We start from the raw sequence: 55640 nt of genomic DNA on the forward strand, positions 1-55640 counted from the left end.
TGCTGCGCCTGCGCGACGGCCACCTGCACCAGGAACGCTGAGCCCGGCGTTGCACCATGTGGATCGACACTCACTGCCATCTCGATGCCCGCGAGTTCGACGCTGACCGGCGCCAGATTGCCGACGCCGCCGAGGCCGCCGGCGTGCGCGGCATCGTGGTGCCGGCGGTGGCGGTGGGGAATTTCGAGGCGGTGCGCAAGCTGGCGCACGAGGACGCGCGATGTGTCTATGCGCTCGGCATCCATCCGCTGTGCTCGCCCGGCGCCGGGCAGCCCGATATCGACGCGCTCAGGCGCGAGGTCGCGGCCAGCATGGGCGATCCGCGCTTTGTCGGCATCGGCGAGATCGGGCTCGATTTCTTTGTCGCCGGTCTCGATAACGATCATCAGACCTGGCTCTATGCCGAGCAGCTGAAGATCGCGCGCGAATTTGACCTGCCGGTGCTGCTGCATGTGCGCAAGTCGCAGGACCAGGTCGGCGCGCAACTGCGCAAGCATGGCGTCAGGCGCGGTATCGCGCATGCGTTCAACGGCAGCCATGAGCAGGCGCGGCGCTTTGTCGAGCAGGGCTTCAAGCTCGGCTTCGGCGGCAACGTGACCTTTAGCCGCGCGCGCCAGATCCGCCGGCTGGCGGCCGAGATGCCGCTGGATGCGCTGGTGCTTGAAACCGATGCGCCCGATATCGCGCCGGCGTGGCTTTCGGACGACCAGTTCGGCGAGCAGCACAAGGTGCGCAACACGCCTGCGGAAGTCGCCGGCGTGGCGCGTGTGCTGGGCGAACTGCGCGGCCTTGATGCCGCCGTCCTGGCGCAGGCGACCTGGTGCAATGCCGTCGACGCGCTGCCGCGGCTGGCGGCCTTTGCCGAGTCCATGGCGCCAGCCGGACACACAACTTCCACGACTTCCTGACAGGCTGACAAGCTTTCCGCTGCGTCGAGCGGTTACAACTCTGGCTGTGTGCAATCAGCCGGGGAGATGCCGTGCGCGGGTTCGTGGTGGCGTTCGTCGCGGGATGCTGGGTGCTGCAGCAGCAGGCAACGCTGCCGCGGCAGGACGCCGTGCGCATGGCCGCTGCCGGACTGGCGCTGGCGGGCATCGCCATGCTGCTGTGCGGCACGCGCCTGCGTGCCGCGTGGCGGGGCCCGATACTGGCGCTCCTGGCCTTCGGCGCCGCGTTCTGCTGGGCGGCATGGCGCGCCGATATCCGCTTGCGGGAGTGGTTGCCTGCTTCGCTTGAATCGCGCGACCTCGACGTGCAGGGTGTGGTTTCCGGGTTGCCGTCGGAATCAGCGGGCGGCGTCCGCTTTGCCTTCGCCGTCGAGCAGACCGTGCCGGATGGTCCGGATGGGCCAGGGTTGACGTTGCCCGGCCGGCTCCTTCTCCACTGGCGCGACGCGCCGCCTGGCCTGTATCCCGGCCAGCGCTACGCCCTGACCGTACGCTTGCGGCGCCCGCGTGGGCTGGCCAATCCATTCGGCTTCGACTATGCCTACTGGCTGCTGGCGCAGGGCTATGGCGCGACGGGCTATGTACGGCGCGCACAGGGGCCACCGCAGGAGGCCACGCGGGAGCGGCTTGGATGGCGCATCGAGGCGTGGCGCGCGGCGGTGCGCGATCACCTGCGCGCGGCGCTGCCGGCCGATGCGCGCTATGGCCCCGTGCTGATCGCGTTGGTGATCGGCGACCAGCGCGGCATCGATACGGAAGACTGGCAGTTGTTCCGGCGTACCGGCATCAGTCACCTGGTCAGTATTTCAGGCTTGCACATCACCATGATTGCCGGCATGGCGGGGTCGCTCGCGGGCATGTTATGGCGGCATTCATTCGGCCTGGGGCGCAGGCTGCGCCGGCCATTGCCGCTATGGCTCCCGGCCAGGCACGCGGCGCTGGCGGCGGCGGTGGCCAGCGCGCTGGTGTATGGGCTGCTGGCTGGCATGCAGATCCCGGCATTGCGCACCGTGGCGATGCTGTGCGTGGCTGCGGTGGCGGTTTGGGGCGCGCGGACGCCGCCGGCCTCGGTGGTGCTGGCCTTCGCTGCGCTGGTGGCGTTGCTGCTGGATCCATGGGCCGTGATGTCGCCGGGCTTCTGGCTGTCGTTCGGCGCGGTGGCGGTGATCTTCTATGCTGCCCGGTCCGAACGCGGCCATGCGCCGAAAAGCCGCTGGCAACGCTCGCGTGCTACGCTTGCCGCCGCTGCGCGCACGCAATGGGCGGTGACAGCCGGACTGGTGCCGCTGACGCTGCTGATGTTCCAGCAGGTGTCGGTGGTGTCGCCACTGGCCAATGCGGTCGCCATCCCGGTGGTCAGCCTGCTGGTGACGCCGCTGTCGCTGGCGGCCGCCGCCGCGCCGGCGATGCTGGCCGCGCCGTTGCTGACCGTCGCGCACCAGGCGATGGTGTGGCTGGCGGCCCTGCTGGGCTGGTTTTCCGGCCTGCCTTGGGCCATGTGGGAAGCGCCGGGCTCGGGCCCATTGCCTTTGCTGTTGGCCGGGCTCGGGATTGCGCTGTTGCTGGCGCCGCCGGCCAGCGCCGTGGTGCGCCTGCACGGCGGCCTGCTGGTGTTGCCGCTGGTATTGGCGCGCGGGCCGCCGGTGGCGCACGGCGAGTTCCGCGCGGTGATGCTCGATGTGGGACAGGGAACCGCGGTGCTGGTGCAGATGCGCGCGCATGCGCTGCTTTACGACGCGGGGCCTGGCTACGCATCGGGCGCCAGCGCCGGCGCGCAGGTAGTGGTGCCGCTACTGCGTGGCCTGGGTCTTGGTCGGATCGACCATCTGATGGTCAGCCATGAAGACGCCGACCATGCCGGCGGGGTGGCGGATGTGGAAGCGGCGGTGGCCGTAGCGGCGCGCAGTACCGGCGCGCCACCGGGTCATGCCTTGCTCGGGCCGGCACCATCCGGCTGGGCGCCGTGCGCGGCCGGGCAGCAATGGGAATGGGACGGCGTGCATTTCACGGTGTTGCATCCGCTGCCATCGCAATCGCAACAGGCGGCGATCGCCAGCAATGCCCGCAGCTGCGTGCTGCACGTGGCGTCCGCGCGCCATCGCCTGCTGCTGACAGGCGATATTGGCGTGGCCGAGGAACGCGCGCTGATCGACAGGTTGCCGCCGGAGGCGCTGCTTGCCGACGTCATGGTGGTGGCGCACCACGGCAGCGGCACGTCGTCCGGCGCCGCCTGGCTGGAAGCAGTGCGGCCCCAGGCGGCGGTATTCCAGCTGGGCTATGCCAACCGGTACCGCCATCCGCGTGCCGATGTGTGGGAGCGCTACGGGCGCGCCGGCATCGCGCGCTACCGTGCAGACGAAACCGGCGCGGTGACCTTGTCTACCGCGCCGGCGGGCTACACGCTGTCGGTCTTCCGGCAGGCCGAGCCGCGCTACTGGCGCGCCCGGGCGGAGGCGCCGCGTTAGCGGGGCTTGCGGCGGCGCGCGCGGGTAGCCACCGGGCTTGGCTGCGCGTCCCCGGAATCCGGCTGGGGCGTGGCGCGGCCTCGGGCAGGGGGCAGCGTGCGTGCCGGCTCGGCGCCTGCGATGCGGCGCTCGCGCAGGTGGGCCTTGGCGCGCTGCAGGCCGGCGGCGACCGTTTCCGCGCGCTCCAGCGCCACGCCTGCGGCCAGCACATCGCCAAGTACCAGGTGGCTGATGCGGGAGGTCATCGGCGTATAGACCTCGCTGTCTTCCTCGACGTCGGAAAACACGCAGACGTCGGCCAGCTTCGCCAGCGGCGAGCCGCTGTGGGTGATCGCCAGCACGCTGGCGCCGCTGCTGCGTGCCAGCGTGGCGGCGGTCAGCATGTCCCAGGTGCGGCCGCTGTTGGACACCAGCACCGCCACGTCGCCGGCACCGAGCAGTGCGGCGGACATGCTGAATACATGCGGGTCGGAGTAGGCGACGGTCGGAATGCCGAGGCGGAAGAATTTGTGCTGGATGTCGAGCGCGACGATGCCCGAATTGCCGCAGCCGTAGAACTCGATGCGGCGTGCGCGGGCCAGCAGGTGGATGCCATGCTCGATCTGGTCGGCCGACAGCGCGTTGCGCACGCTCATCAGCGTGGCGATGGTGCGGTCGAACACCTTGCCGGCGATGTCGGCGGGGCGGTCGTGGGCCTCCACGTCCTGGTGCACGAAAGGCATGCCGCCGCCGACGTTCTGCGCGAACTGCAGCTTGAACTCGCGAAAGCCGTCGTAGCCCAGCGCGGCGCAGAAGCGTGCGATGGTGGGCTGCGACACGCCTGCGCGCTCGGCCAGCTCGGGCATCGACAGGCGGATCACGGCGGCGCCGTGCTCGGCGACGTAATCCGCCAGGCGGCGTTCGGAAGGGCGGAGCGTGTCGTAGACGGCAAGGATTCGGTCGCGCATGGCGGCTGGCGGGTGGGTCGGGTTGTTCGGATACTTCGGAATGTAGAGATTCTACATCCGTTGGCGCGGCATCATGCCCGAAATCGTGCATGGCAGGCTGTCAGGGTTTGCCCGTAATCCGGTGAATTCGGCGAATTCCGGTGATATTGTGATGCATGACCCAGTCGACGGCGACATTGCTATCGGTATAATGTAGAAAATCTACATGCGATCGCGCCATTTTGGTGCTGCCGCCCCGACAACAAGGAACGTCTCCGCCATGCCCATTGCCGTCCATGCCGAGCTGTTGGCCGTCACCGAACGCATCGTTGGCCGCAGCCGCGCCAGCCGTGCCGCCTACCTGGCGCGCTGCGAGCGTGCGCAAGCCGAGTTGGGGCCGCTGCGCGGCATGTCATGCGCCAACCTGGCGCACGGCTTTGCGGCGCTGCCAGCCAACGACAAGTTGAAGCTGCGCGTCGACCATGCGCCCAATCTAGGCATCGTCACCGCGTACAACGACATGCTGTCGGCCCACCAGCCCTATGAGCGCTATCCCGGCGTGATCCGGGAAGCCGCGCGCGCAGTAGGGGCCGTGGCGCAGGTGGCGGGCGGCGTGCCGGCGATGTGCGATGGCATCACGCAGGGCAATGCCGGCATGGAGCTGTCGCTGTTCTCGCGCGATGCGATTGCCATGGGCACGGCTATCGCGCTGTCGCACAACACCTTCGACGCGGCGCTGATGCTGGGCGTGTGCGACAAGATCGTCCCCGGCCTGCTGATGGGCGCGCTGCAGTTCGGCCACCTGCCGGTGGTGTTCGTGCCCGCGGGGCCGATGGCGACCGGGCTGTCCAACAAGGAAAAGGCGCGCGTGCGCCAGCTCTATGCCACCGGGCAGGTCGGCCGCGATGCGCTGCTCGAGGCCGAATGCCAGGCCTATCACGGCGCCGGCACCTGCACCTTCTACGGCACCGCCAACAGCAACCAGTTCCTGATGGAAATCATGGGCCTGCACCTGCCCGGCGCGGCCTTCGTCCACCCGGACAGCGGCCTGCGCGACGCGCTGACGGCCGCGGCGGCCCAGCGCGCGGTCGCGCTGAGCGCGCGCGGCAGCGAATACCTGCCGCTGGCGCGCATCGTCGACGAGCGCGCGGTGGCCAACGCCATGGTCGGCCTGCTGGCGACGGGCGGCTCGACCAACCACACCATTCACCTGGTGGCGATGGCGCGCGCCGCGGGCATCATCATCGACTGGGACGACTTCGACCACCTGTCGCGCGTCACGCCGCTGCTGGCGCGGGTGTACCCGAACGGCTCCGCCGACGTGAACCACTTCCATGCCGCCGGCGGCGCCGGGCTGATCATCCGCGAGCTGCTGCAGGCGGGGCTGCTGCATGAGGACGTGCAGACCGTCGCGGGCCCGGGCCTGGCGCGATACACGCAGGAGCCGGTGATGAGCGATGGCGTGCTGCAATGGCGTGATGGCGCGACGGCAAGCGGCGACGCCCAGGTCGTTGCCAGCGCGGCGGCGCCGTTCTCGCCCGAAGGCGGGCTGCGGCTGATGCAGGGCAACCTGGGCCGCGGTGTGATCAAGGTCTCGGCCGTGGCGCCCGAGCACCGCGTGGTCGAGGCGCCGGTGCGCGTCTTCGATGCGCAGGAGGCGCTGCAGGCGGCGTTCGAGGCCGGCGAACTGAACGGCGACCTCATCGCCGTGGTCCGCTTCCAGGGGCCGAACGCCAATGGCATGCCCGAGCTGCACCGCCTGACACCGGTGCTGGGCGCGCTGCAGGACGCCGGCCACAAGGTGGCGCTGGTGACCGACGGCCGCATGTCGGGCGCGTCGGGCAAGGTGCCGGCGGTGATCCACGTCGGCCCTGAAGCACTGGCCGGCGGCGCGCTGGCCCGCGTGCGCGACGGCGACCGCATCCGCGTCGACGCGGTGGCCGGCGTGCTGCAATGGCTGGGCGACGAGGGCGAGTTCGCGGCGCGCGAGCCGGCGGCGGCACCGGCCGACGATTTCGCCCGGTTCAGCCTCGGACGAGGGCTGTTCGGCTCGTTCCGGCGCCACGCGCGCATCGCGGAAGAGGGGGGCAGCGCACTCGACCTGTCCGAAGCGGATGCTGGCGCCGCCCCAGCCGCATCCGCCACTGCCGTCGCGATGCAAACCGTCGCACAATAGTCTCACGCATTCCCGTCGTTGGCCGCCGGCGCGGGGACGACGGGAGCAGCCCGCAGGCAATGACCACGGCCGCGACCCCATCCGAAAGCAAGTCAGCAAGACAGCAAGATAGCAAGACGATACCAAGACCGACGGAGCAGACATGATCTATATCCTGATGGGCGTTTCCGGCAGCGGCAAGACCACGGTCGGCCAGCTGCTGGCGCAGCGCCTGGGCTGCGGCTTCCATGACGCGGACGAATTCCACAGCGAGGCCAACAAGGCCAAGATGCATGCGGGCATTCCGCTGACTGACGAAGACCGCTGGCCCTGGCTGGCGGCGATGCGCGCCGCCATCGACGCGGCGCGCGCCGAAGGCCGGACCCACGTGTTCACCTGCTCGGCCCTGCGCCAGGCGTACCGCGACCGGCTGACGCCGCCCGACGGCGGCGTGACCTTCGTCCACATGAAGGGCGATGCCGCACTGATCGCCGGGCGCCTGTCCGCCCGCACCGACCATTTCTTCAATCCCGAGCTGCTGCAGAGCCAGTTCGATACGTTGGAGGTGCCCCGCGACGCGGTGGAACTCGATATCCGCCAGCCGCCCGAAGTGCTGGTGGACACCATCCTGCAGTCTGGCGCCCGCTGAACCTTCCGCCCGCGCTCGTCCGTTCTATCCCCTGACGGCCGCCAGCTCCGCTGGCGGCCGTTTTTGCGTGCGCTGGCAGACATCTTGCTAGTTCACTTTCCGTGCCGGCTGCGGTCCACCAGCTTGCGGCTTTCGCCGGTACAGGTATGCTGAAAGGGCCAGTGACTCGACAGCATCGTCGCGCCAATGCCATTGGAGACCATCCCGGGCACCGCGCGGCGGGCTTGTGGCAGGACAGCCAGGTCAAACCAGGGCGGCCGGATGCGGGGCAGTGGCAGCATCCGAACGCCCACTACATGGAGGAGCGGCCATCATGGCGGGGCGGTTTTTCGACGAGATGCTGGACTGGCGCGCCGACGGGGCGCCCACGGTCATCCAGGCAGGGCAATCATTGCCCGACGGGGCGGTACGCCCGCACTACCGGCATTTCTCTGACTGGCTGGCGCGGCAGTCTGGCAGCACCATGGACAACAAGCGTGCCGAGGCAGACCTGATCTTCCGGCGCGTGGGCATTACCTTTGCCGTCTATGGCGACAAGGACGAGGCCAACAGCGGCACCGAGCGAACCATCCCGTTCGACGTGATCCCCCGCATCTTCCCGGCCAGCGAATGGGCGCTGCTGGAAAAAGGCCTGCGCCAGCGCGTCGCAGCGCTGAACCGGTTCATCCACGACATCTACCACGGCCAGGACATCATCCGCGCGGGCGTGATCCCGCCCGACCAGATCTACAACAACGCCCAGTACCGGCCCGAGATGCTCGGCGTCAACGTGCCGCACGACATCTACGCGCATGTCGCCGGCATCGACGTGGTGCGTGCCGGCGAGGGCGAGTTCTACGTGCTGGAAGACAACCTGCGCGTGCCTTCCGGCGTGTCGTACATGCTGGAAAACCGCAAGATGATGATGCGGCTGTTCCCGGACCTGTTCGCGCGCAACCGCGTCGCGCCGGTGGCGCACTATCCGGACCTGCTGCTCGACATGCTGCGCGGCGTGTCACCGCAGGCGATCGCCGATCCCACCGTGGTGGTGCTGACCCCGGGCATGTACAACTCGGCGTACTTCGAGCACGCGTTCCTGGCGCAGCAGATGGGCGTCGAGCTGGTCGAAGGCAGCGACCTGTTCGTCGAGGACGACCACCTGTTCATGCGCACCACGCAGGGGCCGCAGCGCATCGACGTGATCTACCGGCGCGTCGACGACGACTTCCTCGACCCGCTGGTGTTCCGGCACGATTCCGCGCTCGGCGCGGCCGGGTTGCTGTCGGTCTACCGTGCCGGCAACGTGACCATCTGCAATGCGATCGGCACCGGCGTGGCGGACGACAAGTCGATCTATCCGTACGTGCCCGACATGATCCGCTTTTACCTCGGCGAGGAGGTCATCCTCAATAACGTACCCACGTACATGTGCCGGCGTCCGGATGACCTGCAGTACGTGCTCGATCATATGGGCGAGCTGGTGGTCAAGGAAACCCACGGCGCCGGCGGCTACGGCATGCTGGTGGGGCCGGCCGCGACGCGCGCCGAGATCGATGCCTTCCGCGAGGTGGTCAAGGCCAGGCCCGAGCAGTACATCGCGCAGCCGACGCTGGCGCTGTCGACCTGCCCGACCTATGTGGAATCGGGCATCGCCCCGCGCCATATCGACCTGCGCCCGTTCGTGCTGTCGGGCAAGGAAGTGCGCATGGTGCCCGGCGGGCTGACGCGCGTGGCGCTGCGCGAGGGCTCGCTGGTGGTCAATTCCTCGCAAGGGGGCGGCACCAAGGACACCTGGGTGCTCGAACGATGACGACGACAGCCCCTCACGCGATCCACACCGCGATCAAGACTGCCGCTGCCTTGCCAGGAGAGCCCACATGCTGAGCCGTACCGCCGACCACCTGTTCTGGATGGCCCGCTACACCGAACGCGCGGAAAACACCGCGCGCATGCTCGACGTCAACTACCAGACCTCGCTGCTGCCGCAATCGGCCGAGGTGGCCGAGCAGGGCTGGTGGGCCATGCTGGATATCTCGGAGCTGACGCACGCCTTCGACCACAAGTACGGCCTGCTGTCGCGCGACGACGTGATCGATTTCATGGTCCGCGACATGACCAATGTGTCGTCGATCATGAGCTGCCTGCGCGCGGCGCGCGAGAACGCGCGCGCGGTGCGGGGCTCACTGACCACCGAAGTCTGGGAGACCGTGAACACTACCTGGCTCGACGTGCAGCGCATGATCGCCGACGGCGTGCTCAGGGAAGACCCGTCGCGCTTCTTCGAGTGGGTCAAGTTCCGTTCGCACCTGGCGCGCGGCGTTCAGTTCGGCACCATGCTCAAGGACGATGCCTTTCACTTCATGCGGCTGGGCACCTTCCTGGAGCGTGCCGACAATACCGCGCGGATCCTCGACGTCAAGTTCCAGGCCTCCGGCAGGGATGACAGCGATCCCAACCGCGAGCAGAACGACTTCTACCACTGGGCCGCGGTGCTTCGCTCGGTGTCCGGGTTCGAGGTCTACCGCAAGGTCTACCGCGCGGTGGTGACGCCGCAGCGCGTGGCCGAACTGCTGGTGCTGCGCCCTGACATGCCGCGCTCGCTGGTGTCGAGCATGGACGAGGTGGTGACGATTCTGGCCATGGTGCGCAACCAGCAGTCGGCAGAGACCGAGCGGCAGGCTGGTAAACTCCACGCCGACCTGAAGTACGCGCGCATCGACGACATCTTTGCCGTCGGCCTGCACGCGTACCTGACCAGCTTCCTTGAGCGCATCGGCGATCTCGGCAATGGCATCAGCCGGGACTTCCTGGTGCCGCTGCAGGCGGCCTGACATGGGCACGCCGGCGGCGACCATGTGCTGCCGGCGCCACGCCGTGCCCTGATACCGTGAAATACAAGATCAACCACCATACTGTCTACCGCTATGCCGAGCCGGTGCGCCGCAGTGTGCACGAGCTGCGGCTCGAGCCGCGCTCGGGTCCGCTGCAGACGGTGCACAACTGGCAGCTGAGCACGCCCGGCAACCCGTCCGCGGCGCGCGACGGCTTCGGCAACATCGTGCACAACTTCACAGTCTCCGGCCCGTCGGACACTATCGCCATCGAGGCCAGCGGCGAGGTGGAAGTTCTGCCGCCGCATGGCGACCTCGACCGCGACGGCCACCATGCCTTCTGCGATGTGCCGCCGGCCGGCGAATCGCGCGTGTCGCCGCTGTACTTCCTCGGCAGCACGCCGCTGACCACGGCGCCGCGCGAGATGCAGGCCTTCGCCGCGCCGTTCCTGGCTTCGGGCCATGAAATTCCCGCGCTGCTGGCACTGGCCCAGGCCATCGGCGAACGCGTGCGCTACAAGCCCAATACCACCGATGTCGGGACTTCCGCGGCCGAGGCTTTCGGCCTGGGCAGTGGCGTTTGCCAGGACCAGGCGCAGGTGATGGTGGCGGCGTGCCGCGCGCTCGGTGTCCCGGCACGCTATGTGAGCGGCTACTTCTACGATCCCGCCGCCACTGACCTGGCCAGCCATGCGTGGGCCGACGTTTGCCTGGATCCGCAACGCGAGATCTGGTGCAGTATCGACATCACCCACGGCTGCCTCACCGACGAGCGCCATGTCCGCCTCGCCGTGGGGCGCGACTACCAGTCCGCCGCACCGGTGCGGGGCATCCTGGAGGGCGGAGCCGGGGAGACGCTCGAAGTCAATGTCGTCATCACGCCGCTTGCCGACCCGGTCTAGCTCCGGCCGCCTCAATTAGGTGCCGCATTCCAGAACCGGCACCGATAGGCGGCAGCGGCGCTAGAATCCGTTAATGCAGGCCTCCGGCCGGCCACTCCCGGCCGTCCAACAAGAACACCAGAACAAGACCATGACGTACTGTGTAGCCATGCGGCTGGATGCCGGCCTGGTATTCCTGTCCGATTCCCGCACCAACGCCGGGGTGGACGCCATCTCGACGGCGCGCAAGATGACGGTGTTCGAAGAACCCGGCGACCGCGTGATGGTGCTGATGACCGCCGGCAACCTCGCCATCAGCCAGTCTGTGCGCCAGATCCTGGCCGAAAACCATGACGACAAGCGCTCTCTGTGGAATGCGCGTGACATGTTTGAAGCCGCCTCCATCGTGGGCGACGCGGTGCGCCAGGTACATAAGCGCGACGCGCACGCGCTGCGCGATGCCGGCATCGAATTCAATGTCAGCCTGATCTTCGGCGGTCAGGTCCGGGGCGAGCGGCAGCGGCTGTTCAATATCTATGCCGCCGGCAACTTCGTCGAAGCCACGCCGGAAAACTGTTATTTCCAGATCGGCGAGGCCAAGTACGGCAAGCCGATCATCGACCGGGTCGTGCATCCTTCGCTGCCCCTGGCCGAGGGCGCAAAATGCGCGCTGATCTCGATGGATTCGACGCTGAAGTCAAATATTTCAGTGGGATTGCCGCTGGACCTGCTGGTCTACGAGGCCGATTCGCTGCGCGTGACGCGCTTCGTCAACATCGACGAGCGAAACGCCTATTTCCGCATGATTCGCGATACATGGGGCCACCGGCTGCGGCAGGTGTTCGGCGAGATCCACAACCCGGAGTGGGATGTGACCCAGCAGCCCGACTTCCCGCTGGCGCGTGGCGCGGAGGGCGACTGCTGGGGGCAGCCCGTGCGCGCCAGGCGCAATCCCTCCCGCACCCAGGAATGAGGGGCGGGGCGGCGATGCGCGAGATCATTCATTTTTCCCATGCCAACGGCTTCCCGGTGACGACGTACCGCAAGCTGTTTGGCGAACTGGACGGCGAGTTCGAGTTCCGCGCGGTGGACCGCTACGGCCATCGGCCGCAGTTTCCGGTGACGCGCGGCTGGCCCCATCTGGTGGAAGAGTTGCTCGATGAGGTGGGGCGCCAGTACCGCGAGCCGGTCTGGCTGGTGGGCCATTCGCTGGGCGGTTTCCTGTCGATGATGGCGGCGCTGCGCCGGCCCGAATGGGTGCGTGGCGTGGTGATGCTGGATTCGCCGATCATTGCTGGCTGGCGCGCCTCGCTGCTGAAGACGGCGCAGGTGCTCGGCATGGATGAAAAGCCCGGTCCGGCGGCGGTGACCAGGAACCGGCGCACGCACTGGCCCGACGCCGAGGCCGTATGGCAGCATTTCCGCAGCAAGCCGAACTTCGCCGTGTGGGATCAAGAGGTGCTGCGCGACTATGCGCTGCATGGCACCGAGCCCACCGGCAAGGCCGACGAGCGGCGCTTGCGCTTCGACCGCGAGGTCGAATACTGGATCTACCGCACGCTGCCGACCAGCCTGGGACGCAAGCTCAGGCGGGGCGCGCCAGTGCCGGTCGGCTTCGTCGCCGGTACGCGATCACGCGAGGTGCGGCAGTGCGGCCTCGCGGCCACCCGCAAGCTGGTGGGCGAAAACCTGCGTTTTATCGAGGGCGGCCATTTGTACCCGATGGAGCGGCCCCAGGAGACGGCGCAACTGGTGCGCGACCTGATCGGCGCGATGCGCCGCGACGGGCGCTGAACGGGTATGCGGCGCATGCGCCGCAGCGCTAGCCCGGGGACGTCGGAACGCCCCGGCAGGCCACGCGCGAACCGGCGCTGGCGGGTCGGGTTGTCACAATTTCCGGGTCGGCGCAGAACGGGCTCTCATGTATAATCCCGATTTCCCCGGCAAGCTCGGTTTATGACCAAATTCGTCTTCGTCACCGGTGGCGTCGTCTCTTCTCTCGGCAAGGGCATCGCTGCTGCCTCGCTCGCGGCCATTCTTGAGTCGCGCGGCCTCAAAGTCACCCTCCTCAAGCTAGATCCCTACATCAACGTCGATCCCGGCACGATGAGCCCCTTCCAGCATGGCGAGGTGTTTGTCACGGAAGACGGTGCGGAAACCGACCTCGATCTCGGCCACTACGAGCGTTTCGTCTCGGCCAAGATGCGCAAGTCGAACAACTTCACCACCGGCCAGATCTACGAATCGGTGATCCGCAAGGAGCGCCGCGGCGAATACCTCGGCAAGACCGTGCAGGTGATCCCGCATATCACCAACGAGATCCAGGCCTTCATCGAGAAGGGCGCTGCCGCCTCGCACGACGGCAAGGCCGACGTGGCGCTGGTGGAAATCGGCGGTACCGTGGGTGACATCGAATCGCTGCCGTTCCTGGAAGCCGCGCGCCAGATGAGCCTGCGCATGGGCCGCAACCACGCTGCCTTCGTGCACCTGACGCTGGTGCCGTTCATTGCCAGCGCCGGCGAGCTGAAGACCAAGCCGACCCAGCACTCGGTGCAGAAGCTGCGTGAAATCGGCATTTCGCCGACCGCGCTGCTGTGCCGCGCCGACCGCCCGATCCCGGACGACGAGCGCGCCAAGATTTCGCTGTTCGCCAATATCCCCCAAGACGCCGTGATCTCGGTGTGGGATGCGGACAGCATCTACAAGATCCCGCAGATGCTCAACGAGCAGGGCCTCGACCGCCTGATCTGCGAGGAACTGCGCCTGGATCCGCGGCCGGCCGACCTGTCGATGTGGCAGAAGCTGGTCAACGCCCAGGAAAATCCCGAGCACGAAATCACCATCGGCATGGTCGGCAAGTATGTCGACCTGACCGAGTCGTACAAGTCGCTGATCGAGGCGCTGCGCCACGCCGGCATGCACACCGCCACGCGCGTCAACATCGAGTACATCGATTCCGAGGAACTGGAATCGGGCCACCTCGAAGTGCTGGCCCCGCTGGACGCCATCCTGGTGCCGGGCGGCTTCGGCAAGCGCGGCACGGAAGGCAAGATCCGCGCGATCCAGTACGCCCGCGAGAACAAGGTGCCTTACCTGGGCATCTGCCTGGGCATGCAGCTGGCCGTGATCGAGTTCGCCCGCCACGTGGCCAACATGGCTGACGCCAACTCGACCGAGTTCAACCTCGAAACCGAACACCCGGTGGTCGCGCTGATCACCGAGTGGGTCGACCGCGAAGGCAAGGTCGAGCAGCGCTCGGCCGATTCCGACCTGGGCGGCACCATGCGCCTGGGCGCGCAACGCGTGCCGGTCAAGGAAGGCACCAAGGCCAACGCCATCTACGGCGCAGAGGTCAACGAGCGCCACCGCCACCGCTACGAGGTCAACAACCACTACGTGCCGACGCTGGAAAACGCCGGCATGGTGATCTCGGCCCGCACCCCGACCGAGAACCTGCCGGAAATGATGGAACTGCCGGTGTCGATGCACCCGTGGTTCGTCGGCGTGCAGTTCCACCCGGAATTCACCTCGACGCCGCGCGACGGCCATCCGCTGTTCAAGGCCTACGTCGAAGCCGCGCTGGCCAGCCAGCAGCGCAAGGGCGCCTGAGGCCAGGCGGCAAGAGAGGAGTCTGTCATGAAACTCTGTGGATTCGAGGTCGGCCTCGACAAGCCGTTCTTCCTGATCGCTGGTCCTTGTGTGATCGAGTCCGAGCAGATGGCGCTGGATACCGCCGGCGAGCTCAAGGCCATCACCGCTGAACTGGGAATCCCGTTCATCTACAAGTCGTCGTTCGACAAGGCCAATCGTTCTTCCGGCAAGTCGTTCCGCGGCCTGGGGCTGGAGAAGGGCCTGGAAATCCTGGCGACCGTCAAGCGCGAGATCGGCGTGCCGGTGCTTACCGACATCCACGAGATCGACGAGATCAAGCCCGTCGCGGCCGTGGTGGACGTGCTGCAGACCCCGGCCTTCCTGTGCCGCCAGACCGATTTCATCCGCGCCTGCGCCCAGAGCGGCAAGCCGGTGAACATCAAGAAGGGCCAGTTCCTGGCGCCCGGCGACATGAAGAACGTGATTGACAAGGCCCGCGACGCCGCGCGCGACGCAGGCCTGCCTGACGACGTCTTCATGGCCTGCGAGCGCGGTGTCTCGTTCGGCTACAACAACCTGGTGTCCGACATGCGCTCGCTTGCGATCATGCGCGAGACGGGTGCCCCGGTGGTGTTCGACGCTACCCACTCGGTGCAGCTGCCGGGCGGCCAGGGCACCAGCTCCGGCGGCCAGCGCGAGTTCGTGCCGGTGCTGTCGCGCGCGGCCGTCGCCACCGGCGTGGCGGGCCTGTTCATGGAAACGCACCCGGACCCGAGCAAGGCCATGTCCGATGGCCCCAACGCGGTGCCGCTGTCGCGCATGAAGGAATTGCTGGCCGTGCTCAAGGACCTGGACACGCTGGTCAAGCGCGCCGGTTTCCTGGAAGACAACTTCGGCTGGCCGGCCTGCGCCTGAGCAGGCCCGGTTTTGTCACCACCGCGCCATTTCCGGGCGCCGGTGATGACAAACCATATCGAAAGACAATACAAAAAATCGGGAGATTCTCCATGGCCGCGGGCTATATCATCGCCTACGTCGACGTGACCGACCCCCAGCAGTACGAAGAATACAAAGTGCTCTCGAGCAAGGCCATGCAGATCCATGGCGCCGAGGTGCTGGTACGCGGCGGCAAGACCGAGCCGCTGGAGGGCGAGTGGGCGCCGACCCGCGTCGTGGTGCTGAAATTCCCCAGCTATGAAGCCGCCAGGTCGTTCCACGACGGCGAAGCCTATCGCGCCGCCCGCAAGGCGCGCGAGAATGCAGCAAAGATGAACATGATCGTGGTGGAAGGCGCTGCCTGAGGGTTGTCGGGCAGTTTGACATGCGCCTGACATGGGCACAGGTTGAAGTAATCAGCAGCAGCAAGAATCAACAGTCAGAGAGGAATTCATGAGTGCAATCGTAGATATCATCGGTCGCGAGGTTCTCGACTCGCGCGGCAACCCCACCGTCGAATGCGACGTGCTGCTGGAATCCGGCGTGATGGGCCGCGCGGCAGTGCCGTCGGGCGCTTCGACCGGTTCGCGCGAAGCCATCGAACTGCGTGACGGCGACAAGTCGCGTTACCTGGGCAAGGGCGTGCTGAAGGCCGTCGAGCACATCAACACCGAAATCTCCGAAGCCATCATGGGCCTGGACGCCTCCGAGCAGGCCTTCCTGGACCGTACCCTGATCGACCTCGACGGCACCGAGAACAAGGGCCGCCTTGGCGCCAACGCCATGCTGGCCGTGTCGATGGCGGTGGCCAAGGCCGCCGCGGAAGAAGCCGGCCTGCCGCTGTACCGCTACTTCGGCGGTTCGGGCGCGATGCAACTGCCGGTGCCGATGATGAACATCGTCAACGGCGGCGCGCACGCCAACAACAGCCTGGACATCCAGGAATTCATGATCATGCCGGTGTCGCAGACCAGCTTCCGTGAAGCCCTGCGTTGCGGCGCCGAGATCTTCCACGCGCTGAAGAAGATCCTGGCCGACAAGGGCATGTCCACCGCGGTGGGCGACGAAGGCGGTTTTGCCCCGAATTTCTCGTCCAACGAGGAATGCCTGAACACCGTGGTGCAGGCCATCGAGAAGGCCGGCTACCGCGCCGGTGAGGACGTGCTGCTGGCGCTGGACTGCGCCGCCAGCGAGTTCTACCACGAAGGCGAAGGCGTGTACCAGCTGGAAGGCGAAGGCCTGAAGCTGACCTCGACCCAGTTTGCCGACTACCTGGCCAACCTGTGCGACAAGTTCCCGATCGTGTCGATCGAGGACGGCATGGCCGAAGGCGACTGGGACGGCTGGAAGACGCTGACCGACAAGCTGGGCAAGCGCGTGCAGCTGGTGGGCGACGACCTGTTCGTCACCAACACCAAGATCCTGAAGGAAGGCATCGAGAAGGGCATCGGCAACTCGATCCTGATCAAGATCAACCAGATCGGCACCCTGACCGAAACGTTCGCAGCCATCGAGATGGCCAAGCGCGCCGGCTACACCGCCGTGATCTCGCACCGCTCGGGCGAGACCGAGGACAGCACCATCGCCGACATCGCCGTGGGCACCAACGCCGGCCAGATCAAGACCGGCTCGCTGTCGCGCTCGGACCGCATGGCCAAGTACAACCAGCTGCTGCGCATCGAGGAAGACCTGGGCGATATCGCCAGCTACCCGGGCAAGGGCGCGTTCTACAACCTGCGCTGAATCCCGTCGTCCCCGCTTGCGCGGGAATGACGCAGTAGTACAGAGAGCGGCGGTGGCACGGATTAACATCCGGCCACCGCCGTTTTTGTATCGAAATCTGCCTGGCAATTGCCTTCCGGGCTGACTTCGCAGATCATTGTGCGGAATTTCTTGTCCGCAACCTTTCATGCGTCTGATTTCGTTGCTGTTGTTCGTGTTGCTGCTCGCGATCCAGTATCCGCTCTGGCTGGGCAAGGGTGGCTGGCTGCGCGTCTGGGACCTGAACCGCCAGCTGACCGAGCAAGGTACCCGCAACCAGACGCTCAAGCTGCGCAATGCCAAGCTGGAAGGGGAAGTTGCCGACCTGCAGGACGGTACCGGTGCGATCGAGGAACGTGCCCGCTATGAGCTGGGCATGGTGCGGGAAGGCGAGGTGTTCGTGCAGTTCGTGGCACCGGCACCCAAGGTCAGCGCTACGCCGCCGCTGCCGCCGCCGGCAAATTCCGTCGCCGGGCGCGGCGGACACTGATCAACGTTCTGTTTTGCCGTTGGCGGCACCTGGCCGTCACCACCAGTACGGATAGCCGCCCCAGTAGCCGGGCATCCCCACGCTGACGCCGCCACCCCAGTGGCCGCCGCCCCATCCCCCGTAGAACAGGTTCCAGCTCGTGTTGGGATAGGCGTATGCCCGCGCGTACGCCTCGGCTTGTTGCCGTCGCGCGATGGCGTCAGCCTGTTCGCGCAGCACCTCCTGGTTCAGGGCATCGAGCTTTTGCCGCGCTTCGGGCGTCAGCCGCGCCGGCGGCATGGCGCTCGGCGCGAGCCGCGCCGTCGGAGGCGAGCCGTTGGCGTCGCGTGGGATCTCAGCGCAGCCAGTGGCCAATAGCAGGGCGCCTGCCGCGGCCAATGCAACAGCGCCACGCATCCGGCTGCGCGTGGCGGCCGTTGTCGTGGCGCTGGATTCGGGTAAGGGGAGTGACGCTTCGGCGGACATGGCGGTTCTCAGGCTCGCGGGCACAGCGATCGTACAGCCGTTGGACAGGGCGGCGCGCCGGATGTTTCCGTTACGCCGCTCCCGCTCTCATTCCCCGCTCACGTTGCCGCCACGGATCAATCCGTGGCTTGCCGCCTCAGTGGTGCTGGTGCGCGCCAGCCCCGGCGCCGGTGGCGACGTGGGTGGCCGAGAACAGCTGGGCGCAATCGACCGGGTCGAACTCATAGCGCTGGCCGCAGAAATCGCAATGGATCTCCACGTTGCCGCGTTCGGCGATGATGCTCTCGATCTCTTCGCGCCCCAGCGACTGCAGCATGCCCGCCACCTTGGGACGCGAGCACGAGCAATGGAAATGCGGCGTCATCGGCTCAAACACGCGCAGGCCGGCGTCCTGCAGGTCTTCCCAGAACAGGCGGCGCAGCAGCGTCTCGGGCGACTCGGCCAGCAGTTCTTCGGCCTTGAGCGTGGTGCCCAATTGCACCGCGCGGTCCCAGGTGTCCAGGTCCTGGGCCTTGGCATGGCTGGCCAGCGGAGCGCCGGTCTCGCCCACGTTGGCCGTACCGCCGTAGGAGGGCAGCTTCTGCAGCAGCATGCCGGCGGCGACGCGGTCGTCGGCGGCCAGCCACAGGCGCGTGTCGAGCTGCTCGGATGCCTTCATGTAATGCTCCAGCACCGCGCTGATCGACGCCAGCGGGCCGTGCTCATCCGCCAGCGGCACGATGCCCTGGTACGGCTGCTGGCCCGGCAGCTTGTCCTTCGGGTCAAGCGTGATGGCAAAGCGGCCGTGGCCGTGCGCATGGACGAGGTCGGCCAGCGTGGCGTCGTCGGCAATCTCGGCGCCCTCGGCCAGCTTGGCGGTGGCGCGCATCGACAGGTCGGACAGGCATTCCACCACCAGCATGCGCACCGGGCCGTCGCCGTGCAGCTGCATCACCAGCGCGCCGTTGAACTTCAGGTTGGCCGACAGCAGTGCCGCGGCGGCCACCATCTCGCCCAGCAGCCGGCGCACCGGCGTGGGGTAGCTGTGGCGGCCCAGCACTTCCTGCCAGGTGGCTTCCATGCGCACCAGTTCGCCGCGCACGGGGGCGGCGTCGAACAGGAACTTCTGCAGGGTGTCGGGGGTGGTGGGGGTAGTCTGAGTCACGTTGTCTGTCGGTAATTCGATGGGTGCCGCCGCGGCTTGCGTTCAGCCGATCCGCTTGAGCTGTTGCTTGTACATGGCCTGCCGCGAGGCGTAGGTCTCGGCGTTGCGGTACAGGTTGGCGACGTCCTCGTCGGTCAGCTGCCGCACCACCTTGGCCGGCGCGCCCAGGATCAGCGAGCGGTCCGGGAAGACCTTGCCCTCGGTGACCACGGCACCAGCGCCTACCAGGCATTCCTTGCCGATCACGGCACGGTTCAGCACCACGGCCTGGATACCGATCAGCGAGCCTTCGCCGACGGTGCAGCCATGCAGCATGGCCTGGTGGCCAATCGAGACCTTGTCGCCCAGGATCAGCGGGCAGCCCGGGTCAGTGTGCAGCACCGAGCCCTCCTGGATATTGGTGTCATGCCCCACCACGATCGGCTCGTTGTCGCCGCGGATCACGACACCGGGCCAGGCGCTGGCGCGGGACTTGAGGGTCACGTTGCCGATGACGGTGGCTTCCGGGGCCACGTAGGCTTCGCTGTCGATATTGGGCTTGACGTCGCCGAGCTGGTAAAGCGCCATGAGGTCTCCTGCACGAAAGGCTAATGTTGAAATGGGGGTTGCCGCCGGACTTTAAAGAGTCAGCGGGTCTGTGGGGAACTGCATGGCCAGGCACGCGGGTGGGTGCCGGCGAGGCCCTACAATGGCGGCAGTCCGGATTTTACGCCCATGCCAGAAAAAACACCCGCCACCGCTTTGCCTGATCCGTCACTTTCGCCGCGCCATCGCGCGCTGGTGGTGCTGTGCATGACCGATCCGCGCGAAAAGGCCGGCGCCGCGCGGGCGTTGTACCGCGATGCCATGGCGCTGTCCGATGGAGCGCTGCGTGCGGACGAGGCGATCGATGCCGACGGGGGCCATATCATCCCGGGACGTCCGGAGCGGCCGGCACTGGTGGCGCCGCAGGGCGTCGAACGGCGCCGCTCGCTGCACACGCCCGCCGGCCGCGCGGCGATGATCCACGCGCTGTGCCATATCGAATTCAACGCCATCAACCTCGCGCTGGATGCAGTGTGGCGCTTTGCCGGCATGCCACCGGCCTACTACCGCGACTGGTTGCGCGTGGCCGACGAAGAAGCGCTGCATTTCACGCTGCTGGCCGACCATCTGGGCACGCTGGGTGCGGCCTACGGCGATTTTCCCGCGCACAACAGCCTGTGGGAGATGACCGACAAGACCGCCGGCGACGTGCTGGCGCGCATGGCGCTGGTGCCGCGCACGCTGGAAGCGCGCGGGCTCGATGCCTCGCCGCCGGTGCGCGCCAAACTGGCCAGCGCCGGGGACCATGCCGCCGCGGCGATCATCGATATCATCCTGCGCGACGAGGTCGGGCATGTAGCGATCGGCAACCACTGGTACCGCTGGCTGTGCGCGCAGCGCAAGCTGGAGCCGGTGGCTACCTATGCGCAACTGGCCGAGCAGTACCGTGCGCCGAAGCTGCGCGGGCCGTTCAATCTCGATGCGCGGCGTGCGGCCGGGTTCGACGAGGATGAGCTGGCGTGGCTGGAGGCGTCGGCCGGCTAGGCAGACTGCCGGCGCTGCGCCGCCCGCTCTTCCTCCAGCAACCGCAACACCCGCCGCTGGATCTTGCCGGTGGTCGTCATCGGCAACTGGTCGATGAACTCGATTGCCTTCGGATACTCGTACGGCGCGAGTTGCCCGCGCACATGCGCCTGCAATTCTGCGATAAGCGCCGAGTCGCCGTCGAACGAGCGCGCCACCGACGGCGTCAGCACCACGAAGGCCTTGACCACCGCGCCGCGCTCGGGATCGGGCGAGGGCACCACCGCGCAGTTGGACACCGCGGGATGCTTGAGCAGGCAGTTCTCGATCTCGCTCGGCCCGATGCGATAGCCCGAGGACTTGAACACGTCGTCGGCACGGCCCTGGTACCACAGGTAGCCGTCGGCATCGATGCGCGCAAGATCGCCGGTGCGGCACCAGCGCAGGCCGTCGCGCTCGACGTACTTGCCCGCGGTCGCCGCCTCGTTTTTCCAGTAGCCGAGGAAGAACACCGGGTCCGGGTGCCCGGCGATATCGGTGGCGCAGACCGCGACTTCGCCGTCCTCGCCCGGCGCGCACGGACGGCCTTCATCGTCGATCACCTGCACGCGATGGCCGGGGTAGGGGCGTCCCATCGAGCCGGGCCGCGCCGGCCAGCCCAGGCGCTCGTCGTCGTTCTGCGCGGTGCAGTTGCCGACGATGTAGTTGATCTCGGTCTGGCCGAACATCTCGTTGACGATTACGCCGAGTGCGTCGCGGCACCAGCCGAACACGGTTTCGCCAACCGCTTCGCCGGCGCTCATCAAGGCGCGCAGCTTTATGTCATAACGTTGCCGCGGCTCGGGGCACGCCTTCATCATCTGCTTGAGCGCGGTCGGGAACAGGAAGGTGTTGGTGACGGCGTAGCGTTCGAGCAGCTCGAAGGCGCGCTCGGCGGAGAAGCGGCCCTGGTAGCCGACGATGGGTTTGCCGAAGTACAGCGCCGGCATCAGCGCATCCCACAGCCCGCCGGTCCAGGCCCAGTCGGCCGGGCTCCAGAACACGTCGTCGTCCTGCGGATACCAGTTCTGCGAGCATACAAAGCCGGTCAGGTTGCCGACCAGCGCGCGGTGCGGGATCAGCGCGCCCTTGGGCGGGCCGGTGGTGCCGCTGGTGTAGATCAGCACGGCGGCCTCGTCGGCCTTGGTCTGCTCGGCGGTGAAGGCAGGCAGCTGCGCTGCCAGCAGCACGTCCCAGTCGTGGTCGCCGCGGCCGTGCGCATCGCCGGCGGCGATCACGGTGGCCAGCGCCGGGCATTCCGGGCGCGCGGCAAGCACGTTGTCGATCGAGGTTTCGTCGGCGATCGCCACGCAGGCTTCGCTGTGCGCGATGCGGTAGGCCAATGCCTCCGGCCCGAACAGCATCGACAGCGGCATCGCGATCGCGCCCAGCTGGTAGATCGCCATATGGGCGATCACGGTCTCGATCCGCTGCGGCATCACGATCGCCACGCGTTCGCCGCGCGCCACGCCAAGGCCGCGCAGCGCCGCCGAAAGCCGGTTGGCCTCGGCCTGGATATAGGCGAAGGTATGCGCGTTGCGCCGGCCGTCTTCGTGCTCGGTATAGACGGCGATGCGGTCCATGGTTGCCGGATCCCGCGCCCAGCGGCCGCAGCAGGCTTCGGCAATGTTGAAGTTCGGGGGGATTTCCCAGCGGAAGGATTCGTACAGCGCGTGGTAGTCGTCGCGCCGGCTTGCCGGCAAGGCAGCTGCGGCCATCCAAGGTCTCCAGAAGGTCACCGGTCCGTTCGCCTGGCGCGGCAAGCTGCAAAGGGCGCTGGCCGCTATAATGCGAGCGAACGATCGTTCTATTTTGTCGAGGCTTACCTTCGCCAGCCCCCGCGGCAGGAAGGCCCGACGCCAGGGTGGAGACAATGACAATCAAGGAAACCTCGCGGTCTGAATTTATCACGTTGCGCGGGCTGCGCTACCACGTGCGCCAGTGGGGCACGCCCGGTCCGCGCAAGCTGTTCATGCTGCACGGCTGGATGGACGTGGCCGCTTCGTTCCAGTTCCTGGTCGACCACCTGCGCGGCGACTGGCATGTGATCGCACCCGACTGGCGCGGCTTTGGCGAGACCGACTGGCCTTCGCGCTATCCCGGTACGCAGTCGTACTGGTTTCCCGACTACCTCGCCGACCTGGAGGCGCTGCTTGACCACTACCAGCCGGAAGGGCAGGTGGACCTGGTCGGCCATAGCATGGGTGCCAACGTGATCTGCCTGTACGCAGGCATCCGTCCCGAACGCGTGCGCCGCGTGGTGGACCTGGAAGGCTTCGGCATGACGGCGAGAGGGCCGGCGCATGCGCCCAAGCGCTATGCGCGCTGGCTTGACGAGTTGCGCATCGGTACGGAGCTGAAGACGTACGACAGCGTTGGCGGCGTGGCGGCGCGCCTGCAGAAGACCAACCCGCGCCTGCCGGACGACCGCGCCGCGTTCCTGGCCGCGCACTGGTCGCGCCGGAATGCGGACGGCCGCTGGGAAATCCTGGGCGACCCGGCGCACAAGCTCGTCAATCCGACGCTGTACCGGCTCGATGAAGTGATGGCGATCTGGGAGCAGGTCAGCGCGCCGGTGTTGCATGTGGAAGCGCGCGATTCGGAGACGCTGCGCCATATCGCCCACAAGCAGAGCATCGACGAATTCAAGGAGCGTTTCCGCGCCTTCCGCGATTTCCGTGAAGCGGTGATCGACGACGCCGGCCACATGCTGCATCACGACCAGCCGGCCGCGGTGGCGGAGCTGGTCGAGTCGTTCTGTCGTTAAGCCGGCGACCGCGCTCAGGCGTGCGTGAGCCTTTCCTTCAGCGCGGCGTTGTTGCTGGTGTGCACGTGCACCAGCGCCTTTTCCGGGAAGGCGTAGTGATACGCGCGGCGCAGCGCCAGCGCAGCTTCATGGAAGCCTGACAGGATCAGCTTCTGCTTGTTGGGATAGAAGGCGATATCGCCCGCGGCAAAGATGCCGCGGCGCGAGCTTTCATACGTGGTGGTGTCGACCAGGATGCGGCCGGCGCGCATGTCCATGTCCCACTGCGCGATCGGGCCGGGCTCGGACACCAGGCCGTACAGCGCCACCAGTTCGTCGGCGGGAAGCGCCTGGCTGCCGTCGCGGGTGCGCACTTCCACTTCGGCCAGTGCATTGCCGTCGATGCGCAGCGCGCCCAGCATGCCGACCACGAAGTCCATCTCGCCGGCCGCCACCGCGGCGCGCATCTCGGCCACGGTGCCGTCGGCGGCGCGGAAGCCTTCGCGCCGGTGCAGCAGCGTCACGCGGGCGGCCACCTTGCGCAGCGCCAGCGCCCAGTCCAGCGCCGAGTCGCCGCCGCCGGCGACGATCACGCGCTTGCCGGCAAAGTGCGATACATCGCGCACGGCGTAGTGCACGTGGCGGTCTTCCAGCGCCGCGGCTTCGGGCAGCGATACGCGCTGCGGCGCGAACGCGCCCGCGCCGGAGCAGACCAGCACCGCGGCGACATCGTAGCGCTTGCCGCCATCGGTGGTGACCAGCAGGCGCGAGTGGGCAGGGTGGCCGTCCTGCGCGGGCACTCCGGGGATTTCGGACACGCTCTCGGCGCGCTGGCCGAAGTGCATCGGGAAGGCAAACGGCGCGCATTGCTCCAGCAGCCGGTCAACCAGGTCCTGCGCCAGGCAGCCCGGCACGGCGGGGATGTCGTAGATCGGCTTTTCCGGATACAGCTCGGTGCACTGGCCGCCGGCGCGGTCGAGCACGTCGATCAGTTCACATTTGAGGCCGAGCACGCCGGCCTGGAAGGCGGCGAACAGCCCGACCGGGCCGGCGCCCACGATCAGGACGTCGGTGGTGGTGACGGCGGGCGTGGCGGCGGTGGCGTTGTCGGTGGACATGGCGGACATGATGGACAGGGCGCGGGCACGGACGGCCCGCGGAAGATGGTGCAAAGCCCGACTATACCCCGCGCCAGCCCGTTTCCCGGCGACGCCAGCGTTGCCGGCAGGGCTTTGGCACGCGCGCCGGAGCCCCTCCGGCAAGCCTCCGGCGCCACGCAGGCGAGGGTCGACAGGAGTAGAATGAGCCCCATGCAAAACGCCCACGCCATCAACGCCGACCTGCACTGCCATTCCACCGTGTCCGACGGCACGCTGTCGCCCCGCGCGGTAGCGGAAATCGCGCGCGATGCGGGCGTTGCATACTGGGCGCTGACCGACCATGACGAGGTCGGCGGGCAAGCCGCGGCGCGCGCCGCGGCCGAGGAATTCGGCATGCGCTATGTGCCGGGTGTTGAGATCTCGGTGACCTGGGCCGGGCAGACCGTGCATATCGTTGGCCTGCAGATCGACCCGTTCTGCCCCGAGCTGATCGATGGCCTGACCGATACCCGTTCCGGGCGTGCCCGGCGTGCCCGCGATATCGGCGAGGCGCTGGCCAAGGTCGGCATCGGCGACGCCTACGCGGGCGCGCTGCGGTATGTCGGCAACCCGGACCTGATCTCGCGCACCCATTTCGCGCGCTGGCTGGTCGACCAGGGCCACTGCGCCACCATCGGCGACGTGTTCAGCGAGTACTTGTCCGAGGGCCGGCCCGGCTATGTCGGCCACCGTTGGGCGAGCCTGTCCGAAGCCGTTGGCTGGATCCGCACCGCCGGTGGCATCGCCGTGATGGCGCACCCCGGCCGCTACCACTACACCGCTACCCAGCACGATGCGCTGTTCGATGAGTTCAAGTCGCTCGGCGGCGGCGCGGTCGAGGTCGTGACCGGCAGCCACACGCCGGACCAGTACCGCCGCTATGCCGATGTGGCGCGGCACTACGGGCTGCTGGCTTCGCGCGGCTCGGATTTCCATGGGCCCGGCGAAGGCCGGGTCGAGCTCGGCACGCTGCCACCGCTGCCGTCCACGGTCACGCCGGTCTGGCACGACTGGTAACCCGCCAGCCCAACGAAAGGCGCCCTGCATGTCCCAGTACTTCGAGATCCATCCGCTCAACCCGCAGTCGCGCCTGATCAAGCAGGCCGCGCAGATCCTGCAGAAGGGCGGACTGATCGCGCTGCCGACCGATTCCAGCTACGCGCTCGCCTGCCCGCTCGACGACAAGCATGCGGTCGAGCGCCTGCGCCGGCTGCGCGGCATCGACGACCGCCACCACCTGACACTGATGTGCCGCGACCTGTCCGAGCTGGGCAACTTCGCCCGCGTCGACAATCGCCAGTATCGCTGGATCAAGGGCGCCACGCCGGGGCCGTACGTCTTTATCCTGGAAGCCACCAAGGAAGTGCCGCGGCGCCTGTCGCACCCGGCGCGCAAGACCATCGGCATGCGCGTGCCCGACCACGCCATCCCGCTGGCGCTGCTGGGCGAGACCGGCGAGCCGCTGATCACGGCGACGCTGCAGATGCCCGGCGACGACGAGCCGCTCAACGACCCGGCGGAAATCCGCGCCCGGCTGGAAAAACAGCTTGACCTGGTGGTCTGCGGCGGCCCGGCGCCGGCGCAGCCGACCACGGTGATCGACCTCACCGGCGGCGAGCCCGAACTGGTGCGCGCTGGCCGCGGCGATATCTCGCTTTTTGGGCTCTGAGCGGGCTCCGAGCGTGCGCTGCGCCGCCGCCACAGGGGCGCGGCCGTGTGCCTGGCAAGCCGGCGGCCCGTTACAATAGCCGTCATGGATTCCTCCCTTATCCAGACCTTCGCGGTCTATGCCCTGCCGGTGCTGTTCGCCATCACGCTGCACGAGGCGTCGCACGGTTATGTGGCCAAGGTGTTTGGCGACAGCACGGCCTATTCGCTCGGGCGCGTCAGCCTGAACCCGATCCGCCATATCGACCCGATCGGCACCATCGCGGTACCGCTGCTGCTCTACATCATGACCAGCGGCCAGTTCGTGTTTGGCTACGCCAAGCCGGTGCCGGTGGTGTTCGAGCGCCTGCGCAACCCGCGCTGGCATGGCATGTGGGTGGCGCTGGCAGGTCCCGCCAGCAACGTGGTGCAGGCCTTTGTCTGGGTGCTGCTGGCGATCGGCCTGACCTGGGGCGGCGTGCGCGAACCCTTCTTCGGCGAAATGGCGCTGGCGGGGGTGCGTGTCAACCTGGTGGTGGCCGCCTTCAACCTGTTCCCGGTGCCGCCGCTGGACGGTGGCCGCGTGCTGACCGCGCTGCTGCCGCAGGGAATCGCGCGCGGCGTGTCGCGCATCGAGCCCTACGGCATCTTTGTCGTGCTGGCGCTGGTGGCCGCGGGCGTGATCACCACCATCTGGATGACGCCGGTGGTCAACGTGCTGATGTCGCTGATCGAGCTGATGCTGCGCCCGGTCGTGATGCTGCTGCACTGACGGGGGCGCCATGACCGACGTCCCAGTCGCGCCGCACGCCGGCTTGTCCGCTCCGTCCGCGTGGGTCACCCGCTGGGCGCACCTGCTGCGTCCCGGCGCCCGCATTCTCGACCTGGCCTGTGGCAGTGGCCGCCATGCCGCCTGGCTCGCCGCGCGTGGCCATGCGGTGCTGGCGGTCGATCGCGATGCCGGCGCCATCGCCGGCCTGCCGGCCGGCGTGACCGGCCGCGTGGCCGACCTGGAGCAGGGCGCCTGGCCGCTGGCGGACGAGGCGCCGTTCGACGCCATCGTCGTCACCAACTACCTGCACCGGCCGCTCTGGCCGCACCTGGCCGGCGCGCTGGCGCCGGGCGGGGTGTGGCTGTACGAGACCTTCGCCGCCGGCAACGAGACCGTCGGCAAGCCGTCGCGGCCGGATTTTCTGCTGTGCCCCGGCGAATTGCTTGAAGTGGCGCGCACGCACGGCCTGCGCGTCATCGCCTATGAGGACGGTGTGCAGGAAGTGCCGAAAACAGCCTTCGTGCAGCGCCTGTGTGCGGTGCGCGAGGCCGCCGCGGCGCTGGATGCGGCCACCCCGGCACGCTACCGGCTAGACCCCTGAAAGTGCGCTTTCGCTGTCGGCGAGAATCCCGCTGCACACGTTGAAACAGTTGGTATCAACCCCTGCCCCGTCGGCGGTCGAAGCCGCCTGCGGTTCCGGTACAATCCCGTTATTCGCATCCCGAATTCCTTAACGTTATGACACAGATTACCGGCAGCATCGTCGCCATCGTCACTCCGATGCATGAGGACGGCAGCCTGGATTTCCCGGCCCTGCGCGCACTGGTCGACTGGCACGTCGCCGAGGGCACCGATGGCATCGTGATCGTCGGCACGACCGGTGAATCCCCGACGGTTTCCGTCGAGGAACACTGCGAGCTGATCCGCGTGGCCGTCGAACAGTCCGGCAAGCGCATCCCGATCATCGCTGGCACCGGCGGCAATTCCACCAAGGAAGCCATCGAGCTGACCGCCTTCGCGAAGAAGGTGGGTGCCGACGCATCGCTGCAGGTTGTGCCGTACTACAACAAGCCGACCCAGGAAGGCATGTACCGCCATTTCCGCACCATCGCGGAAGCGGTGGAACTGCCGGTGCTGCTGTACAACGTCCCGGGCCGCACCGTTGCCGACATGAGCAACGACACCATCCTGCGCCTGGCGCAGGTGCCGGGTATTGTCGGCGTCAAGGAAGCCACGGGAAATATCGACCGGGCCGCGCAGCTAATCAACGACGCGCCGGAGAGCTTTGCCATCTACAGCGGCGACGATCCCACCGCGGTCGCGCTGATCCTGCTGGGCGGCAAGGGTAATATCTCGGTCACGGCGAACGTGGCCCCGCGCAAGATGCACGAGATGTGCGCGGCGGCACTGAAGGGCGACGTCGTCACCGCGCGCCGCCTGCACATGGAACTGATCGGACTGAACAAGGCCATGTTTGTCGAAGCCAATCCGATCCCGGTGAAGTGGGCCCTGCAGCAGATGGGCAAGATGGCCGGCGGTATCCGCCTGCCGCTGACCCCGCTGTCGGAATCCAACCACGAAACCGTACGCAAGGCACTGGCCGCCGCCGGCCTGCTGGCCTGATTTACCGCGGCGTCTTGCTGTCGCTCCCTCAACTAGGATTGCGTGTCAATGAAATCGAAGCTTAACCGCCGCGGCGCGACGCAAGTCCGCCGCGCCGCCCTGGTTGTGCCCGTGCTGGCCGCGGGCGTGATCACCGGCTGCAGCAGCATCAATGAAGCGATGCAGCCCGACAAGATCGACTACAAGTCGTCGGCGTCGAAGCGCACGCCAACGCTGGACATCCCGCCGGACCTGACCAAGCTGGAAGGCGACCGCCGCTACTCGGTGCCCGATGCGAACGGCACCTCGACGCTGTCGACCTATAGCCAGGCCACCAAGGTGCGCGAGCAATCCCCGACCGAGAACGTACTGCCCTCGGCGCAGGGCATCCGCATGGAGCGTGACGGCAACCAGCGCTGGCTGGTGATCAGCAACGGAATGCGCGGCGACCAGCTGTGGCAGCAGCTGCGCGGCTTCTGGCAGGAAAGCGGTTTCCTGCTGGTGCAGGACTCGCCCGAGACCGGCATCATGGAAACCGACTGGGCCGAGAACCGCGCCAAGATCCCGCAGGACATCATCCGCAATACCATCGGCAAGGTGTTCGACGGCCTGTACTCGACCTCCGAGCGCGACAAGTTCCGCACCCGCGTCGAGCGCTCGCAGAACGGCACGCTGGAAGTGTTCATCAGCCACCGCGGCGCGCAGGAGCAGCTGACCGGCATCGACAAGTCCAGCACCGTCTGGACCCCGCGTCCGGCCGATCCCGAGCTGGAAGCCGAGTTCCTGTCGCGCCTGGCGCAACGCCTAGGCGTGCAGAAGGAACAGGCCGACCGCATGGCCAAGAACCCGGCAGCGGCTGGCAGCAGCGCGGCGACGGCTGATGCGGCTGCGGCTGGCGCAGCGGGCGCCACTGCCGCTGCAGCCGGCGGCGCTGCGCAGAAGTCTTACCTGGCCCAGGTCAATGGCGCCCCGGCGCTGCAACTGCCTGAGCCGTTCGACCGCGCCTGGCGCTCGGTCGGCCTGTCGCTGGATCGCGTCAACTTCACTATCGAAGACCGCGACCGCGCGCAGGGCCTGTACTACGTGCGCTACGTCGATCCGCGCACCAACGTGGACAACCGTGGCTTCTTCTCCAAGCTGTTCACGAAGCCGGACGATCCCAAGACCGCCAAGAAGTACCGCGTGGCGCTCAAGGGCACCGGCAGCGGCACGCTGGTGACGGTGCTCAACGATGCTGGCCAGCCGGAGAACGGCGAAATCGGCAAGCGCATCCTGTCGCTGCTCGACGAGCAACTGCACTGAGCCGGCGGTGACCGGCTCCACCGCCGGCCGTCCTGGCCGGCCTGCCAACTGCATGGCGGGGAGGGCGCGGCCATGATGCGCTTCGCCTTCCTTGGCAGCGGCAGCGAGGGCAACTCGCTGCTGATCGAATCCCGCGAAGACACCACCACCACGCGCGTGCTGCTGGACTGCGGCTTCGGCATCCGCGAGACCGCCCGGCGCCTGGAGCGCCTGGGTGTCACGCCGGACCAGCTCGACGCCGTGCTGGTCACGCACGAGCATGGCGACCATGTCGGTTCTGCCTACGCCTTTGCGGCGCGGCACCAGCTGGCGGTCTACACCAGTCACGGAACCTGGCTTGCGACCTCGCACATGCGCGGCGCGGATGTCGCCGATGTGCGTGTCTGCGGCGCCGACCACGCCTTTGCCATCGGCGGCGTCCAGGTGATGCCGTACACGGTGCCGCACGACGCGCGCGAGCCGCTGCAGTTCGTGCTGTCCGATGGCCAGTCGCGGCTGGGCGTGCTGACCGACGCGGGCATGGAAACGCCCTATGTGACGGCGCGCCTGTCAGGTGTCGACGCGCTGGTGCTGGAGTGCAACCACGACCGCGAGATGCTGCGCAACTCGGTCTATCCGGCATCGCTGAAACGGCGAATTGGCGGTGACTTCGGCCATCTGGCCAACGAGGTGGCCGCGAGCATCCTCGTGCAGGTCGCGCATGCGGGCCTGAACCGGGTCGTGGCGGCGCACCTGAGCAAGCAAAACAACACGCGCGAATTGGCTACGGGCGCGCTGGCGGCTGCACTGGGCGCACTGCCGTCGGAGGTGCTGGTGGCGGATCAGGAATTGGGTCTGGACTGGCAGACGGTGCGCACCTGATCGGCGCACGATGCGCTTTGCAGCGCCAATAAAAAAACCGGCCCGAAGGCCGGTTTTTTTATCGGTCGGAACCGAGTACTGCTGGCGATTATTGCTTGGCAGCCGGAGCCGAAGCGTCAGCAGCCGGAGCCGAGGCGTCAGCAGCCGGGGCCGAAGCGTCAGCAGCGGCAGCAGCAGCCGGGGCTTCAGCAGCCGGAGCCGAAGCTTCAGCAGCCGGAGCGGCGGCAGCCGGAGCAGCCGTGTCAGCGGCCGGAGCAGCCGGTTCTTCCTTCTTGCCGCAAGCGGCGAGGGCAACAGCGGCCAGCAGCGATGCGATCAGGAGAGACTTCTTCATTGTTCGTCCTTTAACTTGTAATAACGAAAAACAGGCGATGAATAATTACCGGTAATTATCGCTCTTGAACTGCAAAATAGAGGCCCTCCCGGGTGCCGACAATGCAGTGGTCCGCAGTACTAGCCAGCCGACGATTATATCCGCGTTTTCCCGGCTTGTGTAGCGCCGAAATTTGCTGAATTGCAATGTTACGCATTATTACAGCAGGGGGCCCAATTGTAGCCATCCCTCCTGCGTCCAGTGATGAAATGTCTCCATCAGGTCGGGAAGGCTGGCACATGCGCTAACATCGTCGCCACTAAGGTGGCGATTATCGGCCAGCTTTTTCAGCCACGGCATCAATTCGGCTGGCGGCTCGTAGGCTTCGCCATTGAGGAAGAAATTGTTCCGGTCGTAAAGTGCGATCGAGGCGGACGCAAGAACAACGCCATGGTGGGCCGCAAGTTTCTCATAACGGCGCTGTGGCAGGTCGGCTATTTCGGCGAATTCAACTCCGGGCTTGGGTTCGGACAGATGCGAGCCAAGGAATTCCGACACCATCTGCGTATTCCATTGCAGTGCCTTGAGCCGTTCGGCGACTGCCTTGGCCATGCCGGCGGGCAGTTGCGCGGGCTTGGTCGCCGCACGTTCGCCGGCATCGGCGTAACGCCCGGTCAGGTCTTCGTTGTCTTCCACCGTCTCTGACAGCCAGGCGAGAAAGTGCCCGGCCAGTTCGCGGTAGGCCGGGGCGCGGAAGCCGATCGAGCAAGTCATGCATTCCCCCTCGGCCACGCCGTCGTGGGCGTACTGCGGCGGCAGGTACAGCATGTCGCCCGGCTCCAGCACCCATTCCTCTTCTGCGCTGAAATCGGCAAGGATCTTCAGCGGCATGTCGGGAACCAGCTCGAGGCTGGTCTGCGACGAGATGCGCCAGCGGCGCCGGCCCGAGACTTGCAGCAGGAACACGTCGTAGGAGTCGAAGTGCGGACCGACCCCACCGCCGTCCGATGCGTAGCTGATCATCAGGTCGTCCAGCCGTGCGTCGGGCACGAAGCGGAAGCGTCCCATCAGTTCCGCGGCGGCGGCGTCGTGCAGGTTCACGCCCTGAACCAGCAAAGTCCACTGACGGGTCTTGACGGAAGGTAGGTTTTCGCGCGCAAATGGACCATGTTCGAGCTTCCAGCGATTGCGGAAGTGCGTCACCAGGCGCGATTCGACTTCGTCGCGATCGGCAAGGTCGAAAAGCGCATCGCGCGACACAGGCGGCACGATTCCGGGTACCGCCTGTCGAATCAGCAGAGGCTTGCGGTGCCAGACATCCCGCATGAATGCAGCCGGCGTCATGCCACCAAGCAGGTCGAGCGGAGTGTCTGGATCGACGGGGCCAGGGGGCAGGGCCTGCGCGTATAATGCGGAATCGTTCATGGAGTCAAGAATTGAAAATCGCTAAGAACACGGTAGTGTCCGTGATGTACAAGCTGTCGGACACGCAAGGCAATCTGATCGAGGAGTCAGATGAAGCCATGGTCTATTTGCACGGCGGGTATGATGGCACGTTCCCCAAGATCGAGGAAGCGCTCGACGGCCATGACGCCGGCTTCGAGACCCAACTGCAGCTCGAGCCCGAAGATGCCTTTGGCGACTACGATGCTGAGCTGGTCAAGGTCGAACCGCGCGACCGCTTCCCCGAGCCGCTGGAAGTCGGCATGCAGTTCGAAGGCATGCCCGAGGACGGCGATGAAGACGACTCCGTCATCTACACCGTGACCGACGTGGCCGAAGACAAGGTGGTCCTGGACGGCAACCACCCGCTGGCCGGCATGGCGCTGCGCTTCTGGCTGAAGGTCTCTGAAGTTCGCGAAGCCACCGCCGAGGAAATCGAGCATGGCCACGCCCACGGCGCCTCGGGCGTCGAGGTGGTGGACGAGGACGAGGACGACGATACCCCGCGCACGCTGCACTGATCCAGCGCCTGCGTGATCCATGAAGGAAGCCGGCTCAGCCGGCTTTTTTCATTGGCGCGAGCCCAGCGCGGGCCCGGCGGCTCAGGGCGTGGTTGGTGCGTCCCTGAGCGATATCGAGAACGGCGCCGCCGCGTTCGGAGTGATCACGAGCTCCGTCCATTGCGCCATCGTGTTGTTCGGCAGCGAGACGCGCGTGAAATTCTGCAGCACCTTGCCTGCGCTGTCGCGCAGCGGCTTGTCGATGCCGAAGCCATTCTCGCCCGCATGCACCAGCAGCACCTGGCCGGGAAAACGCGCGCTCAGGTCGCGCAGCTGCCGCTTGAACTCCAGGTAGCCGTCGCGCGTGCGGTGGCGCATGAAGCCGTCCAGCAGCGTCGGGCGGCCTTTCTTTTCCCAGCCGTTGGCGAATTGCGGATCGGCATGGGCCACCACGACGATGCCGTTCATGTCGCGCTGCCGCGCCAGCGAGAACGCACGCGCCAGCCACTGCCGGTTGGCCTCGCGCCGGTCTTCGAACTCGCTGTTGCGCCCGCCCTCGTTGCGGAAGTGGTTGTTGTCGCCAGGCACGTTCAGGCCGACGATCAGGATGTCGCCCAGGGCGAGACGAACGTTCTCGCGGAAGGTGCGGAACAGGGCCTGGTCGGACTGCCGCAACACCGGCCGCGGATGCTGACCCAGCGTGGCGTCTTCGGGGAAGAACAGCTCGCGCAGGCGGTTCAGCCGCTCGACCGCGTCGAACTTGCCATTGACCGGGAGCCGGCATTCGGCCCAGTCGGTTTCGCCGGGCACATAGAGCAGTGGCAACGGCGACTGGGCCAGCAGCTGCTGGCGGCTGGTCAGGATCGAGTCGCTGCAGGATTCGGTATCGCCCTTGATGCCGCCGGCGTGGATCACGAAGTCGAGCTTGCGTTCGGCAAAGCTGTCGAGCAGGGCGGTGGCATTGGCTTCGGCGGCAGGCCATTGCGGCAGGTCGGCGATCAGCGCGATGCGGATCACCTTGGGCTTGGGCGCAGGCTTGCTGCCGCGCCCGGCCGGTGCCGGCAACGCGGTGCTTGCCGCGCACAGCAGTAGTGCCGCGGCGAGGATCCGGCCGGCGTGCCGGCGCGTGGCGTTCATGCCGTGCCGACCGCCTCGCCTGCAAGCGCCTTGAGCCGGTACAGCGCATCGAGCGCGGCACGCGGCGTCAGGCTGTCCGGATCCAGGTCGGCGAGTGTGTCGATCAGCGCGGCATGTTCCGGTGCCAGTGCGGCCGGCTGCGGCGCGGCCATCGTATAGCTGTTGTCCTCGTCGCCGTCGGTGTCCGGCACCGTCGGCGCGGCAAACAGGTCGAGCTGCGGCGTGGGCGTGGCATCGGCCGATTGCTGCTCCAGCCACGCCAGGTGCTTGCGCGCGGCCCGGATCACCGGCTGCGGCACGCCGGCCAGTTGCGCCACCTGCAGGCCATAGCTCTGGCTGGCAGGGCCGTCCTGCACCGCGTGCAGGAACACGATGCCGTCGCCGTGCTCCACCGCCGACAGGTGCACGTTGGCGGCCTGCGGGAATTCCTGCGGCAACTGCGTCAGCTCGAAATAGTGGGTTGCGAACAGCGTATGGCTGCGGTTGTGCGACAGCAGGTGGCGCGCGATCGCCCACGCCAGCGCCAGGCCGTCGAAGGTGGACGTGCCGCGGCCGATCTCGTCCATCAGCACCAGCGACGACGGCGTGGCGTGATGCAGGATGCCGGCGGCTTCGGTCATCTCCACCATGAAGGTGGAGCGCCCGCCCGCCAGGTCGTCGGCAGCGCCGATGCGGGTAAAGATGCGGTCGATCGGCCCGATCATGGCGCGTCGCGCCGGCACGTAGGCGCCCACGCAGGCCAGCAGCACGATCAGCGCGGTCTGGCGCATGAAGGTCGACTTACCGCCCATGTTGGGGCCGGTGATCAGCAGCAGCTTGCGCGCTTCGTTGAGCTGGCAGTCGTTGGCGATAAACGCCACCGATTCCGCCGCCAGCTGGCCTTCCACGACCGGGTGGCGACCTTGCACGATATCGATCACGTTCTCGCGCACGCGTTCGGGGGCGGACCAGTCGAGCGTCTGCGCGCGCTCGGCCAGTGCCGCCAGCACGTCGAGGCGCGCCAGCGCGCCGGCCACGCGCTGCAGCTCGCCGATATGCGGCAGCAGCGACTGCAGCAGGCCGTCGTAGAGTTGCTTCTCGCGCGCAAGCGCGCGGTCCTGCGCCGACAGCGCCTTGTCCTCGAACGACTTCAGCTCGGGCGTGATGTAGCGCTCGGCGTTCTTCAGCGTCTGGCGGCGGCGGTAGTCGTCAGGCACCTTGTCGGCCTGGCCATTGGTGACCTCGATATAGAAGCCGTGCACGCGGTTGAACTCGACTCGCAGGTTGGCAATGCCGGTGCGCGTGCGTTCGCGCGCTTCCAGGTCGATCAGGAACTCGCCGCAGTTCTCGGAAATATCGCGCAGCTCGTCGAGTTCGGTGTCGTAGCCGCGTGCGATCACGCCGCCGTCGCGCACCACGGTGGCGGGTTCTTCTGCGACCGCGCGCACCAGCAGGTCCAGGGACGCCTGCGGCACGGCCAGATCCTGCAGCGTCTGCGCCAGCAGCGCGCTGTCCTGTTCGTCGCGGATGCAGGCCTGCACGTCGGGCAGCGCTCGCAGCGTATCGCGTAGCGAGGACAGGTCGCGCGGGCGCGCGCTCAGCAGCGCGAGCCGCGAGGTGATGCGCTCGACGTCGGCCAGCCGGCGCAGCGCGGCGCGCAGCGTATCGGTGCCCTGGTCGATCAGCACGCCGATGGCCTGTTGCCGCGCCTGAGGCACGGCCGGGTCGCGCAGCGGGTGGTGCAGCCAGTGACGCAGCGCGCGGCTGCCCATCGTGGTGCAGCAGGTATCCAGCAGCGAGAACAGTGTCGGCGACTCGCCGCCGCGCAGGGTCTCGGTCAGCTCCAGGTTGCGGCGCGTGGCCGAATCCAGGCCGATGTATTCCGATTCACGCTCGACTTTCAGGCCCTGCACATGACGCAGCGACTGGCCCTGCGTGGTGGCGGCGTAGTTCAACAGCGCGCCGGCGGCCCCGATCGCAGCGCCCAGCCCGGCACAACCGAATGGATCTAGGCTGGCCACGCCCAGTTGCTCGCGCAGGCGGCGCGAACCGGCGTCCTGGTCGAAGTGCCATTCAGGCAGGCGCGTGCGCGCGCAATCGAGCGCCGGCAGGTCGATACCGTCGGCATAGAGCAGCTCGGCCGGGCGGATGCGCTCCAGCTCGCGGCCCAGCTGCGCAACCTCGCACTCCATCAGGCGCAATTCGCCGCTGGCCAGGTTCAGCCACGCCAGACCCGTTTTGCTGATGCCGCGCCGCGTGGTCTGCTGGTGCACCGCCATCAGGAAGGTGTCCACTTTGTCCGGCAGCAGCGCCGCGTCGGTCAGCGTGCCCGGCGTGACAATGCGCACTACCTTGCGCTCCACCGGCCCCTTGCTGGTGGCGGGATCGCCGATTTGCTCACAAATCGCCACCGACTCGCCCAGCTTCACCAGTCGGGCCAGGTACTGGTCCGCCGAATGGAAGGGAATGCCGGCCATCCGGATCGGCACGCCATTCGAGGCGCCGCGCGCGGTCAGCGTGATGTCGAGCAGGCGCGCGGCCTTCTCGGCGTCGTCGTGGAACAGCTCGTAGAAGTCACCCATGCGGTAGAACAGCAGGGTGGCGGGGTGGTCTGCCTTGATGCGCAAATATTGCTGCATCATGGGCGTGTGGCGGCTGCCTGCGGCGTCTGCCTGTGCCTGTTCAGGGTCGGTTTTCTTCTGCAATCCCATTGCCATTTAGCCTGTCTGGCGGTGGGCCTGCGTTGTGCCGCCCGATCCGCTCGGAGCGCCGCCTTGCGTGTCCCGGAAAAGCGCCCCCGCGGGGGCGGCCGGGCGCTGGTCCGGCGGCCTGTGGCCGCGGCACGAAGGGGCGTTTTCGAATATGGGCGATATGGTACAGCACGGTGCCGCCGCCGATGTGCCGCGCCGATGTGCCGCGAACAGGGCCACGCGCGTGCCGGCCGCCGATCAGCGGAACACCAGCACCGGGATGTCGCTATGGGTCAGCACTTTCTGCGTTTCGCTGCCCAGCAGCAGCCCGCTCAGGCCCCTGCGCCCGTGCGATGCCATGAAGATGACATCGCAGCCCAGTTCCCTGGCGGCATGGATGATGCCCTGGTACGGTACCGAGGCGCTGGAGACGTGGCCGGTGCAGGGCACGCCGGCCAGCGCGGCCGCGCTCTCGACCTTGGCGAGTTCCTGGCGCGCCTCGGCTTCCACGCGCTGCTGGTACACCTCTCGCTTTTCGTGCGAGCTGTCGCTGGACAGCACATAGGGATAGCTCTCCACGCACATATAGGGCGTGAGCCGCGCCGCCGCGGTGCGGGCAAACTGGATGGCTGCGGAAACGGCCTTGTGCGAAAGCTCGGAGCCGTCGACGGGGAGCAGGATGTGCTTGAACATAACGTCCTTTTCAGGTGAGGGAGACGAGAGGGTTGGGGCGGCGTCCTGCGTTGCCGCCAGGAATCAGTTGGCCAGCGCGCGCCCGACGATCAGCGGATCGGCCTGGCCGATGGCGGTGGTGTCCCGGTTGGCATACGGAAAGCGCGACAGGATGAAGCGCAGCGCATTCAGCCGCGCGCGCTTCTTGCAATCGGAGCGGATCACGGTCCAGGGTGCGTCGGCGGTGTCGGTATGCGCGAACATCGCCTCCTTGGCGTGCGTGTATTCGTCCCATTTGTCGAGCGAAGCAATGTCGACCGGGCTGAGCTTCCACTGCTTGAGCGGGTGGATCTCGCGCTCGCGGAAGCGGCGGCGCTGCTCTTTCTGGCTGACCGAGAACCAGAACTTGAACAGGTGGATGCCGCTGCGCACCAGATGGCGCTCGAACTCAGGCGCCTGCTGCAGGAAGTCCTGGTACTCGCGCGGGGAGCAGAAGCCCATCACGTGCTCGACGCCGGCGCGGTTGTACCAGGAGCGGTCGAACAGCACGATTTCACCGGCGGCCGGCAGGTGCTGCACGTACCGCTGGAAATACCATTGGCCGCGTTCGGATTCCGTCGGTTTTTCCAATGCCACGACGCGCGCGCCGCGCGGGTTCATGTGTTCCATGAAGCGTTTGATGGTGCCGCCCTTGCCGGCCGCGTCGCGGCCTTCGAACAGGATCAGCACGCGCTGCCCGGTCTCGCGCACCCAGGCCTGGAACTTGAGCAACTCGACCTGCAGGCGGTATTTCTGCTTTTCGTAATTGCGGCGCGACATCAGGTTCTGGTACGGGTAGGCGCCGTCGCGCCAGCCGGCCGCGAGTTCGTCGTCGGGATGGCGCCGGCGGCCCGCCTGCCAGGTACCGGGGTCGCCCTCCAGGATGAGGCTGCGCAGCTGCGCGGCCTCATCCGGAGCGAGTCCGTCGAGCAGCGTGCGCATGGCGTCGAGCATGCTGGCGCCCTGGCCGGCGCGGCTGGCGAGAATGTCCTGCATGCTGCTGGCGGCCACCTGCACGGCAGCGTCGACGGCGCCGCTGACTTCATTGCGCTCGGCGGACAGGGCCGTATTGGTCGGCAGTACATCGCCGCGTGCGGCAGGGCGGCTACGGGCCTGCGAAGGGGTGCGGGGGTTGGCGGCAGGCGTGTCGCGATCGGTCATCTGCGGTCCTCCGTTCAGGCCGCGCGCTGGCGGAGGATCCGGTAGAGCTGGTCCTTGATCTGCAGCTTTTCCTTCTTCAGCCGCTCGATCTCGAAGCCCGAGGACGGAACCAGTCCGGACTCCATGTTGTGGATCTCCTGGTCCAGCGCATTGTGGCGATGGAACAGGCGGGCGAAATGGGCGTCCTGCGTCTTCAGGAGCGAGATCTGGTCGCGGTATTCGGGAAACATGCGGGCTCTCCTCGGCTTGATCCGCGCGCACGGGGCGTGGCGCATGGATTCATTCTGGGGAGAGCAGGGCGGTGCGACCTTGACGCGGATCATGGTCGGCCGGGGCGGCGGGAAATATGCGACTAGTCTCTGCGCGCCGGCAAGCGCAGCAGCTGGAAAGCAAAACGCCCGCCGGGGCGCGGCGGGCGTTTGTGTTTGGCAATGCCCGTCAGGACATGCCGCGGACTCAGGCAGTGGCCGGCTTGGCGTTGTCGAGCGAGTACCGCGACAGCAGTCGCACCATCTGGGCAAAAGCCTTGGGGTTGCCTGCGAGGACTTCGCCTTGCTCCATCTGGCGCGGCTCGCCGTTGTAGTTGCCAACCAGGCCGCCTGATTCCGTGATCAGCAGCATGCCGGCGGCCATGTCCCACGGCTTCAGGCCGCTCTCGAAGAAGCCATCCAGGCGGCCGCAGGCGACATAGGCCAGGTCCAGCGCGGCAGCACCCGGGCGGCGCAGGCCAGCGCAGCTGCGCGTCATCAGCGCGAAGATCTCGAGGTATTCTTCCAGGCCTTCCATGTCGCGGAAGGGGAAGCCGGTGCCGATCAGGCAGTCGGCCAGCTTGTCGCGGCGGGTCACGCGGATGCGGCGGTTGTTCAGGAAGGCGCCGGCGCCCTTGCTGGCGGTGAACAGCTCGTCGCGGGTCGGGTCGTAGACCACCGCCTGCACGGGCGTGCCACGGTGCAGCTGGGCGATCGAGACCGCGAACTGCGGGAAGCCGTGGATGAAGTTGGTGGTGCCGTCGAGCGGGTCGATGACCCAGGTGTATTCGTGGGCGTCTTCGCCCTCGGCCCAGGACTGGCCGGACTCTTCCGCTAGAATGGCGTGTTCCGGGTAGGCGGTGCGGATGATCTCGATGATCGCGGCTTCGGCGGCGCGGTCGACCTCGGTAACGAAATCGTTGTGTTGCTTGCGCGAGACGCGCACCAGATCGACGTCGAGCGACGCGCGGTTGATGATGGATCCCGCCTTGCGGGCCGCCTTGACGGCGATATTGAGCATCGGATGCATGAATCTCTCCAGGCCGGCTCACGAGGAAGCGGCGGGGTGCTCATGGCACCGCGCGCCCGCTCATGGGCAGCTGACAACACAACGGATTGTAGAAGAACGTCGGCCCGTCGCCGGTCTTGTGCAAAATGTGCCGCGAAGATCTCGCGGGCGAGCAAAAACCTGGCGCCGTGCCAAAGAAGAATCCCGAATTGTATATGAACCCGGCAAATGATACGAGCCAGCCCGCTGGCCGGCCTGATGCGTCACCCACGGCCGGCGCCGATGCCTTCGGGCGCGTGCGTTTCGTGCTGGTCGAGACCAGCCACCCGGGCAACGTCGGCTCGGTGGCGCGCGCGATCAAGACCATGGGCTTCGGCAGCCTGGTGCTGGTCTCGCCGCGCGAGCCTGACGTGCTGCGGCACGCCGATGCCATCGCCATGGCCAGCGGCGCCGACGATGTGCTGGCCGGTGCCGTCATCGTCGACCAGATCGACGCGGCGCTGGCCGGCGCGGCATTGACCGTAGCCATGACCGCGCGCCAGCGCGAGTTCGGCCCGCCCCGGCTGCTGCCGCGCGCCGCGGCAGCGCGCGCCTGCCAGACGCTGGCCGGCAGCGGCGACATTGCCTTTGTCTTCGGCAACGAGCGCTACGGCTTGCCTAACGAAGCGGTCGAGCGTTGCATGGCGGTCACCCATATCCCCGCCAACCCCGCATACACTTCGCTCAACCTGGCGCAGGCGGTGCAGCTGGTCGCCTACGAGATGCGGCTGGCGCTGCTGGACGCTGCTCCGGCCGGCGCGGCGGCGCCGGACGCGGGCGCCAATATCGGCTATGCTGGTGAGCCCGCCACGGCCGAGCAGGTCGAGGCCATGTTCGGACACCTGCAGTCGGGCCTGGAGGCAATCGGCTTTCTCGATCCCGCCAATCCGCGCAAGCTGATGACGCGGCTGCGGCGGCTGCTGGCCCGCAGCGGTCTGGAGCGCGAGGAAGTGAACATCCTGCGCGGCATCGCCAAGCACATGCTGATGACCCAGCGCCGGCCGGCACCGGACCGGAAAGAGTAAGCGAGCAGAGGAGCAAGCACAGTGGCAGCAACCCGCGGCATTTCGAGGCTGGACGACGCAGGCGTACGCGGCAAGCGCGCACGCTGTCGGCCCGTCGCGGCGGGTTGGCGCGTGCCGGGGCGATGTTGATCGTCGCACTGCCGCTGCAAAATCCCTGACGGATCCGGGGCCAATGGCCGGCGCCAGAACGCCGGCCGCAAATCACTTACACTCCCTGATCCGTCTCCACCGGCCACCGACCTCGCCGGCGACCCTGCCCCAGGCGCAAGCCTTGCGTGGCGCGGCGCACGGCGCGGCAACACGACACGACCAAGATGTTCTCTCGCCTGAAGGAAGATATTGACACGATCATGCTGCGCGATCCCGCCGCGCGCAGCCGCCTCGAAGTCCTGACCTGCTACCCCGGCCTGCACGCCGTGGTTTTCCACCGCTTTGCACACGCGTGCTGGAACACGGGCTTCCATTGGCTGGGACGCTGGATCTCGCACTGGTCGCGTTTTTTGACCGGCATCGAGATCCATCCGGCGGTGAAGCTGGGGCGCCGGGTGTTTATCGACCACGGCATGGGCGTGGTGATCGGCGAGACCGCCGAGATCGGCGATGACTGCACCATCTACCAGGGCGTGACGCTGGGCGGCACCTCGCTGTACAAGGGCCAGAAGCGGCACCCGACGCTGGGCGCGAACGTGGTGGTGAGCGCGGGCGCCAAGGTGCTGGGCGGTTTCGTGGTGGGTGACGGCGCGCGCGTGGGCTCGAACGCGGTGGTGCTCAAGCCGGTGCCGCCTGGCGCGACCGCGGTGGGCATCCCGGCACGCATCATCCTGCCCGATGCGCCGGCGGCGCAGCAGGGCGCCAAGCAGGAGTTCTCGGCCTACGGCATCACGCCGAATGCGGACGATCCGGTGTCGCTGGCGCTCAAGAGCCTGATCGACAATGCCGCGCGCCAGCATGAGCGCATCGAGACCGTGCTGGCGGCGCTCGACCGGCTGGGCGAGCATCTGGAAAAAACGCCGAACGATCGCTTCGATGCGAGCGAGTTGCGCAAGCTGATGAAGTAAAAGGAAGAAGGCGGCCGGCAACGGCCGCTTTTTTTCTGAGGCGCGATCTCAGTCAGTCTGCGGCAGCAGCCGGAATCCGCCGCCGTCGAGCTGCAGCACGGCCGCGCGCGGATGGCGCCCGTCCAGGTCCCAGTCAGTCAGCACCCAGCGCACGCCGGCATCGTCTTCGTGGCGCGCCGGGCGATGGGTGTGGCCATGCACCATCAACCTCGCGCCGGCCATGCCAAAGAGTTCGGCCGCGGCGGCGGGCGCCACGTCGCCGTAGACCATCCGAACGCCATTGCCCGAGGCGGCCTGGCGTGCGCGGTTGCCTTCGCTGTCCGCGCGCAATTTCTGCGCGATCCCCAATCGCGTACGCAGCGGCAGCGCCAGGAACAGCCGCTGCACCCAGCGCTTGCGGGTCCAGCGGCGGAAACGGTTGTAGCGCTCGTCGTCGATGCACAGCATGTCACCGTGGCTGAGCACCACGCGCTGGCCGGAGCAATCGATCACCGTGGGGTCGGGCAGGAGCTTCGCGCCCGCGGCGGCAGCAAAGCGTGCGCCAAGCAGGAAGTCGCGGTTGCCGTGCATCAGGTAGACGGCAACACCGCGCGCGGCCAGCGCGCGCAGGGCGCCGGCCACGCGTTGTGCGAACGGCGAGTCGGTTTCCTCGTCGCCGATCCAGAATTCAAAGAAATCGCCCAGGATGAACAGCGTGCGCGCGTCGTGTGCCGCGCGCTCGAGCGCGCGCTCGAAGGCTGCCAGCGTGCGCGGCATGCCGGGCGTGAGATGGAGGTCTGAAATGAACCACGCCGGCGCCTGTACCTCGAAGGGACCGGCCACCGGCGTGCGGGGGATTGCGGTCATGCGCGGGGTCGGGAAGAAGATGCCGGCAGGGCCGGGCGCGCGTAACCGCAATCAGGGGGCATGGCTTGCTCGACGCTTTAGTCGGCGCGTTAGTCGACGATTACTCGACGATTACTCGACGACGGTAGCCTTCTCGATCACCACGTCTTCCAGCGGCACGTCCTGGTGGAAGCCCGAGCTGCCGGTGCGCACGCCCTTGATCTGGTCGACCACATCGGTGCCTTCCACCACCTTGCCGAACACGGCGTAGCCGAAGCCCTGCGGCGTCGGTGAGGTGAAGTTCAGGAAGTCGTTGTCGACCACGTTGATGAAGAACTGCGCGGTGGCCGAGTGGGGCGCGTTGGTGCGTGCCATGGCCACGGTGTAGCGGTCGTTCTTCAGGCCGTTGCCGGCTTCGTTCTCGATCGGTGCGTCGGTGCCCTTTTGCTTCATGCCGGGCTCGAAGCCGCCACCCTGGACCATGAAGTTCTTGATCACGCGGTGGAAGATGGTGTTGTCATAGTGGCCCTTGCGGACGTACGACAGGAAATTCTCGACCGATTTCGGCGCCTTCTCGGCGTCGAGTTCGATGACGATGACACCCTGGTTGGTTTGGAGTTGGACCTTGGACATGGTTTCCTCTGTACGGTGTGTTATTTGACGACAGTGGCCGACTCGATCACGATCGGCGAGGCCGGCACATTGCGCATGGGGCCGTAGGCCGTGGTCGGCACGGTCTTGATCTTGTCGATCGTGTCCATGCCTTCCACCACCTTGCCGAAGACTGCGTAGCCGTTGCCGTCCGGCTGCGGGTAGTCGAGACTCGGATTATCCACCACATTGACGAAGAACTGCGCGGTGGCCGAATCGGGGTTGCTGGTGCGCGCCATGGCCAGCGTGCCGGCCTTGTTCTTCAGGCCGCCGCGGGCTTCCAGCGGGATCGGCGCACGCGTGGGCTTTTCCTTCATGTCGCGGTCGAAGCCGCCGCCCTGCACCATGAAGCCGTTGATCACGCGGTGGAAGATGGTGCCGCTATAGAAGCCGCTCTTCACGTATTCCAGGAAGTTGGCCACGGTCTTGGGGGCCACGTCCGGGTACAGCTCGACCGTGAACTTGCCGGCGCTGGTGACGAACTGGACGCGCTCGGCGGCCTTTTGCTGCGCCAGCGCGCTGAACGACGACAACGCGAGGGCACCGGCGGTCAGCGCGGCGAGGGCGATGCGACGGGAACGGATCATGGATGGAACTCCGGTAAGTCGGGATTCAAATGGTCCGGGCGCATCGCGCCCGGACATTCTTGGCAGGGGCGTCAGTTGGCCGCCGGGGCGCTGGCCGGGGCCGGGCGCTGTGCCGGAGCCGGCTTGCGGGTGCCGGCCGCGGGCCCGGTCGTGCCGGTCGTGCCCGTCGCCGCGGGCGTGCCGGTGGCTGCCTCCGGGCGCAACTGGCGCAGCCCGGCGCTGGCGCGGGTATCGGCCGGGTTGCGGCGCAGCGCCTCGGCATAGGACTGCTCGGCCAGGCGGCGGTAGACGTCGCCCAGGTTGGTGTAGGCAATGGCAAAGGCCGGTTTGACCTCGGTGGCCAGCAGCAGTTCGGCCTCGGCGCGCTTCAGGTCGCCGCGCTTGGCATAGAGCAGCGCCAGGTTGTTGTGGGGCTCTGGCAGTTCGGGGAAGTCCGCGGCCATTTCCGTGAAGGCCTGGATGGCGGCGTCCTCGCGCCCGGACTGCGCCAGCGCCCAGGCGCGCTGGAAGCGGGCCTGCGCATTGCGCGGATTGGCCGCGATCACGCGGTCGAAGCCCTTGATGGCGTCGTCATAGCGGCGCGCGTTGGCGGCCTGCTGGGCCTGGGTCATGCCGGGGTCGGTTGAACGGATGCCATCCACCGGCGATGTGGGCGCGGGCAGCGACAACGGTCCGTGCTGGGCCTGCGCGGGGCCGGCCAGCGCGGCGGCAAGCGCCAGGACGGCCGCGGCGGCCAGTGCCGGACGCGGGCGGAGCGGGCGTGCAAGGGCGGCGGGGGACGCGGCGGGGAGCGCGGCGATAGGCGAGGAGGGCAGCAGCAGGCTCATTGAAGACGGGTCCGTTATACTCGGCGGCATTCTAGCAAAGCGGCACGGCCGGCACTAAAGCCATGGCCCGGGCAAGCGTCGGCAAGCGCCGGCGGCCGCGGCAAATCCCCCGGCGCGCGGCCTACCGGCACATCGCCTTCCGGTAAGATATGGGGCGCGGCGGAATTGCGCCAGTGCCGCCTCCCCCGACCATTCACTTCGTTTCATGCAGCCTCTGAACATCTACAACACGCTCGCGCGTGAGAAGCAGCCATTCGTGCCCATCGAACCCGGCAAGGTCCGCATGTATGTCTGCGGCATGACGGTGTACGACTACTGCCACGTCGGCCACGCGCGCGTGATGGTGGTGTTCGACATGGTGCACCGCTGGCTGCGTGCCGCCGGTTACGAGGTGACATATGTACAGAACATTACGGATATCGACGACAAGATCATCCGCCGCGCCGCCGAGAACGGCGAAACCATCGGCGCGCTGACCACGCGCTTCATCCAGTACATGCACGAGGACGCCGCCGCGCTGGGCGTGATCCGTCCCGACCACGAGCCGCGCGCGACCGACTACGTGCCGCAGATGCTTGACATGATCGGCAAGCTGGAGGCGAGGGGGCTGGCCTACCAGGCGAGCGATGGCGACGTGAATTACTCGGTGCGCAAGTTTGACGGCTACGGCAAGTTGTCCGGCAAGTCGCTGGAAGACCTGCGCGCGGGCGAGCGCGTCAGTGCCAACGACGCCAAGCAGGACCCGCTCGACTTCGTGCTGTGGAAGTCCGCCAAGACCAGCGAGCCGCCCGAGACCAAGTGGGACTCTAAGTGGGGTAGCGGCCGCCCGGGCTGGCACATTGAATGCTCCGCCATGAGCTGCGCGCTGCTGGGCGAGCATTTCGACATCCATGGTGGCGGGGCGGATTTGCAGTTCCCGCACCATGAGAACGAGATCGCGCAATCGGAAGGGGCCAGCGGCAAGCCGTTCGTCAACATGTGGATGCACAACGGTTTCGTGCGCATCAACGACGAAAAAATGTCCAAGTCGCTCGGCAATTTCTTCACGATCCGCGAAGTGCTGAAGGCGTACGACGCCGAGGTCGTGCGCTTCTTCATCCTGCGCGCGCACTACCGCAGCCCGCTGAACTACAGCGACGCGCACCTGGACGACGCGCGCCATGCGCTGACGCGCCTGTACACCGCACTGAAGGACACGCAGCCCGGCGGCTGCGCGGTCGACTGGGAAGAGCCGCACGCGAAGCGCTTCGCCGAAGCCATGGGCGATGACTTCAACACGCCGATCGCGATGTCGGTGCTGTTCGACCTGGCCAGCGAGATCAACCGCACCGGCTCCACCGCCGCCGCGCGCCAGCTCAAGGGGCTGGCCGGCACGCTGGGGCTGCTCGAGCGCGATCCGCATACCTTCCTGCAGGGCGGCAAGTCCGAGGACGGCCCCGGCGCGGAAGAAATCGAAGCCAGCATCGCCGCGCGCAAGGCCGCCAAGGCCGAGCGCAACTTCGCCGAAGCCGACCGCATCCGCGCTGAACTGCTTGCCGCCGGCATCGTGCTGGAAGACAAGCCGGGTGGTGCGACCGAGTGGAGGCGTGCTTGAACGCTGCCGCGCGCAAGCCTGTCAACGCCACCGTGCCGGCAGCCGCCGGCCGGTCGAAGGCGTCCGGCCCGCGTCCGGCCAAGGCAGGCGCCAGCGAGGCACCGCTGCCCGACGGCAAGTCGGCGGCCAAGTCCACGCGCAACGCCAAGGCAGTGCTGCCCGAGGCCGACGCGGTACCGCTGCAGGTCGAGACAGTCATCGACGCGGTCCGGCCCGCCTATTGGGACGAGGCCTGCGCCGACCTGATGAAGCGCGACCGCATCCTGCGCAAGATGATTCCGACCTACGGCCCCGCGCACCTGGTGTCGCGCGGCGATCCGTTCGTCACGCTGGCGCGCGCCGTGGTGGGCCAGCAGATCTCGGTCAAGGCGGCGCAGTCGGTATGGGAGCGCCTGCACGCGGCCTGCCCCAGGCTGACGCCGGCACAGTTCCTGCGGGCGGGCACCGAGAAGCTGGCCGGCTGCGGATTGTCCAAGCGCAAGGCGGAATACATGATCGACCTGGCCGACCACTTCAAGGCAGGCCGGGTGCACGTGGCCGAATGGGCGCAGATGGACGACGAAGCGGTGATCGCGGAGCTGACGCAGATCCGCGGCATCGGCCGCTGGACGGCCGAGATGTTCCTGATGTTCAACCTGATGCGTCCCAACGTGCTGCCACTCGACGACATCGGCCTGATCAATGCAATTTCCGCCAACTATTTCAGCGGCGAACCGGTCACGCGCAGCGAGGCGCGCGAGGTGGCGGCCAACTGGGAGCCGTGGCGGACGGTGGCAACCTGGTATATGTGGCGTAGTCAGGACCCGTTGCCTGTGACGTACTAGGCATCGGAACAATAAAATTCAGAAGCAGGTGCATTGCAGGCTATCTGGCAGGCGCTAAGATAGCGGCCAAATTCCGGTAGAATGCGCCCCTTCACAGACAGGTACGTGTGATTTTATGAAAACCACCTTCCTGGATTTTGAGCAGCCCATTGCCGAACTCGAGGCAAAAATCGAAGAACTGCGCTTTGTGCAGGACGATTCGGCTGTCGATATTTCCGAAGAGATTTCGCGGCTGGCCGGCAAGAGCCAGCAGCTGACCAAAGACATCTATGCCAACCTGACCCCGTGGCAGGTTGCGCAAATCGCCCGCCACCCCCAGCGTCCCTACACGCTGGACTACGTGCGCGAGATCTTCACCGATTTCCACGAACTGCACGGCGACCGCACCTTTGCCGACGACCTGTCGATCGTCGGCGGGCTGGCCCGTTTCAACGGCCAGTCGTGCATGGTGATCGGCCACCAGAAGGGCCGTGACACGAAAGAGCGCGCCCTGCGCAATTTCGGCATGCCCAAGCCCGAGGGCTACCGCAAGGCCAAGCGCCTGATGGAACTGGCCGACAAATTCGGCCTGCCGATCTTCACCTTCGTCGATACCCCGGGCGCGTTCCCCGGCATCGACGCGGAGGAGCGCGGCCAGTCGGAAGCCATCGGCCACAACCTGTACGTGATGGCCGGCCTGAAGGTGCCCCTGATCGCCACCATCATCGGTGAAGGCGGTTCGGGCGGCGCGCTGGCGATCGCCGTGGGCGATGTGGTGCAGATGCTGCAATTCGCTACCTACGCCGTGATCTCGCCGGAAGGCTGCGCCTCGATCCTGTGGAAGACCGCCGAGAAGGCACCGGAAGCCGCCGAGGCGCTGGGCCTGACCGCGCACCGCCTGAAGGCGCTGGGCCTGATCGACAAGATCGTCAACGAGCCGCTGGGCGGCGCGCACCGCGATCACAAGGCCATGGCGGCGCTGCTCAAGCGCACGCTGGCCGAGTCGCTGCGCCAGTTCCAGGGCATGAGCATGAAGGAACTGCAGGCGCGCCGCTACGAGCGCCTGCTGGCCTATGGCAAGTTCAAGGAAACCGGCGCCCAGGAGTGATCCGTCCGCCCGGCTGACCGACAAGGTCGCACAGGCCCTGCAGGGCGGTGCGGCCTTTATTGTTTCTGGGAGCGGCGCGCCGGTGATCGCGGTGGCGCTGTCGGGCGGGCGCGATTCGGTTGCGCTGCTGCATGCCGCGTGCGTCGCCACGCAGGGCACGGCGGCGCGCGTGGTGGCGCTGCACGTGCATCACGGCCTGCAGGCTGCTGCCGACGAGTGGGACCGCTTCTGCGAGGCATTGTGCGCGCAGTGGCAGGTTGGTTATTTCGTACGCCGGGTCGCGGTGCAGCCGGCGGCGGGCGAGGGCGTAGAGGCCGCCGCGCGCCGCGCGCGCTATGCCGCGCTGGCGGCGATGTGCGCCGACAGCGGGGCACGGCTGCTGCTGTTCGCGCATCACCAGGATGACCAGGTCGAGACCGTGCTGCTGCGGCTGTTCCGCGGCGCAGGCGTGGCCGGCATGGCCGGCATGCCCGCAATGCGCCCGCTCGATGCGCACGGCGGCGTGATGCTGCTGCGGCCTTGGCTGGACGTGAGCCGCGACGAGATCGATGCCTACTGCGCCGCTAATGCGCTGCGCTGGATCGACGATCCCTCCAATGCTGACGCGCGCTATGCGCGCAACGCCCTGCGCGCGCATCTGCCCGCGCTGGTATCGGCCTTTCCCGCGCTGCGCGCCAACGTGGTCCAGGCAGCGGCGCATTTCGCGCAGGCCAGCGAACTGATCGACCAGCTTGCCGCTGCCGCGCTGGCGCAGCTGGCGCGTCACGGGCGCGATGCCGATACGCTGGCCGAACTCGACCTTGCCGGTTTGCGCGCGTTGCCCGCGGCGCAGGCCGATGCGGTGTTGCGGCTATGGCTGCGCGACCTCGGCACGCGCGCGCCATCGACCGCGCGGCTCGCGGCGATGCGCGCGCAACTGGTCGCGCACGAGGGTGGCGAGCCCGCCATTGCCCATGACGGCCTGGTGCTGCGCCGATTCCGCGAGCGCGTGCTGGCCTGCACGCCGCCGCCTGCGCAACCTCCCGAAGCGGTATTGCTCGACTGGCGCGGCGAAGCCCGCATCGTCGTGCCCGCGTGGCGCGGCGAACTGCGCTTCTTCCGCGACGACAGCTTCGGCGTGCCGGAAGCCGTGTTGCGGCAACCGCTGCGGCTGGCGCCGCGTGCCGGCGGCGAACGCCTGGTGCTGCGCCCCGGCGGCCCGGCGCGCGCGCTCAAGCAGGCCTGCCAGGAGGCTGGCATTCCCGCCTGGCGCCGGGCGTGGCTGCCGCTGCTGTGGGCAGGCGACACCCTTGTGCTTGCCGCCGGACTCGGCATGCACCGCCGCTGGCCGGCCGACACGGCAGCGCCGCGCTGGTGTGTCGAATGGCATGCACAGCCACCGCAAGTGCCGGGCGCGCCGCGCTGAGTGTCATCGCCGTCACCGCGATCCGCCGCGTGGATCACATCGAGAAGCCCGCAACCTCGGTTGCGCCTTGCCTGATAAGCCTTGTTCGTGTATTTTCAACGGCTTTGCACAATCGCTGGCGTCGACAAGAAGATGGCTCTCATCGTTCACAAATACGGCGGCACTTCGATGGGTTCCACGGAACGCATCAAGAATGTCGCCAAGCGCGTTGCCAAGTGGCACCGCGCCGGTCACCGCGTAGTCGTGGTGCCTTCGGCCATGTCGGGCGAAACCAATCGCCTGCTGGGACTCGCCAAGGAAATTTCGCCGCAGCCGAACCCGCGTGAACTGGACATGCTCGCCTCCACCGGCGAACAGGCCAGCGTTGCGCTGCTCGCCATCGCGCTGCATGGCGAGGACATCGATGCGGTCAGCTACACCGGCTGGCAAGTGCCGGTGAAGACCGACTCGTCTTACACCAAGGCGCGTATCGAGTCGATCGACGACGAGCGCATCCTCGGCGACCTCGACGCCGGCCGGGTGGTCGTGATCACCGGCTTCCAGGGCATCGACGACGACGGCAACATCACCACGCTGGGCCGTGGCGGCTCGGACACCTCGGCCGTGGCGATTGCCGCCGCGATCGAAGCCGACGAGTGCCTGATTTACACCGACGTCGACGGCGTGTACACGACCGACCCGCGCGTGGTGGAAGACGCCCGCCGCCTGGACCAGATTACCTTCGAGGAAATGCTGGAAATGGCCAGCCTCGGCTCCAAGGTGCTGCAGATCCGCTCCGTGGAGTTCGCCGGCAAGTACCGCGTGAAGACCCGCGTGCTGTCGTCGCTGACCGACCCGCTTATGCCGCTCGAGCAGGAAATGCACTCGGGCACGCTGATCACTTTTGAGGAAGAGTCTGAAATGGAAGCAGCCGTCATCTCCGGCATCGCCTTTGCCCGTGACGAGGCCAAGATCACCGTTCTCGGCGTGCCGGACAAGCCGGGCATCGCCTACCAGATCCTGGGCCCGATCGCCGACGCCAACATCGACGTCGACATGATCATCCAGAACCAGTCCGTTGACGGCAAGACCGACTTCACCTTCACCGTGCCGCGCGCCGATTACCAGCGTGCGCTGGCGATCCTGAACGACGGCGTGAAGACGCATATCGGCGCCGGCAGCGTGTCGGGCGACCCGAAGGTGTCGAAGGTGTCCGTGGTCGGCGTGGGCATGCGCTCGCACGTCGGCATCGCCAGCAAGATGTTCCGCACGCTGTCGGAAGAGGGCATCAACATCCAGATGATCTCCACCTCGGAAATCAAGATCTCGGTGCTGATCGACGAGAAGTACATGGAACTGGCCGTGCGCGCCCTGCACAAGGCCTTCGAACTGGAACAGGCGTAATCCGTTCGTAAGCATTTTCTGGCGACGCTGCAGATTTTGTGTTGAGTCATAGATTTTTTCATTGACCAACCTGCGTGGCGTCGCTAGAATACGCGCTTCGTTGTGTGGCTCCCTCACACAACGCAAGTTTGGGAGACGTGGCCGAGAGGTCGAAGGCACTCCCCTGCTAAGGGAGCATCTGGGCCAAAACCTGGATCGAGGGTTCGAATCCCTCCGTCTCCGCCAGCAATGGCGGCGAACCCCGGAAGATCGCGGTCTTCCGGGGTTTTGTTTTTTGTGGCGCCGGTTTTTGCAGCGCCACTCTTTGTGGTCCGCTGCAACGACCAGCCGGTGAAGTCATGCACCGCTACGTGCAATTTTCCCGATACGCCTGCTCCAGCTCCTTGCGCGACTTGTCGCGCTCGATCTTGGGGATCGTGCGACCCTGCGCGGTCTGCGTAGCGGCGCCGGACGACTGGTACGTGCGCTTCTTGGACGTGGCGTTGTACTGCTCTTTCAGCGACTCGCACTTGTCGCGCGTTATCTGGTCGGGGTCGAGGGTGGGTGTCGACGGCGCGCGGTAGGGATTGCTGCCTTCCTGCACCGCTTCCGAGATGGCACCCGCGGCGCCCGTTGGCGGGGATTGCTGGGCCTGGGCTGCCGAGACGCTGCCCAGGGCCAGCAATCCGGTCACCAGCCATCTTGTCGATATTGGCATTTTTGTCCCTCCTCGATCGCTGGGCAGCCAGCCGGCTTCCATGACAACCATCATATGTGCCGTGCCCGGAATTACCAGAACCCAATGGCGCCGGCATCGACGGACCGGGCCTGCGTGTCAGGGAGGGGCAGGGAAGGGCCGTGGCACGCTGCCAGGCCGCGATTTGCGTTCTGGCCTTGCCTGCCATAAACCTAGGTCAGGGACGCGCTTAAAGCGCCTCCAGGACTTCAGGGGACGTCAATGAGTGTGCTGATGCTTTCGAACGTCGACATGGAAACCACCGACGACGAGATCCGCGAGTTCCTTATCCGCTACGGCTTCCCGGCGTTCGACGAGATCGAGCGCCTGCCGGGAGATGGATCTCGCCCGGCGGTCGCGGTGCATTTCAATGCGGTGGAGGGTGCCGCGCTGCGGATGCTGCAGCCGCGCATCAATCATTTGTTCTGGAAGAAGCGCCAGGTTGATGCGATGGTGCTCAACGAGCGCTTCGAATAGGCGGGGGTGGAGAGGAAGGGCGCCTGCGGGCGGGATGTCCCGCAGGCTGCAGGCTGGGCCTGCCGGGTGCCGGTACTTAGCCGACGAAGGCCTTTTCCAGCACGAAGTGGCCGGGCTCGCTCATATTGCCTTCCTCGAAGCCACGCTCTTCCAGCATGACACGGATTTCCTTGAGCATGTCGGGGCTGCCGCACAGCATCAGGCGGTCGTTCTCGGTCGAGAACGGGGGCAAGCCCAGGCGCTCGAACATCTCGCCCGACTCGATCAGTTCGGTAATGCGGCCGCGCGTGTGGAAGTCTTCGCGGGTGACCGTGGGGAAGTAGACCAGCTTCTCGCGCACCATCTCGCCCAGGTACTCGTGCTCGGGCAGGTGCTCGTTCAGCAACTGCTGGTAGGCCAGTTCCTCGACAAAGCGGCAGGTGTGGGTCAGCACGATCTTGTCGTAGCGCGCATACACCTCGGGATCGCGGATGATCGACAGGAACGGGGCCAGGCCGGTGCCGGTGGCAAGCAGCCACAGGGTCTTGCCGGGCAGCAGGTTTTCAACCAGCAGGGTGCCGGTGGGCTTCTTGCCGACAAAAATCTGGTCGCCTTCGCGCAAGTGCTGCAGGCGCGACGTCAGCGGGCCATCCGGCACCTTGATGCTGAAAAATTCCAGGGTTTCTTCATAGTTGGCGCTGGCGATGCTGTAGGCACGCAGCAGCGGGCGGCCGTTGACTTCCAGGCCGACCATGGCGAACTGGCCGTTTTCGAAGCGGAAACCCGGGTCGCGCGTGCAGGTGAAGCTGAACAGCGTGTCGGTCCAGTGGTGAACGGAGAGGATGGATTGCTGGTAGAGATTGCTCATCGGAGAAAGCGCGAAGGCCCGCGGGCAAGCCGCCGGGAAGGATGGTGACCGGACATGTGCGCCTGTCGGCGGTTACCGGCAAGGCGGCGGATCACGGGAACGCAATGATCCACTTCGTCGCGTATTGTAAATCGGTAGCGCCGGGCGTGCCCGGACCGCGATGACGGAACCCCGCGCGGGATAGGGTTATGCGCAGCGATGAAATGCGAAATTTCATTTCTGAAATTCGCATGCGCGGGTTTGCGTGGCGAAACCTTGCCGAATCAACGGAATCCGCGTTGGCCCGCTTTTTGCGCTCCGAGACCCGCCGCACGTCAAAGCCGTCGTGCCGGCACAGCCGCCGTGACCCGACGATCGCATTGCGTTGCAGGGCAGGCCCCTTGGTCTTGAACAGGATTGCACCGCGATGTACTACGGAACCAACGCAGCCGGCGCGGATGGCTGCGCGCCTGGCGCAGACGCCAGCCAGCCACATGCCGGCCACCACCACGAAGATCGTTGCGGCGGCAAGCCGGCGCAGCCGCGCATTAACTGGGCCTGGGCGAGCGTGACCAGGCATGACGACTGGATGGATTCACACACCCCGTTTGCGCAGTTCGCGCATCTCGACTAGCCGCCGGCCACGGCCCCTGCCGTGGCGCTGTCCCTTCGACTCACCCGAGCCGCCGTGCCGCCGGCGCGGCGTCTCAGTTGCCTTGTGCGTGCCATGAACTACGCTCCCATCAAATCGCTGCTGATTGCCAACCGTTCCGAGATCTCGATCCGCGTGATGCGCGCCGCGGCCGAGATGAATATCCGGACCGTGGCGATCTATTCCAAGGAAGACCGCCTAGCGCTGCATCGCTTCAAGGCCGACGAAAGCTACCTAGTCGGCGAGGGCAAGAAGCCGCTGGCGGCTTATCTGGATATCGACGACATCCTGCGCATCGCGCGCCAGGCAAAGGTCGATGCGATCCATCCGGGCTACGGCTTCCTGTCGGAGAATCCGGACTTCGCGCAGGCCGTGATCGACGCGGGCATCCGCTGGGTCGGCCCGTCGCCCGAGGTCATGCGCAAGCTCGGCAACAAGGTGGCCGCGCGCAACGCGGCGATCGAGGCGGGCGTGCCGGTGATGCCGGCCACGGACCCGCTGCCGCATGACCTGGAAGCCTGCAAGCGGCTGGCCGCGGGCATCGGCTACCCGCTGATGCTCAAGGCGAGCTGGGGCGGCGGCGGGCGCGGCATGCGCATCCTGGAGAGCGAGCAGGACCTGGAGGGCTCGCTGGCCGCGGCGCGGCGCGAGGCGCTGGCAGCGTTCGGCAACGACGAGGTCTATGTCGAGAAGCTGGTGCGCAACGCGCGGCACGTCGAAGTGCAGGCACTCGGCGACACGCACGGCAACCTGGTGCACCTGTACGAGCGCGACTGTACCGTGCAGCGCCGCAACCAGAAGGTGGTGGAGCGCGCGCCCGCGCCTTACCTCGACGATGCCGGCCGGGCAGAGTTGTGCGAAGCGGCGATGCGGCTGATGCGCGCGGTCGGCTATACCCATGCCGGCACGGTCGAGTTCCTGATGGATGCCGATTCCGGCCAGTTCTACTTCATCGAAGTCAACCCGCGCATCCAGGTCGAGCACACGGTCACCGAGATGGTCACCGGGGTCGATATCGTCAAGGCGCAGATCCGGATCACGGAAGGCGGCCATATCGGCATGACCGAGAACACGCGCAACGAGAACGGCGAGATCGTCGTGCGCGCCGCGGGCGTGCCGGTCCAAGAGGATATCCACCTGAACGGCCACGCGTTGCAGTGCCGGATCACGACCGAGGACCCCGAGAACGGCTTCCTGCCGGACTACGGCCGTCTCACCGCGTATCGCAGCGCCGCGGGCTTTGGCGTGCGGCTGGACGCCGGCACTGCCTACGGCGGCGCGGTGATCACGCCGTACTACGACTCGCTGCTGGTCAAGGTCACCACCTGGGCGCCGACCGCGCCCGAGTCGATCCGGCGCATGGACCGCGCGCTGCGCGAGTTCCGCATCCGCGGCGTGGCCTCCAACCTGCAGTTCCTCGAGAACGTCATCAACCATCCCGCGTTTCGCGCCGGCGATGTCACCACGCGCTTTATCGACAAGACGCCGGAACTGCTGGAATTCACCAAGCGCCTGGACCGCGCCACCAAGCTGCTGCGCTACCTGGGCGAGATCAGCGTCAACGGCCACACGGAAATGTCCGGCCGCACGCTGCCCCC

At 67.1% G+C, this 55640-nt stretch carries 56 protein-coding genes and 1 tRNA gene (2 of these 57 cut by a window edge); 35 read left to right on the forward strand and 22 right to left on the reverse strand.

Annotated elements, in window-relative coordinates; all coding sequences use genetic code 11:
- The 3 genes from lolD to CTP10_RS05245 form a co-directional block, all read left to right on the forward strand.
- Positions 1-41, forward strand: partial view of a lipoprotein-releasing ABC transporter ATP-binding protein LolD gene (gene lolD, locus CTP10_RS05235; protein ID WP_116317629.1) — the final stretch only. Its footprint begins 700 nt before the window's first position; only the last 41 of its 741 coding nucleotides appear in the window; the start codon falls outside the window, past its left edge; its stop codon occupies positions 39-41.
- A gap of 15 nt (positions 42-56) precedes the next feature.
- Complete coding sequence (locus CTP10_RS05240) at positions 57-908, forward strand: TatD family hydrolase (protein WP_116317630.1); 852 nt, start codon at positions 57-59, stop codon at positions 906-908.
- A 71-nt stretch (positions 909-979) separates the two neighbouring features.
- Positions 980-3412, forward strand: coding sequence for a DNA internalization-related competence protein ComEC/Rec2 (locus CTP10_RS05245; protein WP_116317631.1), 2433 nt, complete (start codon positions 980-982; stop codon positions 3410-3412).
- On the opposite strand, the gene CTP10_RS05250 is transcribed toward CTP10_RS05245, so the two are convergent.
- A complete protein-coding gene (locus CTP10_RS05250) occupies positions 3409-4359 on the reverse strand; it encodes a MurR/RpiR family transcriptional regulator (RefSeq protein ID WP_116317632.1) in 951 nt (316 codons plus the stop codon). The two genes, CTP10_RS05245 and CTP10_RS05250, sit on opposite strands and share 4 nt — an antisense overlap.
- A gap of 259 nt (positions 4360-4618) precedes the next feature.
- Between CTP10_RS05250 and edd the strand changes: the two genes are divergently transcribed.
- Together edd and CTP10_RS05260 are read left to right on the forward strand one after the other, a co-directional pair.
- Positions 4619-6514 carry a phosphogluconate dehydratase gene (edd, locus tag CTP10_RS05255; RefSeq protein ID WP_116317633.1) on the forward strand — a complete coding sequence of 632 codons (1896 nt, stop codon included), beginning with the start codon at positions 4619-4621 and terminating at the stop codon, positions 6512-6514.
- A 142-nt stretch (positions 6515-6656) separates the two neighbouring features.
- Complete coding sequence (locus CTP10_RS05260; RefSeq protein WP_116317634.1) at positions 6657-7142, forward strand: gluconokinase; 486 nt, start codon at positions 6657-6659, stop codon at positions 7140-7142.
- Positions 7143-7234: 92 nt separating this feature from the next.
- Here the strand turns inward: CTP10_RS05260 and CTP10_RS05265 are convergent, their stop codons facing one another.
- Complete coding sequence (locus CTP10_RS05265) at positions 7235-7423, reverse strand: hypothetical protein (RefSeq protein WP_116317635.1); 189 nt, start codon at positions 7421-7423, stop codon at positions 7235-7237.
- A gap of 32 nt (positions 7424-7455) precedes the next feature.
- Here CTP10_RS05265 and CTP10_RS05270 point away from each other — a divergent pair, with 32 nt between their 5' ends.
- From CTP10_RS05270 to ftsB, 10 genes are all read left to right on the forward strand, one after another.
- A complete protein-coding gene (locus tag CTP10_RS05270; protein WP_116317636.1) occupies positions 7456-8931 on the forward strand; it encodes a circularly permuted type 2 ATP-grasp protein in 1476 nt (491 codons plus the stop codon).
- Positions 8932-8998: 67 nt separating this feature from the next.
- On the forward strand, positions 8999-9952 hold the full coding sequence (locus CTP10_RS05275; protein ID WP_116317637.1) for an alpha-E domain-containing protein: 954 nt from the start codon (positions 8999-9001) through the stop codon (positions 9950-9952).
- 56 nt (positions 9953-10008) lie between these two features.
- Positions 10009-10854 (forward strand): transglutaminase family protein, encoded by an 846-nt coding sequence (locus CTP10_RS05280; RefSeq protein WP_116317638.1) that lies wholly within the window; start codon positions 10009-10011, stop codon positions 10852-10854.
- A gap of 130 nt (positions 10855-10984) precedes the next feature.
- Entirely contained in the window at positions 10985-11806 is an 822-nt protein-coding gene (locus CTP10_RS05285; protein WP_116317868.1) for a peptidase, read from the forward strand.
- A 14-nt stretch (positions 11807-11820) separates the two neighbouring features.
- On the forward strand, positions 11821-12627 hold the full coding sequence (locus CTP10_RS05290; RefSeq protein ID WP_116317639.1) for an alpha/beta fold hydrolase: 807 nt from the start codon (positions 11821-11823) through the stop codon (positions 12625-12627).
- A gap of 162 nt (positions 12628-12789) precedes the next feature.
- Positions 12790-14442, forward strand: a complete 1653-nt coding sequence (locus CTP10_RS05295) for a CTP synthase (RefSeq protein WP_116317640.1) — start codon at positions 12790-12792, stop codon at positions 14440-14442.
- A 27-nt stretch (positions 14443-14469) separates the two neighbouring features.
- Positions 14470-15339, forward strand: coding sequence for a 3-deoxy-8-phosphooctulonate synthase (gene kdsA / locus CTP10_RS05300; RefSeq protein ID WP_116317641.1), 870 nt, complete (start codon positions 14470-14472; stop codon positions 15337-15339).
- Positions 15340-15431: 92 nt separating this feature from the next.
- Positions 15432-15725 carry a DUF1330 domain-containing protein gene (locus tag CTP10_RS05305; RefSeq protein WP_116317642.1) on the forward strand — a complete coding sequence of 98 codons (294 nt, stop codon included), beginning with the start codon at positions 15432-15434 and terminating at the stop codon, positions 15723-15725.
- Between the two features lie 88 nt (positions 15726-15813).
- Positions 15814-17103, forward strand: coding sequence for a phosphopyruvate hydratase (gene eno / locus CTP10_RS05310; RefSeq protein ID WP_116317643.1), 1290 nt, complete (start codon positions 15814-15816; stop codon positions 17101-17103).
- Between the two features lie 166 nt (positions 17104-17269).
- Complete coding sequence (gene ftsB, locus CTP10_RS05315) at positions 17270-17611, forward strand: cell division protein FtsB (RefSeq protein WP_010808995.1); 342 nt, start codon at positions 17270-17272, stop codon at positions 17609-17611.
- Between the two features lie 36 nt (positions 17612-17647).
- Here the strand turns inward: ftsB and CTP10_RS05320 are convergent, their stop codons facing one another.
- The 3 genes from CTP10_RS05320 to CTP10_RS05330 all read right to left on the reverse strand — a co-directional run bounded on the left by CTP10_RS05320 (position 17648) and on the right by CTP10_RS05330 (position 19787).
- Positions 17648-18076, reverse strand: coding sequence for a hypothetical protein (locus tag CTP10_RS05320; protein ID WP_116317644.1), 429 nt, complete (start codon positions 18074-18076; stop codon positions 17648-17650).
- A 136-nt stretch (positions 18077-18212) separates the two neighbouring features.
- On the reverse strand, positions 18213-19220 hold the full coding sequence (gene hslO / locus CTP10_RS05325) for an Hsp33 family molecular chaperone HslO (RefSeq protein ID WP_116317645.1): 1008 nt from the start codon (positions 19218-19220) through the stop codon (positions 18213-18215).
- A 42-nt stretch (positions 19221-19262) separates the two neighbouring features.
- Positions 19263-19787, reverse strand: a complete 525-nt coding sequence (locus CTP10_RS05330) for a gamma carbonic anhydrase family protein (RefSeq protein ID WP_116317646.1) — start codon at positions 19785-19787, stop codon at positions 19263-19265.
- 147 nt (positions 19788-19934) lie between these two features.
- Between CTP10_RS05330 and CTP10_RS05335 the strand changes: the two genes are divergently transcribed.
- Complete coding sequence (locus CTP10_RS05335; protein ID WP_116317647.1) at positions 19935-20789, forward strand: ferritin-like domain-containing protein; 855 nt, start codon at positions 19935-19937, stop codon at positions 20787-20789.
- On the opposite strand, the gene CTP10_RS05340 is transcribed toward CTP10_RS05335, so the two are convergent.
- The gene (locus CTP10_RS05340; protein WP_116317648.1) at positions 20786-22525 is read right to left on the reverse strand and encodes an acyl-CoA synthetase; all 1740 of its coding nucleotides are present in this window, start codon (positions 22523-22525) and stop codon (positions 20786-20788) included. The two genes, CTP10_RS05335 and CTP10_RS05340, sit on opposite strands and share 4 nt — an antisense overlap.
- A 155-nt stretch (positions 22526-22680) precedes the next feature.
- Between CTP10_RS05340 and CTP10_RS05345 the strand changes: the two genes are divergently transcribed.
- Entirely contained in the window at positions 22681-23574 is an 894-nt protein-coding gene (locus CTP10_RS05345) for an alpha/beta fold hydrolase (protein ID WP_116317649.1), read from the forward strand.
- A 14-nt stretch (positions 23575-23588) separates the two neighbouring features.
- On the opposite strand, the gene CTP10_RS05350 is transcribed toward CTP10_RS05345, so the two are convergent.
- Positions 23589-24671 carry an NAD(P)/FAD-dependent oxidoreductase gene (locus tag CTP10_RS05350; RefSeq protein ID WP_233527961.1) on the reverse strand — a complete coding sequence of 361 codons (1083 nt, stop codon included), beginning with the start codon at positions 24669-24671 and terminating at the stop codon, positions 23589-23591.
- A 192-nt stretch (positions 24672-24863) separates the two neighbouring features.
- Between CTP10_RS05350 and CTP10_RS05355 the strand changes: the two genes are divergently transcribed.
- The 7 genes from CTP10_RS05355 to CTP10_RS05385 all read left to right on the forward strand — a co-directional run bounded on the left by CTP10_RS05355 (position 24864) and on the right by CTP10_RS05385 (position 30876).
- A complete protein-coding gene (locus tag CTP10_RS05355) occupies positions 24864-25709 on the forward strand; it encodes a 3',5'-nucleoside bisphosphate phosphatase (protein ID WP_116317650.1) in 846 nt (281 codons plus the stop codon).
- 28 nt (positions 25710-25737) lie between these two features.
- Positions 25738-26361, forward strand: a complete 624-nt coding sequence (locus tag CTP10_RS05360) for an L-threonylcarbamoyladenylate synthase (RefSeq protein WP_116317651.1) — start codon at positions 25738-25740, stop codon at positions 26359-26361.
- An 84-nt stretch (positions 26362-26445) separates the two neighbouring features.
- Positions 26446-27111 carry a site-2 protease family protein gene (locus CTP10_RS05365; RefSeq protein ID WP_116317652.1) on the forward strand — a complete coding sequence of 222 codons (666 nt, stop codon included), beginning with the start codon at positions 26446-26448 and terminating at the stop codon, positions 27109-27111.
- Positions 27112-27121: 10 nt separating this feature from the next.
- Positions 27122-27712: a class I SAM-dependent methyltransferase gene (locus CTP10_RS05370; RefSeq protein ID WP_116317653.1), complete on the forward strand. Its 591-nt coding sequence runs from the start codon at positions 27122-27124 to the stop codon at positions 27710-27712.
- A 137-nt stretch (positions 27713-27849) separates the two neighbouring features.
- Entirely contained in the window at positions 27850-28734 is an 885-nt protein-coding gene (gene dapA / locus CTP10_RS05375; protein WP_116317654.1) for a 4-hydroxy-tetrahydrodipicolinate synthase, read from the forward strand.
- Positions 28735-28782: 48 nt separating this feature from the next.
- Positions 28783-30015: an outer membrane protein assembly factor BamC gene (gene bamC / locus CTP10_RS05380; protein WP_116317655.1), complete on the forward strand. Its 1233-nt coding sequence runs from the start codon at positions 28783-28785 to the stop codon at positions 30013-30015.
- A gap of 72 nt (positions 30016-30087) precedes the next feature.
- Complete coding sequence (locus tag CTP10_RS05385; RefSeq protein ID WP_116317656.1) at positions 30088-30876, forward strand: MBL fold metallo-hydrolase; 789 nt, start codon at positions 30088-30090, stop codon at positions 30874-30876.
- Positions 30877-30964: 88 nt separating this feature from the next.
- Here the strand turns inward: CTP10_RS05385 and CTP10_RS05390 are convergent, their stop codons facing one another.
- Together CTP10_RS05390 and CTP10_RS05395 are read right to left on the reverse strand one after the other, a co-directional pair.
- Positions 30965-31210: a hypothetical protein gene (locus CTP10_RS05390; protein ID WP_116317657.1), complete on the reverse strand. Its 246-nt coding sequence runs from the start codon at positions 31208-31210 to the stop codon at positions 30965-30967.
- 198 nt (positions 31211-31408) lie between these two features.
- Complete coding sequence (locus CTP10_RS05395; protein ID WP_199414506.1) at positions 31409-32614, reverse strand: cupin domain-containing protein; 1206 nt, start codon at positions 32612-32614, stop codon at positions 31409-31411.
- An 11-nt stretch (positions 32615-32625) separates the two neighbouring features.
- On the opposite strand from CTP10_RS05395, the gene CTP10_RS05400 reads away from it, so the two are divergent.
- Positions 32626-33153 (forward strand): FKBP-type peptidyl-prolyl cis-trans isomerase, encoded by a 528-nt coding sequence (locus tag CTP10_RS05400; RefSeq protein ID WP_116317659.1) that lies wholly within the window; start codon positions 32626-32628, stop codon positions 33151-33153.
- Positions 33154-33234: 81 nt separating this feature from the next.
- On the opposite strand, the gene CTP10_RS05405 is transcribed toward CTP10_RS05400, so the two are convergent.
- The 6 genes from CTP10_RS05405 to CTP10_RS05430 all read right to left on the reverse strand — a co-directional run bounded on the left by CTP10_RS05405 (position 33235) and on the right by CTP10_RS05430 (position 40088).
- Positions 33235-34269 (reverse strand): metallophosphoesterase family protein, encoded by a 1035-nt coding sequence (locus CTP10_RS05405; protein ID WP_116317660.1) that lies wholly within the window; start codon positions 34267-34269, stop codon positions 33235-33237.
- Positions 34266-36959 carry a DNA mismatch repair protein MutS gene (gene mutS, locus CTP10_RS05410; RefSeq protein WP_116317661.1) on the reverse strand — a complete coding sequence of 898 codons (2694 nt, stop codon included), beginning with the start codon at positions 36957-36959 and terminating at the stop codon, positions 34266-34268. The genes CTP10_RS05405 and mutS overlap by 4 nt, the downstream gene beginning before the upstream one ends.
- A 237-nt stretch (positions 36960-37196) precedes the next feature.
- Positions 37197-37631 carry a universal stress protein gene (locus tag CTP10_RS05415; protein ID WP_116317662.1) on the reverse strand — a complete coding sequence of 145 codons (435 nt, stop codon included), beginning with the start codon at positions 37629-37631 and terminating at the stop codon, positions 37197-37199.
- A 63-nt stretch (positions 37632-37694) separates the two neighbouring features.
- Positions 37695-38810: a polyphosphate kinase 2 gene (ppk2, locus tag CTP10_RS05420; protein ID WP_116317663.1), complete on the reverse strand. Its 1116-nt coding sequence runs from the start codon at positions 38808-38810 to the stop codon at positions 37695-37697.
- Between the two features lie 14 nt (positions 38811-38824).
- The gene (locus tag CTP10_RS05425; protein ID WP_116317664.1) at positions 38825-39040 is read right to left on the reverse strand and encodes a YdcH family protein; all 216 of its coding nucleotides are present in this window, start codon (positions 39038-39040) and stop codon (positions 38825-38827) included.
- 226 nt (positions 39041-39266) lie between these two features.
- Positions 39267-40088: an inositol monophosphatase family protein gene (locus CTP10_RS05430; RefSeq protein ID WP_116317665.1), complete on the reverse strand. Its 822-nt coding sequence runs from the start codon at positions 40086-40088 to the stop codon at positions 39267-39269.
- Between the two features lie 125 nt (positions 40089-40213).
- On the opposite strand from CTP10_RS05430, the gene CTP10_RS05435 reads away from it, so the two are divergent.
- Positions 40214-41131 carry an RNA methyltransferase gene (locus CTP10_RS05435; RefSeq protein WP_199414507.1) on the forward strand — a complete coding sequence of 306 codons (918 nt, stop codon included), beginning with the start codon at positions 40214-40216 and terminating at the stop codon, positions 41129-41131.
- 314 nt (positions 41132-41445) lie between these two features.
- On the forward strand, positions 41446-42189 hold the full coding sequence (cysE, locus tag CTP10_RS05440) for a serine O-acetyltransferase (RefSeq protein WP_116317871.1): 744 nt from the start codon (positions 41446-41448) through the stop codon (positions 42187-42189).
- Positions 42190-42237: 48 nt separating this feature from the next.
- On the opposite strand, the gene CTP10_RS05445 is transcribed toward cysE, so the two are convergent.
- From CTP10_RS05445 to CTP10_RS05460, 4 genes are all read right to left on the reverse strand, one after another.
- Positions 42238-43035 carry a UDP-2,3-diacylglucosamine diphosphatase gene (locus CTP10_RS05445; RefSeq protein WP_116317666.1) on the reverse strand — a complete coding sequence of 266 codons (798 nt, stop codon included), beginning with the start codon at positions 43033-43035 and terminating at the stop codon, positions 42238-42240.
- A 111-nt stretch (positions 43036-43146) separates the two neighbouring features.
- A complete protein-coding gene (locus tag CTP10_RS05450) occupies positions 43147-43647 on the reverse strand; it encodes a peptidylprolyl isomerase (RefSeq protein WP_116317667.1) in 501 nt (166 codons plus the stop codon).
- A 20-nt stretch (positions 43648-43667) separates the two neighbouring features.
- Complete coding sequence (locus CTP10_RS05455; RefSeq protein WP_116317668.1) at positions 43668-44252, reverse strand: peptidylprolyl isomerase; 585 nt, start codon at positions 44250-44252, stop codon at positions 43668-43670.
- Positions 44253-44323: 71 nt separating this feature from the next.
- Positions 44324-45079: a tetratricopeptide repeat protein gene (locus CTP10_RS05460; RefSeq protein ID WP_116317669.1), complete on the reverse strand. Its 756-nt coding sequence runs from the start codon at positions 45077-45079 to the stop codon at positions 44324-44326.
- Between the two features lie 205 nt (positions 45080-45284).
- Between CTP10_RS05460 and cysS the strand changes: the two genes are divergently transcribed.
- The 6 genes from cysS to CTP10_RS05490 all read left to right on the forward strand — a co-directional run bounded on the left by cysS (position 45285) and on the right by CTP10_RS05490 (position 51597).
- A complete protein-coding gene (cysS, locus tag CTP10_RS05465) occupies positions 45285-46673 on the forward strand; it encodes a cysteine--tRNA ligase (RefSeq protein ID WP_116317670.1) in 1389 nt (462 codons plus the stop codon).
- Entirely contained in the window at positions 46670-47497 is an 828-nt protein-coding gene (locus CTP10_RS05470) for a DNA-3-methyladenine glycosylase family protein (RefSeq protein ID WP_116317671.1), read from the forward strand. The genes cysS and CTP10_RS05470 overlap by 4 nt, the downstream gene beginning before the upstream one ends.
- Before the next feature lie 115 nt (positions 47498-47612).
- Positions 47613-48584: an acetyl-CoA carboxylase carboxyltransferase subunit alpha gene (locus CTP10_RS05475; protein ID WP_116317672.1), complete on the forward strand. Its 972-nt coding sequence runs from the start codon at positions 47613-47615 to the stop codon at positions 48582-48584.
- Complete coding sequence (gene tilS, locus CTP10_RS05480; protein WP_199414508.1) at positions 48550-49989, forward strand: tRNA lysidine(34) synthetase TilS; 1440 nt, start codon at positions 48550-48552, stop codon at positions 49987-49989. The genes CTP10_RS05475 and tilS overlap by 35 nt, the downstream gene beginning before the upstream one ends.
- Positions 49990-50121: 132 nt before the next feature.
- Complete coding sequence (locus tag CTP10_RS05485; protein WP_116317873.1) at positions 50122-51372, forward strand: aspartate kinase; 1251 nt, start codon at positions 50122-50124, stop codon at positions 51370-51372.
- Positions 51373-51503: 131 nt separating this feature from the next.
- Positions 51504-51597 (forward strand) — tRNA-Ser (locus CTP10_RS05490).
- A gap of 121 nt (positions 51598-51718) precedes the next feature.
- Here CTP10_RS05490 and CTP10_RS05495 read toward each other — a convergent pair.
- On the reverse strand, positions 51719-52069 hold the full coding sequence (locus CTP10_RS05495; RefSeq protein WP_116317673.1) for a hypothetical protein: 351 nt from the start codon (positions 52067-52069) through the stop codon (positions 51719-51721).
- 240 nt (positions 52070-52309) lie between these two features.
- On the opposite strand from CTP10_RS05495, the gene CTP10_RS05500 reads away from it, so the two are divergent.
- Positions 52310-52564, forward strand: a complete 255-nt coding sequence (locus CTP10_RS05500; protein ID WP_116317674.1) for an RNA-binding protein — start codon at positions 52310-52312, stop codon at positions 52562-52564.
- 76 nt (positions 52565-52640) lie between these two features.
- Here CTP10_RS05500 and CTP10_RS05505 read toward each other — a convergent pair whose 3' ends face one another.
- A complete protein-coding gene (locus CTP10_RS05505; protein WP_116317675.1) occupies positions 52641-53411 on the reverse strand; it encodes a ferredoxin--NADP reductase in 771 nt (256 codons plus the stop codon).
- A gap of 91 nt (positions 53412-53502) precedes the next feature.
- The gene (locus CTP10_RS05510; protein WP_147316182.1) at positions 53503-53970 is read right to left on the reverse strand and encodes a hypothetical protein; all 468 of its coding nucleotides are present in this window, start codon (positions 53968-53970) and stop codon (positions 53503-53505) included.
- A gap of 147 nt (positions 53971-54117) precedes the next feature.
- On the opposite strand from CTP10_RS05510, the gene CTP10_RS05515 reads away from it, so the two are divergent.
- Positions 54118-55640 carry the 5' portion of a pyruvate carboxylase gene (locus CTP10_RS05515; RefSeq protein WP_116317677.1) on the forward strand. 1987 nt of this gene lie beyond the right edge of the window, so the window shows 1523 of its 3510 coding nt (coding positions 1-1523); the start codon lies at positions 54118-54120; the stop codon falls past the right edge of the window.

The organism is Cupriavidus sp. P-10 (assembly GCF_003402535.2).
Taxonomy (GTDB): domain Bacteria; phylum Pseudomonadota; class Gammaproteobacteria; order Burkholderiales; family Burkholderiaceae; genus Cupriavidus.

Bases quoted from the DNA above. Each gene is read 5' to 3' on its own strand.
- CTP10_RS05425 (WP_116317664.1), bottom strand. From the start codon at position 39,040: ATGTTTCCCGAATACCGCGACCAGATCTCGCTCCTGAAGACGCAGGAC.
- CTP10_RS05290 (WP_116317639.1), top strand. From the start codon at position 11,821: ATGCGCGAGATCATTCATTTTTCCCATGCCAACGGCTTCCCGGTGACG.
- CTP10_RS05495 (WP_116317673.1), bottom strand. From the start codon at position 52,069: ATGCCAATATCGACAAGATGGCTGGTGACCGGATTGCTGGCCCTGGGC.
- CTP10_RS05360 (WP_116317651.1), top strand. From the start codon at position 25,738: ATGTCCCAGTACTTCGAGATCCATCCGCTCAACCCGCAGTCGCGCCTG.
- cysS (WP_116317670.1), top strand. From the start codon at position 45,285: ATGCAGCCTCTGAACATCTACAACACGCTCGCGCGTGAGAAGCAGCCA.
- CTP10_RS05335 (WP_116317647.1), top strand. From the start codon at position 19,935: ATGCCAGAAAAAACACCCGCCACCGCTTTGCCTGATCCGTCACTTTCG.
- eno (WP_116317643.1), top strand. From the start codon at position 15,814: ATGAGTGCAATCGTAGATATCATCGGTCGCGAGGTTCTCGACTCGCGC.
- CTP10_RS05355 (WP_116317650.1), top strand. From the start codon at position 24,864: ATGCAAAACGCCCACGCCATCAACGCCGACCTGCACTGCCATTCCACC.
- CTP10_RS05445 (WP_116317666.1), bottom strand. From the start codon at position 43,035: ATGACCGCAATCCCCCGCACGCCGGTGGCCGGTCCCTTCGAGGTACAG.
- CTP10_RS05275 (WP_116317637.1), top strand. From the start codon at position 8,999: ATGCTGAGCCGTACCGCCGACCACCTGTTCTGGATGGCCCGCTACACC.
- CTP10_RS05285 (WP_116317868.1), top strand. From the start codon at position 10,985: ATGACGTACTGTGTAGCCATGCGGCTGGATGCCGGCCTGGTATTCCTG.
- CTP10_RS05305 (WP_116317642.1), top strand. From the start codon at position 15,432: ATGGCCGCGGGCTATATCATCGCCTACGTCGACGTGACCGACCCCCAG.
- CTP10_RS05460 (WP_116317669.1), bottom strand. From the start codon at position 45,079: ATGAGCCTGCTGCTGCCCTCCTCGCCTATCGCCGCGCTCCCCGCCGCG.
- CTP10_RS05405 (WP_116317660.1), bottom strand. From the start codon at position 34,269: ATGAACGCCACGCGCCGGCACGCCGGCCGGATCCTCGCCGCGGCACTA.
- CTP10_RS05320 (WP_116317644.1), bottom strand. From the start codon at position 18,076: ATGTCCGCCGAAGCGTCACTCCCCTTACCCGAATCCAGCGCCACGACA.
- CTP10_RS05330 (WP_116317646.1), bottom strand. From the start codon at position 19,787: ATGGCGCTTTACCAGCTCGGCGACGTCAAGCCCAATATCGACAGCGAA.
- CTP10_RS05505 (WP_116317675.1), bottom strand. From the start codon at position 53,411: ATGAGCAATCTCTACCAGCAATCCATCCTCTCCGTTCACCACTGGACC.
- bamC (WP_116317655.1), top strand. From the start codon at position 28,783: ATGAAATCGAAGCTTAACCGCCGCGGCGCGACGCAAGTCCGCCGCGCC.
- CTP10_RS05510 (WP_147316182.1), bottom strand. From the start codon at position 53,970: ATGCCTGGTCACGCTCGCCCAGGCCCAGTTAATGCGCGGCTGCGCCGG.
- CTP10_RS05370 (WP_116317653.1), top strand. From the start codon at position 27,122: ATGACCGACGTCCCAGTCGCGCCGCACGCCGGCTTGTCCGCTCCGTCC.
- tilS (WP_199414508.1), top strand. From the start codon at position 48,550: ATGGCAAGTTCAAGGAAACCGGCGCCCAGGAGTGATCCGTCCGCCCGG.
- ppk2 (WP_116317663.1), bottom strand. From the start codon at position 38,810: ATGACCGATCGCGACACGCCTGCCGCCAACCCCCGCACCCCTTCGCAG.
- CTP10_RS05430 (WP_116317665.1), bottom strand. From the start codon at position 40,088: ATGCATCCGATGCTCAATATCGCCGTCAAGGCGGCCCGCAAGGCGGGA.
- CTP10_RS05365 (WP_116317652.1), top strand. From the start codon at position 26,446: ATGGATTCCTCCCTTATCCAGACCTTCGCGGTCTATGCCCTGCCGGTG.
- CTP10_RS05240 (WP_116317630.1), top strand. From the start codon at position 57: ATGTGGATCGACACTCACTGCCATCTCGATGCCCGCGAGTTCGACGCT.
- CTP10_RS05500 (WP_116317674.1), top strand. From the start codon at position 52,310: ATGAGTGTGCTGATGCTTTCGAACGTCGACATGGAAACCACCGACGAC.
- CTP10_RS05455 (WP_116317668.1), bottom strand. From the start codon at position 44,252: ATGATCCGTTCCCGTCGCATCGCCCTCGCCGCGCTGACCGCCGGTGCC.
- CTP10_RS05390 (WP_116317657.1), bottom strand. From the start codon at position 31,210: ATGAAGAAGTCTCTCCTGATCGCATCGCTGCTGGCCGCTGTTGCCCTC.
- CTP10_RS05395 (WP_199414506.1), bottom strand. From the start codon at position 32,614: ATGAACGATTCCGCATTATACGCGCAGGCCCTGCCCCCTGGCCCCGTC.
- CTP10_RS05485 (WP_116317873.1), top strand. From the start codon at position 50,122: ATGGCTCTCATCGTTCACAAATACGGCGGCACTTCGATGGGTTCCACG.
- CTP10_RS05345 (WP_116317649.1), top strand. From the start codon at position 22,681: ATGACAATCAAGGAAACCTCGCGGTCTGAATTTATCACGTTGCGCGGG.
- CTP10_RS05295 (WP_116317640.1), top strand. From the start codon at position 12,790: ATGACCAAATTCGTCTTCGTCACCGGTGGCGTCGTCTCTTCTCTCGGC.
- CTP10_RS05385 (WP_116317656.1), top strand. From the start codon at position 30,088: ATGATGCGCTTCGCCTTCCTTGGCAGCGGCAGCGAGGGCAACTCGCTG.
- CTP10_RS05435 (WP_199414507.1), top strand. From the start codon at position 40,214: ATGTGCCGCGAAGATCTCGCGGGCGAGCAAAAACCTGGCGCCGTGCCA.
- CTP10_RS05450 (WP_116317667.1), bottom strand. From the start codon at position 43,647: ATGTCCAAGGTCCAACTCCAAACCAACCAGGGTGTCATCGTCATCGAA.
- kdsA (WP_116317641.1), top strand. From the start codon at position 14,470: ATGAAACTCTGTGGATTCGAGGTCGGCCTCGACAAGCCGTTCTTCCTG.
- ftsB (WP_010808995.1), top strand. From the start codon at position 17,270: ATGCGTCTGATTTCGTTGCTGTTGTTCGTGTTGCTGCTCGCGATCCAG.
- CTP10_RS05250 (WP_116317632.1), bottom strand. From the start codon at position 4,359: ATGCGCGACCGAATCCTTGCCGTCTACGACACGCTCCGCCCTTCCGAA.
- CTP10_RS05265 (WP_116317635.1), bottom strand. From the start codon at position 7,423: ATGCTGCCACTGCCCCGCATCCGGCCGCCCTGGTTTGACCTGGCTGTC.
- CTP10_RS05415 (WP_116317662.1), bottom strand. From the start codon at position 37,631: ATGTTCAAGCACATCCTGCTCCCCGTCGACGGCTCCGAGCTTTCGCAC.
- CTP10_RS05270 (WP_116317636.1), top strand. From the start codon at position 7,456: ATGGCGGGGCGGTTTTTCGACGAGATGCTGGACTGGCGCGCCGACGGG.
- CTP10_RS05260 (WP_116317634.1), top strand. From the start codon at position 6,657: ATGATCTATATCCTGATGGGCGTTTCCGGCAGCGGCAAGACCACGGTC.
- dapA (WP_116317654.1), top strand. From the start codon at position 27,850: ATGACACAGATTACCGGCAGCATCGTCGCCATCGTCACTCCGATGCAT.
- cysE (WP_116317871.1), top strand. From the start codon at position 41,446: ATGTTCTCTCGCCTGAAGGAAGATATTGACACGATCATGCTGCGCGAT.
- CTP10_RS05350 (WP_233527961.1), bottom strand. From the start codon at position 24,671: ATGTCCACCGACAACGCCACCGCCGCCACGCCCGCCGTCACCACCACC.
- edd (WP_116317633.1), top strand. From the start codon at position 4,619: ATGCCCATTGCCGTCCATGCCGAGCTGTTGGCCGTCACCGAACGCATC.
- CTP10_RS05340 (WP_116317648.1), bottom strand. From the start codon at position 22,525: ATGGCCGCAGCTGCCTTGCCGGCAAGCCGGCGCGACGACTACCACGCG.
- mutS (WP_116317661.1), bottom strand. From the start codon at position 36,959: ATGGGATTGCAGAAGAAAACCGACCCTGAACAGGCACAGGCAGACGCC.
- CTP10_RS05475 (WP_116317672.1), top strand. From the start codon at position 47,613: ATGAAAACCACCTTCCTGGATTTTGAGCAGCCCATTGCCGAACTCGAG.